The following is a 55,382-nucleotide window of genomic DNA, read 5'->3' on the forward strand; positions in this document are numbered from 1 at the left end:
CATCAACAAGCTCGGCCGCATCCAGCGCGAACTCCTCCAGGACCTGGGCCGCGAGCCCACCCCCGAAGAGCTCGCCAAGGAAATGGACATCACGCCCGAAAAGGTCCTCGAGATCCAGCAGTACGCGCGTGAGCCCATCTCCCTGGACCAGACCATCGGTGACGAGGGCGACTCCCAACTCGGCGACTTCATCGAAGACTCCGAAGCCGTTGTCGCAGTAGACGCAGTCTCCTTCACCCTGCTGCAGGACCAACTCCAGTCGGTCCTCGAAACATTGTCCGAACGCGAAGCCGGCGTAGTCCGCCTCCGCTTCGGCCTCACCGACGGCCAACCCCGAACCCTGGACGAAATCGGCCAGGTCTACGGCGTAACCCGAGAACGAATCCGCCAAATCGAATCCAAGACCATGAGCAAGCTCCGCCACCCGAGCCGCTCCCAGGTCTTGCGCGACTACCTCGACTAGAGGATTGCCAAGGATTGGGCCGTTGAGCTGTAGCTCAGCGGCCCAATTCTTGTTTCTGGCGGCGGATGGCGGGGCTGGGTCAGAGGCCGCAGGGGGTGCCGAAGGCGTCCATGGCAGCGGTGAATGCGGGATCGTGCACGATTCTGTCGAAGTCGTCGCGGGTTGTTGCGGATTGGAGGCGGTTCAGTTGTGCGGCAGCGGTATTGAGTGCGTCCTTCAGTGACCCCTGGTCCGCGGCGGCTGCGGCGGCGGAGAGTTTCTCGGCGGTGTCGACATAGATTTGCCGTAGGTTGGTGATCGAGTTCTTGTCGTCGAGCGCTTCGAGGCGGCTGCGCAGTTCGTCCCATGCGGTGTTGACGGACGCGCACGTTGCCTTGTCATCGACGGCACCCGCCGTACCGGTAATCGCGGTGATCCCGCCGGTGATCGCCACCAGCGCCGCGGCGACAAGAACTGTTCTCCGCATTGGCGTTTCCCTTCTCCGTGTTCAGAACGACGAGCCTATGCCGCCGAAGGGCCACGGCGGAATTGGCGCGTTGTCGACCACGACGTTGTCGTATCGAATACCGAGGATCGGATTGTCCTCGTCGCACCAGCGCTCGCGGTCGGTCGAACAGCGCTCGCGATGACTACCGCAATCACCACCCACGACCGATGTCCGGCGCGCCGGAAGGTAGGCGCGAGTTACGTGCTGGCCTTCTCTGCCGCAGTCGAAAATCACGTCCACGCGATAGGTGTCGTCGGTTTCGTTGCGGCACCCAATTCCAGTCGAGCGGTGACCCAGCTTTGGGTGTGCGGCCCATTCTGGTATTCGGAACGGCTGAGATTGGTTTCTAGGCTGGGGTTTTGGGCTCGGATCCGGTTGCCGACGGGGGCTCGTTGGCGAGGTCGTTGATGAGGTCCAGGGCCGGGTAGAGGACGGGGCGTAGGGGGCGGAGTCTCGAGAGGGACACGATTCGTTCTACGAGGGGGGCTACTCGGCGGATCAGGAAGCGGGTGCGTTCTTGGTTGGGGCTGCGGTCGTGGACCCAGAACAGGACTATGCCCATGTGGGCCAGCCACAGGAGGTTTGGGAGTTCGGCCAGGAGGCGCTTGTCGCCTTTGATGTCGTTGCCGATTACCAGGTCGCGCATGATGGCGATGGATGATTCTCGGGCGGGGCGGCTTTCGGCGCTGAAGGGGTTGAGGGGGCTGGTGGGTTCGGCGGCGCTGGCGAAGAATTTGCCGCCGAATTCGTGGTAGGGGGCGGCTATGTCGACGAAGGCGAGTTCCATTGTCTGCCAGCGGGCGGCGAGGGAATCGCCGCGGGTGGTCTGGCGGAGCCGCTGTTCGTGCAGGGTTTGGATCTGTTGGTAGAAGCCCTGGACCAGCTGTTCCTTGGAAGTGAAGTAGTAGTAGGCGTTTCCGACGCTGACGCCGGCTTCGCCCGCGATCGCGCGCATGGTGGTCTTCGTGTAGCCGTTCTGCTCGAACAGACGGAGGGCGGCGTCGATGATCTGCTGGCGAGTTTCCTCGCCGCGCGCGGTCGCGGGCTCGGGGCGGGTCATGCGGATCAGGCTAGTGCGGCCGCGGCGGGCGGAACGGGAGGGACGGCGGCCTGCTTCTCCTGATGCCTGCTGCGTCGGATCTTGTTCAGGGCGATCAGGTTCGCGAAGTGCATAACGCCGAGCACCAGCAAGACCATGCCGAGTTTCGAAGCCAGCTCCTCGATCGCGACCCGCACATCCGCGACCGGGCCGCTGATGCGCAAGGCCAATGCCACGAAGCCCGCATTGACAAGCCAGAACCCGATGACCAGCAGATGATTCACCACCTCGGCCAGATCGGTGTCCCCATTCATGACATCCACCAGAAACCGCGCACCGGTGCGGTGCAGGGTGCGGGCCACCCAGAACGTCAGCACCAAGCTGACAATCGCGTAGGTCACGTACGTGACGACGACGAGGTCCATTACCCCAGCTCCTTACATATTTGAACGTGTTCAACTAGGAGGCTAGACGGTAAGTTGAACGCGTTCAAGTGTGAGCGCCGCGACAGTGCAGATCAGGATTAGGCTCGGAATAGGTCGGCCAGTGCCATCAACAACCTGCGGCCCGAATCCCATTGACCACATGGAGGTGCGTGATGATCGATCAGGAACTGCTCGTCGATGAGATCAAGACATTGCACGACGATCTGGCTCTCTGGCTGGGCACCTCGGATGCGCACGATGCTCTGGAGCGGTTCGGGGCGCAGTTGAGTCCCGCGTTCTCGATGGTCGTCATGCAGGGGGCCGTGGTTGCGCGTGCGCAACTACTGACGGGATTGAAGGGTGCGGGCTATTCGATGCCCGGCCTCACGATCGACATTGTCGATATCGAGGTGCTGCATCGGGCGAATGATTGCGCGGTGGCGCGGTTTCGGGAGATTCATCACCGGCCGAATGGGCCGGCCGCACGGCTGACCACGGGATTGCTGGTGGTGGACGCTGCGGGCCGCAATGGGCTGCGGTGGCGCTGCGTCCATGAAACCCTTGTGCCGTAAGGGGTTTGACTAGTGGAGTTCTCGGCCGGAGTCGAGGCCGGCGGTTGCGGTGCGGCGGAGGAATTCCGAGATGAGGTGCAGTTCGTCGAGGGTGTAGTCGGCGCAGATCTCGTCCAGGGAGGTGTTCATTCCCGCGAGGAGTCGGTAGAGGTCGCCCAGGCGGTCGGGGAGGGTGCGCACGACTACGGAGCGGCGGTCGCCGGCGGCGCGTTCGCGGATGATCCAGCCGCCGCGTTCGAGGCGGTCGAGAATGCCGGTGAGGGTGGCAGGGTGGAGGCCCGCGGTGCGGGCGAGGGCGGTGGGGCTGATCGGGCCGTGGCTGTTGATCAGGTCGAGGCAGTCCAGGTCGACGTCGCGCAGGTCCAGGCGGAGGCCGACCTGGCGGTTGAGCATCGCGAGGTTGTTGCGCAGTCCGCGCATCGCGGATTTCACCTCGCCGGTGGCGCGGCGGCGTAGCCGGGCGTCCTCGGGTTGCTGCGTCGCGGAGCTCACCGCGCCCTCCCTCAACTTGTACGAGATCCACACTTTACGGCAGTCGTAGCGGTCGGCCGCGGCATCCCACCTGCGGATATACCAACATCCAGGTGACTCAGATCACTACTTAATACGATACTCATATAAGCTAGCCTAGTGATTGTATGTGTTTCATATTATTGATCGGAGTTCATGATGATCGTCATCACCGGGGCGACAGGGTCCGTCGGCCGCGAAACCATCCGCCTCCTACTGGAATCCGGACGGGAGGTGACCGCCGTCAGCCGTGACCCCGCGCAGGCCGGGCTTCCCGCCGAGGCGCGAGTGGTGGCCGGAGATCCGTCCGACCCGCGGTCGCTGCGATCGGTATGGGAGGGGGCCGAAGCCGTGCTGGTGAGTCCGCGGGCAGTCGGGCGTGCGGCCCCGGAGTTGCTGGCGGCCGCAGCCGCGGCGGGTGTGCGTCGTACCGTGGTCATTTCCGCGCTGACGGTGCAGTATCCGGTGGGAGAACCTCGTTTCGCGGAGGAATTCCGCGCGGTGGAGCAGGCCGCGCGGGAGTCCGGCCTGGCGTGGACGGCGTTGCGGTGCACGGATTTCGACGCGAACGCGCTGGCCTGGGCTCCACAGGTACGCGCGACCGGAATGGTCCGGGGCGCCTACCCGAAAGCGGCCACCTCGCCCATCCACCACCGCGATATCGCCGCCGTCGCCGCCTCGGCGCTCACCGACCCCGGGCACGACGGCCGCGCCCACGTGCTCACCGGGCCGGAGTCGCTGACCCAACTCGACAAGGTGCGCATTCTCGGCGAAACCCTCGGTGTCGACCTGTCTTTCGACGAAGTCGCGCCCGAACAGGTACGCGCCGCGCTCCTGGCGCAGGGCCTGCCCGAGGAAATCCCCGCCCGACTGCTCGGCTCGCTCGCCGACTACGCCCACACCCCCGGCCCCACCACCGACACCGTCGCGGAGCTGCTGGGCCGACCGGCACTGACCTTCGCGCAATGGGCCGCCGAAAACGCCGCCGCGTTCCAGAACTGAAGGGACACACCATGTCTGTCGACGCCCCCGGCACCGAGCTCATCGACTTCACCCCCATGTACGCCACCCACAATGCCTTTCGTCGCGATCTGGCGCGCCTGCGCGAGGCCGCCGATACCGGACGGATGGACACTCCCGGCGTACGCGCGGGCTGGGCGAACTTCAAACACCAACTCGACGTTCATCATTCGGTCGAGGACGCCGTACTCTGGCCGCGCCTGCTCGACGCGGTGGCCGACCGCCCCGACGACCTCGCACTCATCGCCGAGATGGAGGCCGAACACGCGCGATTGGACCCGCTGCTGGCGGTCGTGGACGAGGCCCTCGCGCACCGATCTTCGACTCTCGGCGAGCACGTGCGGGAATTGGCCGAGGTCCTCGACGACCACATGCACCACGAGGAAGACACCGCACTGCCGTTGATCCAGCGGGTACTGAAGCCTTCCGACTGGGCCGCCTTCCGCTCGGCCATGGCCCGCCGCCAAGGCCCCTCCGGCGCGGCCGTCTACATCCCATGGATCCTCGACGACGTCACGCCCGAGGAACGCCAGGCATTCCTGGCCGCCATGCCGCGACCCATCGGCCTCCTCAACCGCATCGTCTTCCAGCCTCGCTACCGCCGCAAACTCCAGTGGCGGTGATCGACACCCGGGCCGCAGAGCAATCACCCTGCGGCCCAAACGAACTCACCGGGGTCGACCTACACGGGTCGCTGGTAGTCGCGGATGTAGGGCGTGTCTACGCCGAGGTGGCCGACGCTGGTGGCGGTGGTCGGGTCGCCGAGAGGGGCGGGGTGGCCGGGGAGGGGGTCGGTGAAGAAGCGGGCGTTCTCCGTGATGAATTGTTGTTGGTCGGAAGGGATGTCGTCTTCGTAGTAGATGGCTTCGACGGGGCAGGCGGGTTCGCAGGCGCCGCAGTCGGTGCATTGGTCGGGGTGGATGTAGGCCATGCGGTTGCCGGTGTAGATGCAGTCCATGGGGCATTCTTCGATGCAGGCCTTGTCCAGCACGTCGACGCAGGCGGCTCCGATTACGTAAGTCATGGGGAGCTCCTCTGAAGGGGTTTTCGGTCCGCTACGTGCGGATGCGTCAATCCTGGTGGGCGGTTCGGTCGGAAGGTAGTGATCGAATGGCGAGCACCTCATAAGGTGGGCTTATGACTTTGCCGCCGGGGACGCCCGATTTGGAGGTGCTCGATCTGCTGGTGTCGGTGGCGGAGCTGGGGAGTCTCGGGGCGGCGGCACGGCGGCACGGGATGAGTCAACCGGCGGCGAGCATGCGGATCAGCGCGTTGGAGCGGCGGGTGAATCTGCGGTTGCTGGATCGAGGGCGGAGCGGGTCGGTGTTGACCGATGCGGGACAGACCGTGGTCGATCTCGGGCGGCGGGTGCTGGCGGCGGCGGTGGAGTTGAACGACGGCATCGCCGAACTGCATCGGGCGACGCGACCGAGGCTGCGCCTCGTGGCCTCGACAACCATTGCCGACCTTCGCATTCCGCACTGGCTCACCGCGCTGCGGAAGACTCACCCGGACCTGGCGGTGGTCTTGGACGTGACGAACTCCCGGCAGGTGGCCGCGGCGGTTCGTGATCGTGAGGCCGAACTCGGCTTCGTCGAAGGACCCCATGCGCCAACGGGATTGGGCAGTCGCGTGCTCGCCGCCGACGAACTCGTGGTGGTGGTCGCGCCCACCCACCCCTGGGCCAGCCGCCGCCCGGTCACCCTGAGCGAGCTCGCCAACACCCCCCTCCTCTGGCGCGAGAAGGGCTCCGGAACCCGCGACACGGTGTGGGAAGCCCTCGCCATACACGGCACCCCGGCCCAGCCCGCGGCCGAACTCGGTTCGGCCGCGGCCATTCTCGCCACCGCCCGCAGCGGCGCCGCCCCGGCCGTGGTCAGCCGCCTGATCGTGGCGCACGAACTGCGTGCCGGTAGCCTCTGCGAGGTGCGCCTGGCGGACTCCATCGTCCTGGCCAGAAATTCCGTGCCATCTGGCATCGGCGAACGCCACCCACCGGCCCCGCCGCGGATCTGGTCGAGCTCGCCGCCCGCATCGAATCGGCCCGCGTGCGCCCGAAATAGGGCCAACCCCAAGAGGACTCGGCCGCAGCCTAGGCCGAATCCGGTTGATTTCGGGTGCGGCGGGTGCGTAGCCAGCGGCGGGCTCGGAAGGCCAGCCACGTCAGGGCGACGAGGAGGACCAGGACCGCCAGGAAAGCCAGGATGGGGAGGGCCAGGGCCAGGACGGTGAGCACCAGCGAGGTTCCGTCCTCGGCGGAGGAGACCACCGGATTACCCACGCCCGCAGTGGTTCCCGTGACGAAGGGGCGGGCTACCGAGCGGCCTACGTGAATGCTGCCCGCGGTGACAGCGCCGAGGACAGCGGTGACGGCGGGCGGGAGGTGGGAGGAGATGCTCGATTCGGCGGTGAAGAGGATCGCTCCGGAGGCGGGGGCGATGAGGGTGCCGATGGCGTGCAGCCCGGAATCCAACGCCGGAATCTTGTCTCCGATCAGGTCGAGCAGGAACACCACCCCGATGACGAGCAGGGCCGGGATCGAGGAGAGCCAGTGGTAGGAGCCGCCGAGGTCGATCCAGCCGATGCGATCGGCGATGCCCACCACCAGCAGCGGCAGCCAGGCATTGAGGCCCGCCGCCCCCGAGAGTCCGAAGGCTCCGAGTACCGCGCCGACGGCCGAGGTGATCTCCATGCCCACCAGTGTGCGGCCGGGGACCGACAGGGAGCGGCATTCGCTCACCGGAGTTGCTAATATAAGTTCACACTTATAGATGGAGGAACGCTATGACGCTCATTTCCGATCCCGCGGAGCTGGCGGGAATGGTGACTCGTGAGGTGCGAACCGGGTCGCGAGGCGGCACGCCGACGCGAATCGCGGTGGCCCGCCGCACCTACCCGACCGATCAGGGCGATCTGTGGGACGCGCTGACCGATGCGGAGCGGATTCCCCGCTGGTTCCTGCCGATCACCGGCGAGCTGGCCGAGGGCGGCCGCTATCAACTCGAAGGCCAGGCGGGCGGGGTGGTCGAGCGCTGCGATGCGCCGAAAGTCTTTGCCATCACCTGGGAATTCGCCGGGCAGGTTTCGTGGGTCAAGGTCAGCCTGAGCCCCGCCGGGGACGAGACCGAGCTGGAGCTCGAACACGAGATGCCCGTCGATCCGCAGTTCTGGGGCCAGTTCGGCCCGGGCGCGGTGGGTGTCGGCTGGGATCTCGCACTCCTGGGCCTGGCCGCGCACATCGCGACCGGCGAGCCGGTGGACCCCGAAGTGGGCCGCACCCTGCACAAGACGCCCGAGGGCAAGGACTTCATCCGCCGCGCCGCCACCTCCTGGGGCGAGGCCGCCATCACCGACGGCGACGACCCGGACGCGGCGCGGGCAGCCGCGGACGCTACCTTCGCCTTCTACACCGTCGAGCCCCAGGACACCCCCGAACCCCGATGAATCCGTCCCCCGCCCGGGATACCCCTCCCCCCGCCCGGGATTCCTCTTCGCCCGGCAGGGATTTCCCTTCCCCCGCCCAGGATTCCTCCGGCCCGGCTGGAGTTTCCCCTTCACCAGCCGGGGTTTTCCCTTCTCCTGCAGGTGTTTTCGAGGCTCTGGGCGATCCGATTCGCCGTCACATTCTCGTGCTGGTGGCCGGTGGGGAGCAGCCCGCGGGCGCGATTGTCGCGGCGATCCGGGCCGAGTACTCGATTTCGCAGCCCGGTGTCTCCCAGCATCTGAAGGTGTTGCGGGAGGCCAGGCTGGTCAGGGTGCGCGCCGAGGGCACCCGGCGGTTCTACGGCCTTGATTCCACGGGTGTCGAGACCGCGGCCTCGTGGCTTGCCGCGCTCGCGGATCCCTTGCGGCACTTCGCGAATCCCCTCGATGCCCTCGGCACCGAGATCGCGCGCGGCAAACGCGCCCGCCGCGCTACCGAGTCGCGGCCGAAATTCGGGACGTGATGAGCGCGGCCAGTTCGGCCGGACGTTCCTCGGGAACCCAGTGGGTGGCGTCGAGCACCTCGTGGGTGAACGGGCCCTCGACATACCGGGCGGCGAGCGTCGCGTTCTTGGCGACCATGAACGGGTCGCGACTGCTGGACACGTGCGTCGTCGGCACGGTCACCTTCCGAAATGCCTGCCGCGGCGTGGTGATCACCATGGCGCGATACCAGTTGATCGAGTACTTCAACGCACCACCGTCGATGATGTCGCGCCGGATGCGGTCGAACTGTTCGCCATCCATGCCCGACATCGCCAACGCCCGCCGACGGCGCGCCGGATCGGTGCCGACGGCCCGAAAAGCGTTGGAAATCACCAACTCCGGCAACCAAGGCACCTGGAACAACACCATGTAGAAGGTCCGGAGGAACTGCGAGCTGGTCAGCATGGCGCGCATGAACGCCATCGGATGCGGCACCGACACCGAGGTGAGCGTGCGCACCAGCTCCGGATGCGCGGCGGCCGTCGACCAAGCGACCGCCGACCCCCAATCATGTCCGACCAGATGCACGGGCGACCCACCGAGCGCCTCGATCAACGCCACGATATCGCCGACCAGAACACTCATCCGATAGGCGTACCGCCCGTGCGGACGCGCACCGGGCGCATACCCACGCTGCGTGGGAGCGATTGTGCGATAACCCTTCTCGTGCAGATACGGCACCAGTCGCGACCATTGGGTCGCGGTCTGCGGCCAGCCGTGCAGCAGCACCACCGGCACCCCGTCGAGCGGCCCCGCATCGATCACGTCGAAGCTCAGACCGTCATTGCCGAAGCTGGTCAGTCTCGTATTCATCTGTCCCCCGGGTTCCCGTCCGCCGATACCAGGCGTTGACGGCAGCCTACTGAACCCAACTCCCCCGCCGATGTCTGTTTTCCGCCACACTCTTTTGTTTCACGCAATCAAGTTTTATAGTTGATTCATGGAAGCAAACAAAGACCAGGTGTCGCGGCTGGCGCGCAGCACCTCACGGTTCGCGGAAGCCATGCGGCAGGGCACTTCTCGCGCCTACGACCCGGTGCGGGTGGGCGTGCTGCAGTGCGCTGTCGAGTCGGGTCCGCTGCGGGCCGGGGAGATCGCCGAATGTCTCGATGCCCTGCCGTCTTCCATTACCCGTCACGTCCAGGCCCTGATCGATTCCGGCCTGGTCAGCACCTCCCCCGATCCGGCGGACCGGCGGGCGGTGCTCGTCTCGGCCACCGAGGAGGGGCGCGCGGAGCTCGCGAAATTCCTCGAGATCGGCGACCAGGTGTTCGGCGCGGTCATTGCCGACTGGTCGGCCGAGGACGTGGAGACGCTGACCCGGCTGCTGGATCGCATGATCGAGGCCTGGGCCACGGCGGGAGCACAGCACCAGCAACGGGCGAATCGCAAGCGCCCGGGCGGGTTCGGCTGGAGCCGGATCTGAGCACGGAGAGGAACCGAATGTCATGGCCACCAACACACCCCTGCACGTGATCGTCGCCGGCGGCGGCATCGGCGGGCTCGCACTCGCCAATGGGCTGCGCCGCGCGGGCGTGAGCGTCAGCGTCCACGAACGCGAGACCCAGCGCACCGACCGCCTGCAGGGCTTCCGCATCCACATCAACCCGCACGGCAGCGCCGCCCTGGCCGAACTGCTGTCGCCGGAACTGTTCTCGACCTTCGTGGCCTGCGCGGGCCACGGCGGCAACGGCTTCGGCTTCGTCACCGAGCAGCTGCGCGAACTGCTGCAGATCGATCCCGACGAGGGCGAGCAGACCAGCAGCGGGCACTACGGCATCAGCCGCATCACCCTGCGCCAGCTGCTGCTGGCCGACCTCGACGGCGTCGTGCGCTACGGCAGCATGTTCGATCGCTATGAACGACTGCCCGACGGCCGCGTGCGCGCCCATTTCGCCGACGGCACTTCCGAAGTCGGCGATGTGCTGGTCGGCGCGGACGGCGGCACCTCCCGGGTGCGCGCGCAGTTGCTGCCGCACGCCGAGCGCGTGGACACCGGAATCGTCACCATCGCCGGGAAATACGGGCTGACCCCGGAATCCCGGGCGCGGCTGGACGCGCGGCTGCTGCGCAATCCGCTCAGCGTCATCCCGCCGTCGGGCTGCGGAATGTTCCTGGCCCCACACGAATTCGAGATTCCGGAGGGCGCGGAGCGGATCGCCGGCAACCAGGCCGGACTGCCCGCGGGCCTGCTGCACGACAACACCCAGCCCTACGTCTTCTGGGCCTTCGCGGCCAAGCGGGAACGCTACGGCACCGACCTCGAATCCCTCTCCCCCGTGGCCCTGCACGACCTGGCCGTGCGCATGACCACGGGCTGGGCCCCTGAACTGCGCACGCTGGTGGTCGATTCCGATCCGGAGACCGCCACCCTGCTGCCGATCAAGACCTCGGTGCCGATCCCGGCGTGGGAGACCAGCACGGTGACCCTGCTCGGCGACGCCATCCACAGCATGACCCCGTTCGCGGGCATCGGCGCGAACACCGCGCTGCGTGACGCGCAGGGCCTGTGTCGGGCCCTGGTCGCCGCCGAACGCCGGGAGCACGGGCTGCTCGAGGGCCTGCGCGCGTACGGGTCCGATATGATCGACTACGGTTTCGCGGCCGTGCGCACGTCGCTGACCGCGGCCAATCAGTCGGTGTCCGACAGCCGGTTCGCGCGCGAGGCGGGCAAACTCGTCTTCCGCACGGCCAATGCCATCCCGGCCATGAAGCGCAAGATGTTCGCCGACCTGGGTGCCGAGTAATAGCCGACACATTCGCGCCGCCCTCGCTCTGAGTCGGCGGCGCGACGTCACGTGACGTCGAAAAGCTCAGGCGCGCAGCGGCTTCCGGTGGCTAGTCGGTCGCTCGACCAGCGGAAAGCTACCAGCCGGTAGCAATTTGTCTGAAACATTCCCTTTCAATTTCCCAATTCGAATCCTGCCCGGTAGTGTGCCCCCGTCGCGTCTGCGATGGCGAAACCCCTGTTCTGGCAATGGAGTTCGAGTGCTGGAAATTCACCACTTCAGCTACGGATGGATCACCCCCGTACTGGCCTACATCATGTCCGTCATCGGATCCCTGCTCGGTTTGCGATGCACGGCGCGGGCCCGGAACGGGGATGGCCGCAGCGGCTGGCTGATCTCGGCGGCCATCGCCATCGGCGGCACGGGGATCTGGGTCATGCACTTCGTGGCCATGCTGGGCTTCAGCATTCACGGGGCGGTGATCCGCTACAACGTGCCGCAAACCCTGCTCAGCGCGCTCATCTCGGTGACCGTGGTGTGGATCGGTCTGTACGTGGTGGCGCGGGAGCCGTTCGGCAAGCTGTCGCTGTTCGCGGGCGGCGCGGTCACCGGCCTGGGCGTCGGGGCCATGCACTACTCGGGCATGTACGCCATGAAGTCCGACGCCTCGATCGGCTACAACCCGACGATCGTGACGCTGTCCATGGTGATCGCGGTGGTCGCGGCCACCGTGGCGCTGTGGTTCACGCTGGTCATCAAGGGGATCTACGCCACCATCGGCGCGGCGCTGATCATGGGTGTGGCGGTGTGCGGCATGCACTACACCGGCATGGCGTCGATGAGCGCGCACCGGGTCGACAATGCCGTGCCCCCGCACGGCGCGGGCGCGATGGAGCTGCTCGCGCCGCTCATGATCACCGTTTCGATGGTGACGCTGGTGCTGCTCATCCACGTCGGTCTGACCGAGGTGGACGAGCGCTCCATGATGCCCGAACCGGTTCGGCCGCAACCGGACTCGCGGGCGGCCTGGTCGCTTCGGGCGGGCGCGATGCCGGTCGAGGCGCAGTACGGCTCCGGGCAGGACGAATTCGCCCCGCAGGACTACCGGACGGCGGGCCTGTACCCACCCGCCGCGGACTACCCGGTACCCGGTCGGCATTCGGCCGCGCCGGACTATCCGCGTCCGGGCCAGTACCAGCCCGCCGGGGTGGGCCCGGTCGGGCGTCGGGAACGGAATTCGGCTCCCCTCCAGCGCAGTCGCCGCTAGTCATAGCCGACCGCGCCCGGGTGTGGCCGGAATCCGAGCCCGATCGGGACAGCTGAGAATTGCCGTCCCGGTTCGCTGAGAATCCGGATCGGGTGTTCGACTTTCGGGCATATCGGCAGCAAACTGACTGCCGTGGAGCACCACCAGCTGGAACTGATCTTCGCGGTCCTGTTCGCGACCATCCTGGCCCAGCCGCTCGGACGGCGGCTGGGCCAGGCCCCGGCCGTGCTCATGACCGCCTTCGGCGTGGTGCTGGCGCTGCTGCCGCAGGTGCCGGAAGTTCACATCGACCCCAAATTGATCCTGCCGCTGGTGCTGCCACCCTTGCTCTACGCGGCCGCGCGACGCACCTCCTGGCGGCAGTTCGCCGAGAACTGGGCGGCGATCACCTTGCGGGCCGTGGTGCTGGTCATCGTCACGACGGCGGCCGTGGCCTGGGTCTTCCACCTCTCGAATCCCACCGTCCCGATCGGCGCGGCCATCGCGCTCGGCGCGCTGGTCGCGCCGCCGGATCCGGTGGCGGTGTCGGCGCTGGCGGGCAAACTGGGCCTGCCCCGGCGATTGGTGGCCGTGCTCGAGGGCGAGGGCCTGTTCAACGACGTGACCGCGATCGTGTTGTACAGCGCGGCGATCCAGGCCGTGGTCACCGGAAAGTTCTCGGCCTGGGGCGCGTTCGTGGCGTTCCTGACCTCGGCGCTGGTCGGCGTGGTGGTGGGGTTGGTGCTGGGTTGGGCCGGAAGCAAACTCATGCGGCGGCTCGGCGAGGCCCCGTGGCAGGTGGCGCTGGGTCTGCTGCTGCCGTTCGCGGCCTACGGGATCTCCGAATCGCGGGGCGGGTCGGCGGTGCTCGCGGTCCTGGTGTGCTCGCTGTATCTCACCGACGCCGCCACCGATTTCGGTGACAGCGACTACCGGCTGGTGGGCGACTCCTTCTGGGAGATCACCGAAATGCTGGTCACCGGTTTCGCTTTCGGCCTGATCGGGCTGGAATTGAGCACGGTGCTGCGCGATGCCGGACCGGACTGGACGCGCTATGTGCGCGGTGCGCTGGTGGTCATCGCGGTGGTGGTGTTGCTGCGGCTGGTCTGGCTGTTGGGCACCACGGCGGTCTTCCAGAACTGGTGGCGCGACCGCGAGAAGGACGAGCCCTACACCTGGCGCGAAACCGTGGTCACCTGGTGGGCCGGGATGCGCGGGGTGGCGACGGTGGCGCTGGCACTGGCCGTCCCGTTCACCACCGATGATGGAAAGCCGTTCCCGGGCCGCACCGAAATCCTGTTCACCGCCTTCGCGGTCGTGCTGTTCACCCTGCTGCTACAGGGTCCGACCCTGCCCGCCGTGGTGCGCGCGACGGGCGTGCACGCCGACACCGGCGTCGAACGCGCCATCGAACGCCAACTCTGGACGCGGGTGCTGCGGGCCGAACTCGCGCGGCTCAAGGAGATCTCGCAGACCGAGGACCTGCCCGACGAGGTCTACGACCGCCTGCGCACCGGCTTCGAACGCCGTCTGGCCCAGGCGGATCCGGAGGCCGCCGACAGCAATGCGCGGATGAACACCGACCGCACGATGGCCCTGACGACGAAGATGCGAGCCATCACCAATGACGTGCTCGAGGCGGGCCGCACCGAAGCCCTGGCGGCACGGCGGGAACCGGGGATCCCGCCGGACGTGGTGGACCGCGTCATGCGCCGCCTGGACCTGCGTGGGACCTGAGCGCTAGGCGACGATCCGGTGCCGCATCACCAGCACGGCGGCGAACTCCCGAAAGAACGACCTGCGAGACAGCAGCCGCGCGGTCCGGGCCCCGGTGACCTGCGCCCGCAACCCCAGCCCGTGCGCCAGCGACTTCGTCCGCAAGACGTGAAAGTCACTGGTCACCACCGTGATTCGCGCCGCCTCCGGGTCGATGCCCCGCCGCCGCAACTCCCGCGCGGTGAACCGCAGATTCTCCTCGGTGTTCCGAGACCGATCCTCCATCACGATGGCGTCGGCCGAAACACCGTGCGCCACCAGATAATCCGCCATCGCCGCCGCCTCGGCCACGGTCTCGCGCCCTGCCTGCCCGCCGGACACCACCACCAGCGGCGCACCCCCGCGCCCCCGCTCCCGCCGCACCACCTCGACCGCCCGATCCAACCGCCGAGCCAACATCGGAGCCACCCGATTCCCCCGCAACCGGCACCCCAACACGACCACCACGTCCGCCCCGACCCGCGGCGCGCTCCGCCCCCGCCGCACGGTGTACCCGGCGAACCCAATCAGCGGCACCATCAGAGCCGCCCCGGCCATCACCCCCACACGCCACGGCCGCATCCCACGCCACCTCCTCGCCTCGCGCTCGAGCGCCGACCGACGCCCCTACACCGCACCGACGGTAGCGGCTCGCGGGAGAAGCCCTGGTCGCGACAGGCCGTGGGCTCAGAAGGCGAAGACGTAGGTGCTGCGGTTCTCGGCCTGGCATTTGTTGGGATAGGTGTGCCGGTAGCTGACCGGGTTGCCGTGCCAGACGCCGTCGGCGGCCACCGTCACCGGGTCGTAGATCATGGTGCAGAACCGCATCGGATGGCCCGAGAGCCTCTCGAAATCACCACCGGCGGTATTCAATTCGTCACAGGCCGCCGCCGTCGCCGGATGCGTGCCCAGCACGCTCGGCGAGCAGATCAGCAGGACGGTCCGCTGGCTCGACGCGGTGTCGAGCGAGTCGCCCTGCGCGAAGGTCAGCGTCAGCACCGACGGCGACAGATCATCGGTGGGGTGCGCGGCGGTGGGCTGCGCCTGCGCCGCGGGCACCGCGACCAGCGCCGCCAGCACACCTGCGCTCGCGCCGAACGCTCGAAGACGGGGGGACGTCATCGGCTACCTCCTCGATTGCCGTTTCTGCCCGATCGATCGTCCCGACCGCACCGAATGTTTCCTGCCCACGCCCCGGCCCACCCGCGCGGCACGACCGAGGTGCCGCCCGAACCCCTTGCGTGGCAACCGGATCAGGCTCGGTCGATGACGTCGAGCGTCAGCGCCGGACGAGCGGTGTGCGCGTCGACCGGGCCGGTCACCGCGTCGAGGAGCAGCGGCTCGCCGCGCGCGGCGGTGAGCGCCGGGTCGGCGGAGGTGTCCTTGAGGTCGACGCCCGAGCGGCCGAGCCGACGCGCACCATCGACGAGGCTGGTGGCGATGCGGGCGGCGCGAGCGTAGTCGAGGCCCTCGGGCGGGTGGATGTTGGAGATGCAGTTGCGTTCGGAGTCCGCGCGACCCGGGCGGGGGTGGTGGGTGAGGTAAATGCCGAGGCTGTCGGCCACCGAGAGTCCGGGGCGTTCGCCGATGAGCACGAGCACGGTGGTGACGCCCAGTGCCGCGCCGATGTGGTCGCCCAGCGCCACTCGCGCCTGGGTGGCGATGACCGGCGGCGCGAGGGTGTAGCGCTCACCGAGCGTCTCGATCAGCGCCGCCAGCATGGGCACGCCGTGGTCGGCCAGCGCACGGGGCGAAAGCCCGTCCGCCAGAACGAAACCGACTTCGGCCCCGACGTTCGGCACCCCGGCCAGAACGTCCGAATCTCCAGCCCCCGCCGCAGTGGTCGGGGTCGGCGGTGTGCCGGACCAAACCGTCCTTCCGGCAATGGAATTCGCGGCCTCGAGGCGGACGGGACCGGCGGCTTCGACGCTGCCCGGGAGGCGGCCGAGGTCGGGGCGGCGCAAATACTCCGAGCGGTCCGCGGCCAGGCTGCGAACGTGCACCGGCTCGCCCAGGCCCAGCGCCGAGACGCCGGTTGCCAGGGCCGCGACGTCGAGAGGGTTGTGGACCGCGTCTCGGGCCGCGGCGTGGGCGGCGCGGAATTCGAGGACCTCGGTGGTGGGCAGGGCGTCGCCGGCGCGGCCGAGGCCGATGCGGGCCTGGGTGGTTCGGCGCAGGCTGTCCCAGAAGGCCTGCGCGGCAGCGTCTTCGGGGCGGCGGAGGGGTCGCGGGGTCGCGGTCACGGGTGGTCCTCCCGGTTCGGCTCGGGGTCGGGGCGGCAGCTGCCGTCGCGGCGGTGCACCTCGCACCAGCTGCGGAGTCGAGTCGCCGGTGTTCGGAACACGCGCAGGTCGGGGCGGCAGGTGGTCACGCGGCCCCCTTCGCGGCCAGGGCGCGCAGCGGCGAGGACAGCGGTTCCACCGGGAGGACGCGACCGTGGGAATCGAGCATGCCGAGGGTGTCGAGCCAGGCGGCGAATTCGGGGGCGGGCCTGAGGTTGAGGACTTTTCGGGCATATAGAGCGTCGTGGTAGGCGAGGGACTGGTAGCCGAGCATGACGTCGTCGGCACCCGGGACGGCGATGACGAAGGGGCAGCCCGCGGTCGCCAGGAGCGTCAGCAGGGTGTCCATATCGTCTTGGTCGGCCTCGGCGTGGTTGGTGTAGCAGACGTCCACGCCCATGGGCAGGCCGAGCAGTTTGCCGCAGAAGTGGTCCTCCAAGCCCGCGCGGATGATCTGCTTACCGTCGTAGAGGTATTCGGGACCGATGAAACCCACCACCGTATTGATGAGCAGCGGGTCCAGGTCGCGCGCGATGGCGTAGGCGCGAGTCTCGAGCGTCTGCTGATCGACGGGCTTGCCGCCGGTCCCCAGGTGCGCGCCCGCGGAAAGCGCTGAGCCCTGCCCGGTTTCGAGGTACATGACATTGTCGCCGACCGTGCCACGCCGCAGCGATCGTCCCGCCGCGTTGGCCTCGCGCAGCAGCGAAATATTCACTCCGAAACCGGAATTCGCGCCCTCGGTCCCGGCAATGGACTGGAACACCAGATCCACCGGCGCACCGGCCTCGATCAGCCCGAGCGTCGTGGTCACATGCGAGAGCACACACGACTGCGTCGGAATGTCGAAGCGTTGGCGCACCTCGTCGAGCAGCTGCAGCAGATCCGCGGTGGCCTGCGGCGAGTCGGTGGCCGGATTGATGCCGATGACCGCGTCCCCGCAACCCAGCAGCAGCCCGTCCAGGACGGCCGCCGCAATACCGCGCGGGTCGTCGGTGGGGTGATTGGGCTGCAATCGCGTGGCCAGTGTGCCCGGCAGCCCGATGCTGGTGCGGAAGCCCGAACGCACCCGCACCGCATGCGCCACCGCGATCAGATCCTGATTCCGCATGAGTTTGCTGACGGCCGCGACCATTTCGGGCGTCAACCCCGGCGCGACCGCGGCCAGGGTGGCGGCGGCCTCCGGCGTGGCCGCCACGGCCAGCAGCCAGTCCCGCAGCCCGCCCACGGTCAGATGCGAAATCGCCTGGAACGCAACGCGATCGTGGCTGTCCATGATCAACCGCGTGACCTCGTCGGTCTCGTACGGCACCACCGCGTCGTTCAGAAACATGGTCAGCGGCACCTCGGCCAGCGCCCATTGCGCGGCGGCGCGCTCGGCGTCGGAATGCGCCGCGCACCCGGCGAGTTCGTCGCCGCTGCGGCGCGGTGTGGCCCTGGCCAACAGCTCGACCAGACCGTCGAAGGTGTAGGTGGTGCCGCCCAGGCGTTGGTGGTAGATCACCCCTCCGATCGTCCGGGCCCATGTTGCTGTGACGTAACCACCGTTTTCCCTGGGCATTAAAGCGCGTTACGCGTGCCGAACCGCCCGGCCGGGTGCGCTTCCCCGAAACGGCCGATGAGCCCGGGCTACCATGGCGAAATGGCATTCGCCACCTACGAACCGCCCTGGCTGCGCACCGTCGATCTGGACGACGAGGTCCGCGCCCTCCGTGTCTGGTGGCAACAGCCGCAGCGGGTGCGGCGGGCCATCCAGGCGTATCGCGATCTGCTGGCCGCCACCCCGGCGTGCATCGCCTACGCGTTCACGCTGTTCATCACCTGGTGGACGCTGCGCGGGGCCAGCGATATCGTCGGGCGGCGGCTGATCTTCTCGGCGTCGACGAATCTGCGCAATATGCAGAAGGATCCGATCCAGGTGCTGGTGGCCTCGGCCTTCTGGACCGACGGCGGCTTCCCGTGGGGCGACATCCTCATTCTGATCACGCTCATGGCCCTGGCCGAGCGCTGGCTGGGCTCGCTGCGCTGGATTCTGGTGGTGGCGACCGGCCACGTGGGCGCCACGCTGATCACGGTGCTGGGCATCGCGCACAAGATCGACCGGCATCTCATCCCCACCCGGTTGGCCTTCGCCTCGGACGTGGGCCCCAGCTACGGGATCTCGGCCATGCTGGCCGCGCTCACCTTCCGGCTGCGCGGTCCGGCGCGCTGGCTGTGGGCGCTGTGCGTGCTGGTCTGGTACGCCTACGGCGTCTGGCACGGGCGCACCTTCACCGACTACGGCCACTTCTTCGCCCTGCTCATCGGATTCACGGTCGGCGCGATCGCGGTGGCGCTGTCGCACCGCCTGGTCGCGGTGCGGGACCGCAAGGCCCGCAGGTCGATCGGCGCGACCGCGACCGCCGTCGAGTCGATTCCCGGCGCGGCCGAGCCGGATTCAGCCGGGAACCGGGTCGGTCCGCCCCCGGTCACGCTGCACGAACCGAACGGCGGGCTCGACGACGCGCGCCGCGATCGGGCCGAGCACGGCCATCATTAGCACGTAGGCCGAGGCCAGCGCGGCCAGTCGACCGTCCACGCCGCCCAGCGAAACCGCCAGTCCGGCAATGACGATGGAGAACTCGCCGCGCGCCACCAGCGCCGCGCCCGCACGCGCCCGACCCATTCGGCGCACCCCCTGCCGGGAGGCCGCCCACCAGCCGGTGGCGATCTTGGTCAGCGCGGTCACGATCGCGAGCAGGACCGCCCAACCCAGGACCGGCGGTATCGCCTTCGGGTCGGTGTTGAGCCCGAAGGCCACGAAGAAGATGGCCGCGAACAGATCTCGCAGGGGTTCGAGCAGTTTCGCCGCCTCGTGCGCGGTCGACCCGGAGATGGCGATGCCCAGCAGGAACGCGCCCACCGCCGCCGAGACATTGAGCGCCGAGGCCGCGCCCGCGACCAGCAGCGCCGCGCCGAGCAGCTTGAGCAGGAACACTTCCCGGTCGTCACTGTCGACGACGGCCGACACATAGCGGCCGTAGCGCAGGGCGACGACGAACACGATGGTGATGGCCGCCAGCGCGATGGCCTCGGACCGCAGCCCGCTCAGGAAGCTCAGCCCGGCCAGCATCATGGTGAGGATCGGCAGGTACACCGCCATGGCCAGATCCTCGAACACCAGGATCGACAGGATGACCGGTGTCTCGCGGTTGCCGAGTCGCCCGAGGTCGTTGAGCACCTTGGCGACGATGCCCGAGGACGAGATGTAGGTGACGCCGCCCATGGTGACCGCGCCGACCGGACCCCAGCCCAGCAGCAGCGCCACGATCACACCGGGGGTGGCGTTGAGGACGATGTCGAGCACACCCGCCAACCAGTCTCGGCGCAGCCCGGTCACCAATTCGGCGGCGGTGTACTCCAATCCGAGCAGCAGGAGCAGCAGCACCACGCCGATCTCACCGGCGAGGTGACCGAATTCGGTGGCCGCCTGCATCCGCACGATGCCGCCGTCACCGAAGGCCAGGCCGCCTAGTAGATAGAGAGGAATCGGCGACATGCCGAAGCGGGCGGCCAGACGCCCCAGCATGCCGAGCGCGAACAAGATCGCGCCGAGTTCGAACAGGGCTAGGCCGGTCGAATCCACGTGCTCAGCCGTCGGCGAGGATGCGAGCGGCCGCGTCCAGCCCGTGCGGTGTGCCGACGACCACGAGGATGTCCCCGGAGTCGAGCACCTGGTCGGGTCCCGGTGAGGGTTGCACCTGACCGGCCCGCATGATCGCCACGATGGACGCCTTGGTTCGGGTGCGCATCCCGGTGTCGCCCAGGCGGCGGCCGCGATACGGCGAACTTCCGCTGATGCTCAGCTGTCTGGTGGTGATCCCGGGTAGGTCGGAGTGTTCTTCCCGCAGCTGCTGCACCAGCTGCGGCGCGCCCAGCAGATTGGCCATGACGGCGGCCTCATCCGGGGTCAGGGGCACCTGCGCCAGGCAGGCGTCCGGGTCGTCCCGCTGCGACACGATGAGATCGATGCCGCCGTCGCGGTGTGCGACCACCCCGATCCGCCGCCCCGATCGGACCTCGAAGTCCTTCCGCACACCGATACCGGGCAGCGCTGTCACATCGACGTTCACGCCGTCCAGATTAGGACAAGCCGCGCGAATCCCGGGGAGCTACGTCCGGGAGGGAGATGATCAGTTCCCTTCGAGCGGGGCGAAGCTGCCGTCCGGTCCCGGGCGGAAATCAGTCACCTCGAGCACGGCGGCGAGCGGTAGCGGGCCGTACAGGTGCGGGAATCGCATCGACTCCGGATCGGTGGGCACTCCCGGCTCCCATTTCACGGGCGCGTCCAGTCGCGCCGGATCCAGGTGGAGCAGCACCAGATCGGTGCGGCCCGCGAAGATCCGGTTCGCGGGCAGGTGCGCCTGATACGGGGCGGACAGATGGATGAAGCCGGTTTCGGGCAGATCGGGTGTGCGGTATTCGCCTGCGGCGCGGGCGGATTCCCATTCGTCCCGGGAGCAGATGTGCAGCAGCGTCGACGGTGTCGTGTCCTGTTCGGTTCCCACCCGACCCACCCTATTCCCTGCCGCGAGCACAAGACCCTGAGAGAAAGTTTCCGAAACTCTCCCCCACGGTATGTGAAACACATATATTTCGCACGCATCGGTGGTGCGCCGATGCGAGCCACATGTGCGAGAGGTATATCAGATGGGCAAGATTCAGCGGGCCGGCTTCGGCGTCGGCGCAATCGGTGCGATGGCGACGGTCGCCGTGCTCGCAGCACCGTCGGCCAGCGCGTTCGTCATCAATGTGCAACTGGCGTCCAACAGCCCGATCGTCGGCTGCGCCGACGTCATCACGGCCAACGTGGACGTGACCGGAGACCTGGTGCCGGTGAACTTCACCGACAACGGGGTCAGCATCGGCTCGGCCGCCCCGTCGGTCGGCGTCAACCAGGCGACGATCAAGTGGTACCCGAAGACCGCGGGAGCGCACACGATCACGGCGAGCCAGCCGCTCAGCAGCAAGTCCATCGATGTCACCGTCTCCCCCGCCAACCCGCTGTCGTCGGGCTCCGGCGGCGCGGGCTGCGCGGCCTCCGGCGGCTCGTTCGGCTAGACCGATCCCTCCGCAGGCGAATACCCCCGGTCCGCGCCGGGGGTATTCGCCTGCGCGCCAACCGTTCCGACGGACCCTGAATCAGAACGGCTGCGGGCGGGCCACGTGCACCGAGATGTCGTTGACGCCCACCGGGACCGGGGCGAAGCGGCCGACGGCGCGAGCCGCGGCGGCGGTGTCGGTGGTCCAGACGCTCACGCACGGTCCGGCCGGGGACCGGCGGGCCAATTCGAACGCCTCCCCCGCGTCGGCCACGCGGACCACGGGCAGGACCGGGCCGAGGGTCTGCTGGGTGAGCACCGTCATGCTCGGATCGACGTCGGCGAGCACGGTCGGCTCGAAGGCGTGGTCGGTGCCGGTGCCGCCGCAGCGCAGGGTCGCGCCCTTGAGCAGTGCGTCGCGCACCTGATCGCGCACCAGCTCGACCTGGGCGGCCGAGGTCATCACCCCGGTGCCGATCTCGTCGCCGAGCATCGGGCCGAAGGCGGCGGCCTCGGCCACCAGTTTGTCGAGAAAGACGTCGTACGCGGTTGTTTCGACATAGATGCGTTCGATGCAGTTGCAGCTTTGCCCATTGTTCGCCAGTCCGCCGAGGGCAATGCTGGCCGCCGCCTTGTCCAGATCGGCATCGGACAAAACGACCGCCGCGGACTTGCCGCCCAGGTCCAGACAACACGGGATGAGACGGGAGGCGGCACGCAAGGCCACCACTTTGCCGGTCTCCACACTCCCGGTGAACCGGACGTAATCCACGGAATCGAGGACAGCCGGTCCGGCATCGCGGCCACTCACCGACTCGAAAACCGCTGGGGCCCCGATACTCCCCCATCCCTCGGCGACGGCGCGCAGGGTGAGCGGGGTCTCCGAGGACGGCTTCACCACCACCGCGGCACCCGCCACCAGCGCGGGCACGGCGTCGAACATGGCCAGGGCCAGCGGATAGGTCCACGGCCCGATCACCCCGACCACCGCGCCCGCCGGATGCGCGACGGCCAGCTGCATGGCCGCCCCCGGGCGCAGGGCGACCTGCGGGTGTCGTCCGCCCAGGAATTCCGCGCCGTGCGCGCGGTAGTGGTCGAGGGCGTCGAGGGCCAGGCCGAACTCGGCATCGGCCTCCGACTCGGGCTTGCCGGTCTCCGCACCCAAGAGCCCCACGAGCGCATCCCGATTGTCCAGCAACCAGTTTCGGAACACCGTCAGCCAATGGATCCGACCGACCACCCCGAGCGAGTGCCAGAGCGTGGCATTCTCGCGCAACCGGGCGACGGTGGCGCGCACCTGCTCGGGTGACTCGGTGACGATGGTGTCGACCACCCGGCCGTCGGCGGGTGCGATCACGGTGAGCATGGGCGGGCGGACCTTTCCGGCATCCGGCACCTGTGGCTGCGATTCGGGCGCGGTCGGTGGAGCGTGCACGGTCTGTGACTGTTGCGCGGTGCGCATGAATCTCACCGTATGGGTGAGGGTTTCGGCCGACCAGCTTCCAATGGGCCAGGAACCGGCGAATATGGGCCGTACCCAGGCAACTTACCGGCCGGTAACGGCCATGCGGAAGCCCAAAGTTTGCGAGACTTCCTGGGTGAGCGAAGAAGTGGTGCCCCTGCGGTCCATCTTCAGCACTGCCCTGGTGGCCGATTTCGCATTGGGCCGCGGCATTCCGCTGGACGTGGTACTGCGTGACACGGGCATCCGCGAGGCCAATCTGCGCGACCCGTCGGCCGAAATCACCATGGCCCAAGAGTTCTGCGTGCTGCGCAATGTCGTCGAGGCCACCGACGACGAACCCGGCATGGGTTTGCTGGCGGGTTTGCTGTGTCATCCGCCATCCATGGGCGTGCTCGGTTTCGCGCTCATGAGCAGCTCGAATCTGCGGCACGCCATGGACATTGCGCTGCGCTACGCCGACCTGTCGTTCAGCGCGGCCCGGCACTACAGCGAGAACCACGGCAACGAGGTATGGGTATTGCGCGACGACAGCGCTCTGCCCGAGGAGATCCGGCGCTTCACCCTCGAACGCGATCTGGCCGCCATCGCCACCATCCAGCAGGACCTGATTCCGACGCGCATTCCCGCGGTGCGGGTCGAGCTCTATGTCGAGGCGCACCCCATCTACGAGATGTTCGGTGCGGTGTTCGGCGTCGAGGACGTGACCTTCTCGGCCCCGCAGTCCCGCATGGCATTTCAGACCAGCACCCTGGAAACCCCGCTACCCCAGGCGAATTTGTCGACCGCCCGGTTCTACGAGCAGCAGTGCGCCGACCTCATGGAATCGCGCCGCAGCCGCTCGGGCCTGTCCGGCCGCGTGCGCCAACTCCTCATCCGCCACGGCGGCTCCGCCGACCAGACCCGCATCGCCGCCGACCTGGACGTCAGCGTCCGCACCCTGCGCCGCCGCCTCGCCGAGGAGGGCACCACCTTCCGCGAACTCAGCCTTGAAACGATAGGCATGCTCGCCGAGGAACTCCTCATCGCGGGCCTCACCGTCGAGCAGGCCGCCGACCGCCTCGGCTACTCCAGCGTCTCCGCCTTCGCCTCGGCCTTCCGCACCTGGAAGGGCCAATCCCCCGGCCACTTCGGCCGCTCCCACCGCGGCCGAGCCCCCGTCCGCACCCGCTGACCGCTCGCCGAGTGGCACACCACGGCGGCGAAATCAGACAAAACCCCTCCACCGTGTGCCGCTCGACGAGGGGGGTCTGGTAGGACGGCAGGTATGAATTCCTCCGTCATCATGTCTGCTCGGGATCTCGAGTTCTTGCTGTACGACTGGCTGGACGTGGAGGGGCTGACGGGGCGGGAGCGGTTCGCCGATCACTCGCGGGAGACCTTCGATCAGGTGTTGCGGCTGTGCCAGGATCTGGCCACGACGTACTTCGCGCCGCACAATCGTGAGAACGATCTGCACGAGCCCACCTTCGACGGGGAGCGGGTGAGCATCATTCCGGCCGTTGGGAAGGCGTTGAAGGCGTTCGCCGATGCCGGGATGATCGGTGCGGCAATGGATTACGAGATCGGCGGGATGCAGCTGCCGCACTCGGTCTACACCGCGTGCATGTCGTGGTTCCACGCCGCGAACGTCGGCACCGCGGCCTATGTGCTGCTCACCACCGGCAATGCGAATCTGCTTGCGGCGCACGGCAGTCCGGAGCAGATCGACGCCTATGTGCGGCCGATGCTGGAGGGGCGCAATTTCGGCACCATGGCGCTGTCGGAGCCGCAGGCGGGATCCAGCCTCGCCGACATCACCACGCGCGCGGTGCCCGCCGCGGACGGTTCCTATCGCCTGTTCGGGCACAAGATGTGGATCTCGGGCGGCGATCACGAGCTCTCGGAGAACATCATCCATCTCGTGCTGGCTCGCATTCCCGGCGCACCCGAGGGGACCCGCGGCATCTCGCTGTTCGTCGTGCCCAAGTTCCTACCCGACGCCGACGGCAATCCGACCGTGCACAACGACGTCGCGCTCTCGGGCATCAATCACAAGATGGGTTGGCGCGGCACGGTGAACACCGCGCCGGTGTTCGGCGACGGCAACTTCACCCCCGGCGGGGAGCCCGGCGCGATCGGGTATCTCGTCGGCGAGCCGAATCACGGTCTGGCGCAGATGTTCACCATGATGAACGAGGCCCGCATCGGTGTCGGATTGGCCTCGACGGCATTGGGGTACACCGGATATCTGAAGTCTCTCGAATACGCCCGCACCCGCCCGCAGGGCCGTCCGGTGACCGCGCGCGGCGGTGCGCAGGTGCCGCTCATCGAGCATCCCGACGTGCGGCGCATGCTGCTGGCCCAGAAGGCCTATGCCGAAGGCGCTTTGGCGCTGCAGCTGTACTGCGGCAAGCTGGTCGACGAACAACGCACCGCGGCAAACGATCCCGACCGGGCCCACGCCGCCACCCTGCTGCGCATTCTCACCCCGATCGCCAAGTCGTGGCCGAGCCAGTGGTGCCTGGCCGCCAACGACCTCGCCATCCAGATCCACGGCGGCGCGGGCTACACCCGCGACTACGACGTCGAACAGCACTACCGCGACAATCGCCTGAATCCGATTCACGAAGGCACCCACGGCATTCAGAGCCTGGACCTGTTGGGCCGCCAGGTCACCCTCGACAATGGCGCGGCCCTGGTCGCCCTGCTCGAGACCATGGCCGCGAGCATCGCCCGGGCCCGTAGCGCCGGGGATGCCGAGCTCGCCGAATTCGCCACCGCCCTGGAGGCCGCCACCGCGCGCCTGACCGCCACCACGGCGGGCCTGTGGCGCGACGGCAATCCCGAGGCAGCCCTGGCCAATTCGGCGGTCTACCTCGAGGCGTTCGGCCATGTCGTGCTGGCCTGGATCTGGCTCGAGCAGGCCACCACCGCGCACACCGCCCCCGCACCGGACGGGCAACACCGCGACCGCGCGGCCTTCCTGCGGGGCAAGCGACTGGCCGCCCGGTACTTCTTCCGCTGGGAACTCCCCCGCACCACACCGCAATTCGACCTGCTCGACTCCGGCGACCGCACCACGCTCGAGCTCGACGAGTCCTGGTTCTGAGGCGCTACGGGCGGGTCCGCTGTTCGCGCTCCGCGAACAACCCGACGCGGCGATACCCCGTACCCGTATCGATACCGGCACGTGTCGCGAGGTCACGACGGTCGCGGGACGGTCTCCGATCAACCCGCCTGGATTACGGTTTGCTGGCGTCCCAGCCACGAAGACCAATCGGAGTGTGAGTGTCATAGGCCGGGGGTAGTCTCCCGGTAGACAACTCGATCAGCGTGTTCGAACGGGAGGTGAAGACACCCTCGCGACCGATTCCCAAGACCTGTTCGCTTTCAGCGAAATCCCAGGTCGTGTTACAGAAAACACACGGGAAACTCAACGGGAACAAAGCCCTCTCGCCGAACGTCTGACAGAGTAGTCATCAGCCACTGCTGGGAAGTAGCGGTAGCGAGGTTCGCGGAATGGTCCGCGGACCCCCACACCAGGCGAATGGTGTGATGAGCACCAGGAGCCAGGACGGAGGAGTCATGCCAGGAACCCTGACAAGCACCCCACTGACCGCGGTCGACCGTTGCGACCGCTGCGGTGCAGCTGCGCGCGTGCGCGCAACGCTTCCCGCAGGTGGAGAGTTGCTCTTCTGCCAGCATCACGCCAATGAGCACATGGACCGTCTTCGTGAGCTCGAGGCCGTGATCGACACGGAGTCGGCACCGGCGCTTTAACAGCTCCTCCAACCCGGAGGGACTCGATCGGGAGTCGCAAGCCTTCGGGGAGCCCGCTCGACAATTGAATCTTCCCAACAGAAAACCCGGCAGCGGGCGACCAGCAGGTCGCCCGCTGCTGCTGTGTAGCGAGGGCATTGCCCATGCTCAGCCGCTATCAATTGTGGTCTGCGCCACGATATGACCGAAGACACGTCGCTCCAGCCGGGCGCAACGCGAGAAACGTCATGTACACGACGCATGATCGCCCCGGTACAACGGATGGGTGCCGCTGACCTCGCAAGCCACTTACCTGCAGGATCGACATATGGTCGCGCTCTGGACGTGGGACGGCCACGCCCCGCGACGCGCACCGAAGCACCTCGGCGAGGTGGAGACCCTCGCCCTCGCCGTCCCGAATCGGGACGGAATCGGCGTCACGGACGTGGAATGCGCTCTCGTGGAACCGGAACGGTTATGCACCCTGGCTATCGAAAATCCGGGGGAATCGATACACCTGCTACGACAGGCGCTCGAGACCGACGTCGAGGCGCGGCGGCTGCCCACGGCCGCGCACGCCGTCCCGAACGCCACCGGGACCGCCATCGTGTCGGCGGGACGCGCGTTGCGGGCGCTGCGGTCGACCGTCACGCTCGATGCCGAGCTGCGGTCCGGGCTGAAGGCCGAGCTGCGGCCGTATCAGGCGCGCGGCATCACCTGGCTGCGGGAGACCACCGCGGCGCACGGCGGTGCGGTGCTGGCCGACGAGATGGGTCTGGGCAAGACCGTGCAGGCCATCGGGTATCTGCTCGGGAAGTCCGGGGACGGACCGCAACTCGTGGTCTGCCCGACCTCGCTGGTGGGCAACTGGACCCACGAGATCGAACGGTTCGCGCCCGGGCTGCGGGCGGTGGCCTGGCGGGGCGGGGACGCTCCGGCGGCCGACACCGGGACCGTCGTGGTGACCGGATATCCGACACTGCGCGGGCACGGGCAGGCGCTGGCCGGGCAGCACTGGGCCAGTGTGGTTTTCGACGAGGCGCAGATGTTGAAGAATCCCCGCACCCAGGTGGCGAGGGCGGCGCGCACGCTCTCGGCCGACGCGCGGGTGGCGCTGACCGGCACACCGGTGGAGAACCATCTCGATGAGCTGTGGGCGCTGCTGAATCTGGTGGTGCCGCAGGAGTTCACGCACAAGGCGCAGTTCCGGCGGCGGTTCGGGCGGCCGATCAGCGAGGGGTCGGCGCACGCGGTGCTGCGGCTGCGCGACGCGCTCGAGCCGATTGTGCTGGGCCGCCGCAAATCCCAGGTGGCCGCGTCACTGCCGCCCAAGATCCACACCGACCTGGTGTGCGACCTCAGCGCCGAGCAGGAGGCGCTCTACGACCGGCTGCTCGACGCGGCCGAGGCGGCGGGCTTCGGCACCGGCGCGCAGCGGCACACCCGGGTGCTGTCGGTGCTGACCGAGCTCAAGCAGGTGTGCAATCATCCCGGGCTGATCACCGGTGAGCTGGACGAATTGCTGGGCCGCTCCGGCAAATTCGACGTGTGCTCCGATATTCTCGCCAACAATCTCGAGGTGAACGCGCCGACGCTGGTGTTCACCCAGTACCGCCGGACCGGTGAGCTGCTGGTCCGCCACTGCGCCGAGGAATTCGGGGTGCGGGCGCCGTTCTTCCACGGCGGCCTCGACCACGAGGAGCGCGGGCGGATCGTCGCCGAGTTCCAATCACCCGACGGCCCACCGATATTGATCCTGAGCCTGCGCGCGGCCGGGACCGGCCTGACCCTCACCCGCGCCGCCGACGTCGTGCACTACGACCGCTGGTGGAATCCCGCCGTCGAGGCCCAGGCCTCCGATCGCGCCCACCGCATCGGCCAGACCCGCACGGTCACCGTCACCACGTTGACCTCGGGCACCACCATCGAGGAACACATCGCGGGCATGCACGACCGCAAATCCGCCCTCACCGATCTCACCGACGCCGCCGGTGTCGCCGAACTGGCGCGCCTCGACGACGAACGACTCCTGGAACTGCTACGCCGGAAGCGGGGCAACTGATATGGCGGACAACGAATTCGGCTACACCGCATGGGGCAAGGACTGGCTCCGCCTCGCCGAACCCCTCACCCTCACCAAACCCGAACCCCTCCTCCCCCGCGCCCGCAGCATCGCCCGCAACAATGGCGTCCGCGTCGAAATCGAAGGCACGGTGGTCCGTTCCCACATCCACCGCGGCTCGGAAGCCTCGGTCACCCACCTCGAACTCACCCCCTTCCCCCGCGCCACCATCGACGCCATCGCCGCGGTGATCCCCTCGGACACGTTGACGCTCAGCGACGACCAGCACGCGGCGGTCCTCGCCGCGGGCATCACGGTCACCCCGATCCTCGCCGCCACCGACTGCTCCTGCCGTGCCCGCAATGCCCGCTGCCTGCACATGCTCGCCACCTGCTACGCGGTCGTCCGCCTCATCGACGAAACCCCCTGGCTCGCCTTGGATCTCCAGGGCTACCGCCTCAACCCACCCGAAGCCGACGAGGACGTCCCCACGTCGATCCCGCACTGGACACCCCTCGACGCCCTCGACCCCGCCGTCTATTTCGCCTGACCACGGACGTGTCGGACCCCGCGGATACCGTCATCGCATGGCAGCGTCGACCTACTCCTTCACCGCCGAGCTCTGGGAATGGGAAGCTCAGGCGGCGTGGCACTTCGTGAGTTTGCCGGAGGGGGTGGCGGACGAGATCGAGGAGCGGTACGGCCATAGCGCGGCGGGGTTCGGGTCGATCAAGGTGAAGGTCAGCGTCGGCACCAGCCATTGGTCCACCTCGATCTTTCCCGACGGCAAGCGAGGCACCTATGTGCTGCCGATGAAGAAGGCCGTCCGGGTCGCCGAGGGCTTGACCGTCGGCGACCCGGTCGAGATCGAGCTACGGGTGATCTGAGCCGCCCTCGCGGTCAGAGGCGGCGCAGCGCGGCGATGCGTTCGGTGAGTTGGTCGGCCGTCGCGAGAGCGGTTGGGGGGCCGCCGCATTCGCGGCGTAGGTCGCCATGGATGACACCGTGGGGTTTGCCGGTGCGGTGGTGGTGCATGGCCACCAGGGAGTTGAGTTCGCGGCGGAGTTCGGAGAGGCGGTCGGAGGTGGCGGCGCGTTCGGCGGCGGCCTCGACGGCGGGTCCGGCGGGGGCCGCCGCGGCGGCGCTGCGTTCCTTCAGCTGGCGCGACTGACGTTCGCGCAGCAGGGCGCGCATCTGGTCGGCGTCGAGCAGGCCGGGAATGCCGAGGTAGTCGGCCTCCTCGTCACTGCCGGAGAAGGTGGCGGTGCCGAAGGAGTCGCCGTCGTAGATGACCTGGTCGAGTTCGGCGTCGGCGGCCAGGGCGATGAATTTCTTCTCCTCCTCGCCGGGCTCGTCCTTCTGCTTGTTGGCGTCGATGAGCAGCTCGTCCTCGAGCGCGTTGGCCTCGCGGTGCGGCTTGCCGATGACGTGGTCGCGCTGCAGCTCCAGCTGGGCGGCCAGGTCGAGCAGCACCGGCACCGAGGGCAGGAAGACGCTCGCGGTCTCACCGGGCTTGCGGGCACGCACGAATCGTCCGATGGCCTGCGCGAAGTACAGCGGGGTGGACGCGGAAGTGGCGTACACGCCGACGGCCAGGCGCGGCACGTCGACGCCCTCGGACACCATGCGCACCGCGACCATCCACGGGTCGGTGTTCTCGCTGAACTGGCCGATGCGGTCGGAGGAGTCCGGGTCGTCGGAGAGCACGATGGTCGGCTTGGTGCCCGAAATGTGTTCCAGCAGTTCGGCGTAGTCGCGCGCCTTGTCCTGGTCGGTGGCGATGACCAGGCCGCCCGCGTCGGGCATGCCGGTGGCCCGCAGCTGCCGCAGGCGAGTGTCGGCCGCCTGCAGCACCTTCGACATCCAGTCACCGGCCGGATCCAGCGCGGTCCGCCAGGCCCGGGCGGTCTGCTCCGCGTTGAGGGGTTCGCCGAGGCGGGCCGAGTACTCCTCGCCCGCGCTGTCGCGCCAGTGCGCCTCGCCGGAGTAGGCGAGGAACACCACCGGTCTGACCACGCCGTCGGCGAGCGCCTCGGAGTAGCCGTAGGTGTGGTCGGCACGCGACTTCTCGAAGCCGGACTCGTCGACCTCGTAGGTGATGAACGGGATCTTCGAGTCGTCGCTGCGGAACGGGGTTCCGGTCAGGTGCAGGCGGCGGGTGGCGTCGCTGAACGCCTCCTCGACGGCCTCGCCCCAGCTCTTGGCGTCACCGGCGTGATGGATCTCGTCCATGATCACCAGCGTCTTGCGGTTCTCGGTGCGCACCCGGTGCTTGAACGGGTGCGAGGCGATCTGCGCGTAGGTCACCACCACGCCGTGGTAGTCCGAGGAGGTGGAGCCGGTCGAGTTGGAGAAGTTCGAATCCAGCTGAATTCCGTTGCGCGCGGCCGAGGCCGCCCACTGGTGCTTGAGGTGCTCGGTGGGCGCGACGACCGTCACCTGATCGACGGTGCGGTCGTTGAGCAGTTCGGCGGCCACCCGCAGCGCGAACGTGGTCTTACCGGCGCCGGGCGTGGCGACCGCCAGGAAGTCGCGTGGCTTGGTCGTCAGATACTTCGTGAGAGCCCTGCGCTGCCATGCACGTAACGAACCGCCACCACCCGAAGTCACTCGGAAGAGATTAGCTTTCGGGACCGACTGCTTTCCAATCCGACACAGCACTCTCGAGTGCCGCACGACACATTGCGCGTCCGACCCCATTCGAACCGCTGGTAGGCGATGCTTAGGCCACGATGAACGCGCACGACGAATCTCCGCAACACGCCGACGCGCCCGCCCCGGGATCGTCCGTCGTGCTCGCCGCCACTCGCTGGGGCCGCATCCGACAGCTCGTCGTGCACGTCGCGGTGAAGGCCTGGAACGATTCGATCTTCAACAAGTCGGCCTCGGCCGCGTTCTGGCAGACGCTGTCGCTGGCTCCGCTGCTGCTGGGACTGCTGGGCAGCCTCGGCTATGTGGGCCACTGGTTCGGGCCCAACACGGTGAGCGTGGTGCAGGCGAAGATTCTGAGCTTCGCGCGGAAGGCGTTCAGCCCCAATGTGGTCGATACGCTGGTCCAGCCGACCGTCAACGACGTGCTGCAGCGCGGGCACGGCGGTGTGGTCTCGGTGGGTTTCGTGCTGTCGCTGTGGGCCGGTTCGTCGGCCATGGCGACCTTCGTGGACGCGATCACCGCCGCCCACGGTCAGGCCACCGCCCGCCACCCGGTCTGGCAGCGCATCTTCGCGCTGCTGCTGTATGTGGCGTTCCTGATCATCGCGGTCCTGGTGCTGCCCCTGATCGCCCTGGGCCCCACCCTCATCGGCCGCGTCCTGCCGCACGCCTGGCGCGAACCCGGCCTGCGCCTTATCGACGCCTTCTACTACCCCGGCACGGGCCTGCTGTTGATCGTCGGCCTGACCTTCCTCTACAAGACGGCCCTGCACCGCACTCTGCCCTGGCACCGTCTCTTCGGCGGCGCGCTCGTGGCGGGCGTCTTCTTCATGGCCGCCAGCGAGGGCCTGCGCCGCTACCTGGCCTGGGTCACCAAGACCGGCATCTCCTACGGCGCACTGGCGACGCCCATCGCCTTCCTGCTGTTCACCTTCTTCCTCGGCTTCGCCATCATCCTCGGCGCGGAATTCAATGCCAGCGTTCAGGAGTTCTGGCCCGCCCGAGCCACCCGTCTTTCCCAGCTGCGCAATTGGTGGCGTGCTCGCGGACACCGCCCGGCGGCCGCGCCCACCCCGGATCCGGTGGAGCCGCCCGCGCCGCCCCCACCGACTCCGATCACCAGCCGTCCGCAGTCCACGTGACGGTCAGGAGTTGCGGACCGCGGTGACCGCCTTGCGGGCGGCGACCTGGACCGGATCCCAGACCGGGGAGAACGGCGGGGCGTAACCGAGGTCGAGGGCCACGATCTGGTCGACGGTCAGGCGGGCGGTGAGGGCCACGGCGGCGATGTCGATGCGCTTGCCCGCGCCCTCGCGGCCGACGATCTGGACGCCGAGCAGGCGGCCGGTGCGGCGTTCGGCGAGCATTTTCACCGTCATGGGCGCGGTGCCGGGGAAATAGCCGGAGCGGCTGGTGGATTCGATGGTGACGGTGACGAACTGCAGACCGACCGACCGCGCGTCGCGTTCGCGCAGGCCGGTGCGGGCGACCTCGAGATCGCACACCTTGCTGACCGCGGTGCCCACCACGCCGGGGAAGGTGGCGTAGTCGCCGCCGACGCCGGAACCGATGATCTGGCCGTGCTTGTTGGCGTGCGTGCCCAGCGGAATGTGGCGTTCGGACCCGGAGACCAGGTCCAGCACCTCCACGCAATCGCCTCCGGCCCAGATGTTCTCGTGCCCGCGCACCCGCATGGCCAGATCGGTGAGCAAGCCCCCGGACTCGCCCAGCGGCAGTCCGGCCGCGCGCGCCAGGTCGGTGGCGGGGCGCACGCCGATGCCGAGAATCACTACGTCGGCGGGGTATTCGGCCTCGGCGGTGGCGACGGCGACGACCCGGCCGTGCTCGTCGGTGCGCACCGCCGTCAGCTCGGCATTGCCGATGACCTGAATTCCCATGCCCTGCATGGCCTTGCGGATCAGCACGCCCATATCCGGGTCGAGGGTGGACATGGGCTCGGCCGCGCGGTTGATCATGGTGACCTGGAATCCGCGCTGGATCAACGCCTCCGCCATCTCCACGCCGATATATCCCGCGCCCACGACCACCGCGCGCCGTCCCGGGCTCGCCGCGAGGGTGTCGATGAGGGCCTGGCCGTCGTCGAGGGTCTGCACCCCGTGCACGCCCGCGGCGTCGATGCCGGGCAGGGCGGGCCGGATCGGTGTCGCGCCGGTGGCGATCACGAGTTTGTCGTAACCGGTCCAGGTTTCGCGCCCGGTGTCGAGTTCGCGGGTGCGCACCCGCTGCCCGTCGAGGTCGATCTCCACGACCTCGTTGCGCAGGCGCAGATCGATGTCCCGCGCGCGGTGTTCGGCGGGCGTGCGCGCGATGAGGGCCTCGGGTCCCTCGACCGCGCCGCCCACCCAGTACGGAATGCCGCACGCCGAGTACGAGGTGAAGTGGCCCCGTTCGAACACCACGAGCTCGAGTTCCGCCGCGCTCTTCAACCTGCGCGCCTGCGACGCCGCCGCCATCCCCGCCGCGTCTCCGCCGATGATCACCGCGCGTTCACCCATGTCTCAAAGGTAGTCGGCGACCGGGATGTAACCCCCTCCCCTATCCAGAAATGTCCCGCCGCGTTCTTTCGAGGACGTCACGGGGGCCATCCGGGGGTGGCGGGACCCGATCGGAAAGGAATCCCGCATGTCACCACCGAACAGCCGCCGCACGGCCGCGATCGCACGACTCGCCGGAATCGCCGCCACCATGGCCGCGGCACCGGCGATCGCCGCCTCGCTGGCCGGATCGGCCGACGCGGCAGTGGTCGCTCCCGAGCAGACCACCGTGGTCGGGGCCGCGGCCCAGGCTCATCTGGAGAACCTGTTCGCCCCGACAGCCACGACGGAGCTCGCCTCCGCCCATGGCGTGCAAAAGGATACGCGCGTACCGAACCCCTTCCACCAGTTCTCCCAGTTCCATGAGGGACCGTTCCGGCAGGGGCAACCGTTCGGCCAGGACGTGCCGTTCCATCAGGCTCCGACCGGCTTCGTCCAGCTGGTGGATCCGTAGATTCTCACTGAAGAGAGTGTGACCCAGGTGAATTCGACCGTCCGCAGCATGCAGATCGTGGTGAAGGTGTCCAAGTTCTGCAATCTGCGATGCCAGTACTGCTACGAGTATCCGGAGCTGGGAAACCGTGCGGCCATGTCCCGTTCGCAGCTCGCCACCATGTATCGCGCGCTGCGCGAACACGTGCTGGCGGTCGAGGAACGCGACGGAAGCGGCACCCGGCTCGAATTCATCTGGCACGGTGGCGAACCGCTCATGCAGCCGGCGCGGTTCTACCGGCAGACGCTGGCCGACCAGCGGGAGATCTTCGGCGAGCGGATCGCGACCACCAACAGCATCCAGACGAACCTGACGATGCTCGACCCGGAGCGCCGCGAATTGCTCACCGACAGTTTCGATTCCGTCGGCGTCTCCATCGACGTGGTCGGCGGCCTGCGGGTGAACGCGGCCGGGCGCGACTCGCAGCCGCGCGTGCTGGCCAACCTCGACGAGCTGGTGGCCGCGGGTGTGCCGGTGGGCTGCATCTCGGTGCTCACCGCGCGGAACATTCACGCCGTGGATCGAATATTCCGGTTCTTCGAGAAACGCCGACTCAATTTCCGGGTCCTGCCGCTGTTCGACACCGGCGAACCCGGGCAGACGGCCGCGTTCGAAGTGCCGGTGGCGCAGGAACTTTCGGCCTTGGCGCGGCTGATCGATCTCTGGCTGGCGGGAGACGTGCTCGAACACCCGCCCGCACCGCTGGACCACTATGTCCAGATCGCGGCCCACTATCTCGCCGACGCCCCCGGCCCGGACTACCGGGACCGGCGCGAGTGGCTGCCTCTGATTTTGGTCAACACCGACGGCTCCTGCTTCACCTACGGCGAACCCTACGGCGACCCCGCGTGGTCGATCGGCAATATCTTCACCGACCGGATCGCCGACATGCTGGCCGGTCCCGTCTTCGAGCGGTGCGCCGTCGCAGCCGAACGCCGCGTGGCGCGAAACTGCCTGTCCTGCCCGTTCTTCGACGCCTGCGGCGGATCCCTAATGGCCGAGACCGAGGCCCGCGAGCGCGATGAGGACGGCCACGGCACCCTGCTGTGCACCGGGCGGCCGGTGATCGCCTATATCGCCGAGCAGCTGCGCGGCCGCGTGCCCGACACCGTAGCGCAATGGCGATACCTGCACTCCCCCGCCTGATCCCGAGGAATCACCATGCCCGCCGCACCCCTCGACCATGCCGGACTCCGCAGCGGCATGACACTGTCGTTCCCCGCCGACTCGCGCTCGGGTACGCGCGTCCGGCTCAGTTCCGGCACGGAGCCCGCCGCCGCGACCCCGCACGCGGCCACCTACGCCGACGGCGCGGTCGTACCACGGGGGCCGTGGCGTCCACCCAGCTGTCACGAGCACGGAATCCTTTACGGGACACCGAAACCCGGGGTTCTATCGGGTGACTGGATCGCCATTGTCGCGGTGCCGGATTCGGTGCTGGACGGGTTCGCTCCACTGCGAGCCGACGCCGCGGCGGGCAATGAGCGGGCCCTCGACGCCTCGATCAACGGCCCGGCCGGTCGCCTGGCGTTCGTCGAGGCGATCCGCTGGGCGACCACCCGCACCGATCCGACGCGACCCGGCGTCGAATCACCCATGGTCTACGGCATCCTTCCCACCGGTGCCGCCACCATGACCACCGGCAGCCACGGCCGCCGCGTCGGACTCCACGTCGACAGCTGGTACAACGCCCCGCTGAAAGACCGTGCGGCAGCCCCCAATCGCCTGTCGATCAACCTCGGCGACCACGACCGCTACCTGCTCTGCGTCAATACCCCGCTGCCCGTCATGGCCGAGGCGCTGCGCGAGCACGGCATCACCGCGGGCGCGACCCACCCGAGCTACGGCCTCGGCATGCGCTTCCTGGCCGAGTTCCCCCACTACCCGGTCACCCGAATCACCGTTCACCCCGGCGAGGCCTACCTGGCCCCGACCGAGAACATGCTCCACGACGGCTACGCCGAACCCCACGGCCAGATCGACCTGCAATTCAGCTGCCGGGGGCGGTTCCCGCCGCCTGGAAACGCCGGGCCGACCTCGGGTCGAGAAGGGAACGACGGGTTTGTCCCGCTACGGGATTAGATTCGCCCTTGACCGGATTCCGTCCGTGCTGCCGGGAGGAGTGCTGCGTGGTTCCGCGTGTGCTTCGGTCGGGCGTGGCACTCGCCATGGTCGCCGGGTGCGCCTGGTTGATCGCGCCGAGCCCGCACGCGCAGGCGACGCCGTTCACCGAGGGCGGATTCTTCCTCGCCCGCGGTATCGAAAACGCCGGCGCCATCATCGCTTTGAGCGCCGGGCACTTCATCGAGGACGAAACCTCACGCATGATCGGGGTGGTGGACGCGACCGGTAGCGCCCTCGAGTGGCTGCCGGACACCCTGCTCGTCGACGGCACGGTGCGACACCTCCGTTTCACCCTCGAATCCGGTGGCCGCAGCCTGTCCCTCTGGGTCGAAGGCGGCCTGCGACAGGGCGCGCAAGTGCTGGCGGACAACAGCCGACTCGGCGGCGTCCTGGCCGACGCGTGCGTGGCGAAGGGCCTGCCCGCAGCCGTCATGCCCGGCCTGGTCGGCGCCTTGACCGGTGCCCTCACCGGCGTCCTCGGCGGCCCGGCGGGCATCGTCACCGGAGCCGCGACAGGCGCCCTGTCCGGTGCGTGGTCCGGCTTCGTCAAGGGCTGCACCACCGGCGTCCAAGAGGTCCTCACCCCACCCACCCAAATCACCGCCGCCACCCCAACCCAGACGAATCACCGCCTGCGCCAGGTGAACCCGACCTGATCCACTCGACCGACCGCGGTCAGGCTGCGCGGGCCGGGTGGGCGTCGGCGACGCACCCGGCGGGTAGTTCAGCAGGAGAACGTGGAGTGGAACAGCCAGTCGACGACGCGATCGTCACTGCCCCAACTGCTTTGGTCACCGACGAAGACCGACTGCATATCCGAGGACGGGACGAGCCAGCCACCCCATATGTCCGAAGTATGGAGTGAGGTGAGCGCTCTGAGTGTGCAGCCGTCCTCACCCTGCTGCTCCGGATAGCCGATGAGCCAGATTTGAGTGGCATCGGTGTAGCCCGCCGGGGTATTGGTGCACGGTTCGGCAACCACGCCGCCATTCGAATTGTGCTGCAGGCACCTGCCATTCCCGCTCTGAATCCAGTTGACGGCGTCGTAGCCGTCCAGATGATGCATGGTCCACTGCTGACTCGCCGCATTCGGGGCACACACACTGAGAGTGACTGCGCCAGGCCCGATGTCGGTGACGCAGCGGTCATAGTCGATGTTGTACAGGTACGGGCCGGTCTGCGGCGGGTCGGCCCAGGCAACCGCTCCCCCGGTGACCGCAACCTGGATGCCGAACATCGGCACAACCACCGCGCGCAGGCTTGCTTTCCACATGCCCCTACGGTCGGAGATCGGCCTTACCGTCGGATTACACCGACGGTCGGTCGAGCGCCTCGCGCCGGCCGAGCCCTCCCTCGTCACGATGTCCGCGCCCCGCGACCGGGACGAGGCTCTTGACTTAATGACCGGCCAGTCATTAGCGTAGATGGCGTGGTAGACGAGGCAGTGAAATCGTCAATTCATTTGAGGCGCATCGGTATTCTGTTGCGGATCTATCTCGTGGTGGCCGTCGCCACGCTGGGCGTCCTCACCGCGCTCTCGGCGTTCGCGCCGCAGCAGGCGCCGCGCGACGCGTGGGTGCACGCGGTGATCGTCGCCGGGTTCGCGATCGTATTGCCGCTGCGACTGCGTTCGGCTCGCCGTGGCAGCATCCGGGGATTGCGTGCCGTCGGGCTGATCGCGGCGGTACTGATCATCGTCAATGTCGTCGAAGCCATGCTTCCGGATTTCGTGCCGGTGTGGATGCGGGTGGAGATGATCGGTATCGCGGTGCTGATGGCCGCGGTCGTCGGGCTCGTGGTGCGGGAGCGGCTGTGACCGGCGCACCGCGGATTCGTCAGCGGCTCAGCGCCGAGACTCGGCGGGAACAGCTGGAAGTCGCCGCCGTCACGATCGTCGGACGTGACGGGCTCGCGGCGGCCACCGCCGAGGCCGTCGCCCGGGCCGCGGACGTCTCGAAGGGCCTGCTGTGGCGGTACTACACCGATCTCGACGACCTGATCCTGCACGCGGGGCGTCGGGCATTGACCACGCTGGAAGCGGCCGTGGCATCCGATGTCGATCTCGACACGCACACCGCCGACCTCTTGCGGGCGGCCATTCGCCGGGCCGCGGTGCTGCCATCGACGCACGGCGATGAATTACGAGCCGCGCGTCGGATCGCACGCCGATGGCAGGCCCTCGGAGCCGAAAACGGCTTGGCCGCCTACGAATACAAGCAGTTGCACACGCGGCAGGCCGCACTCATCCAGCACGGTCAACAGCGCGGCCAGATCCGCGCCGATCTCGACCCGCACCTACTCGCGGTCACCTACCAGGGAATGGTCGACACCATGCTCGAGCACCTCGACGCCAACCCGGACATCGACCCGCTCGCATACGCCGATCACGTCGCCGACGTGCTGCTGGGCGGTATCGCCACCACCTCACCGCAGCCATCCGCCTGAAAACCGCAGCGCGAAAGGAACATTCGTGAAACAGCACGAAATCGACGCCGAGCTGGCCCTCCCCGGCGCCCGCGCCCTGTCCGTCCGCGGACGGGCATCCATCACCATCGTCGACGGCGTGGTCGACGAATACCTCGCCGCAGCCCGCAAATCCATGGCGCCCGAGGCCGCGGCCGAATTCGAACAGGCCTGCCGAAAAATGTACGACCGCATGGCCCGCATCGCGATCATCCCCACCTGGGCCCGCTTCTACGACTACAGCACCGGCCGCATGCCCCACTTCCTCACCGAACTCGCCGCGAAGAACCTCACCTGACCAGCGCCTCGCGCAGGGCGCGGAATTCCGAGGCGAGAGAGTCGGGTGTGTAGTGGGCGTTGAGGCCGCTCGGGTTGGGGAGGACCCAGACTTCGGTGTCGCCGATCGAGTCGGGCTGGGGGCCGATCGTGGTGCGTGGGCGGCCGAAAGCCGTGCGGTAGGCACCGATTCCGAGGACCGCCAGGACTCGCGGGCGGTATCGCTCGACCCGTTCGATCAGGGCGCGGCCACCGGCACGCAGTTCCTCGGGGGTCAGTTCGTCGGCCTTGGCGGTCGTGCGGGCGGCGACGTTCGTGATCCCCAACCCCAGCCCCAGCAACTCCCGCTGTTCATCGGGCAGCAGTTGGCGCGGTGTGAAGCCGGATCGGTGCAGTGCGGGCCAGAACCGATTCCCGGGGCGAGCGAAGTGATATCCGGTCGCCCCCGACCACAGACCCGGATTGATCCCGCAGAACAGCACCCGCAATCCAGGCCCGATCAAATCGGGAATCGTCTTGTCCCGCGCCGCGGCCAAATCCGCGGCCGACGGCCGAATCAACGAACCAGAACCCATTCCCACAGTCTGCCGGTTTGCCGCGATCCCGCGCCGACGCCCCCACCGGCGCGCTGTAACCGGGCTGTAAGCGCCCCTCCATAGCCTCGGACAATGATCAGGACGACAAGCCGGATCGGCGCGGTCCTCGCCGCCGTGGCCTGCGGCGCGCTCGGCGTGCCGACGCACGCCAGCGCGGACGACATACTCTGGTTCGAGACCCGGGACCAGGGCGTCGAATGCGTCATCACGGCCGCCGGTGACGAGGTCGAGTGTCTGGCCCACTATCCCGCGTTCACGGTCCCCGGTCGAGTTCCCGTCTGCGACAGCAGAAGCGGGTTCATCCCCGTCGTATCCGTCACCCTCTTCGCGGGCCAGGCCCCCACCGCCGCGAACGAATGCTTCGCCGCGGACCACCTCGGCGAGGACGTCCCTATCGCCCCGGGTCAGTTCGTCAACAGAAACCTGTTCATCTGCTACGGCACGGATACCGGTGACGTGCTGCTCGGCGTCCAATGCTCGTACGCGGGCAATCCGAGCTACGCCTTCGTGCTCGATCGCTATTCCTACTCCACGTCGTGAGCATCCGCTGGACAGTGGTCGGAGGTGGCCGTCAGGCGATCACCACGTCGATCTCGAACTGTTCCAACTCGTTTCGCAGTGGTGCGGGGAGCTCGGCGTCGGTGACCAGCACGTCGATATCGTCGAGGGTGGCGAAGCGGGCGAAGTCCTCACGGCCGAGTTTGCTGGAGTCGGTGACCACCACCACGCGGTGCGCGGTGGCGATCATGGCGTGTTTCACCGCGCCCTCGTCGGTGTCGGGCGTGGACAGCCCGTGGCCGGCGGTCAGGGCGTTGGTGCCGATGAAGGCGACATCCACTCGCAGCTCACCGAGTGCGTGCAGCGTCTGCGGCCCGACGGCCGCCTGCGTCAATCCGCGCACCCGCCCGCCGAGCAGATGCACCTGCACCCCGGGGTGCCCGGACAGCCGGGTCGCGATGGGCAGCGAGTTGGTGACCGTGACCAGCTCCCGGTCGGCGGGCAGCAGTGCCGCCACCCGCCCGGTGGTGGTGCCCGCGTCGAACAGCACGCTGCCGCCCGACGGGGGCAGGAACTCCAAGGCCGCCTTGGCGATTCGATCCTTTTCCGGGGAGCGGCTGTGCTCGCGTTCGGTGGTGCCCAGTTCCAGGGCGGTGAGGGCGGCGGCGGGCATCGCGCCGCCGTGCACCCGGCGCACCAGGCCCATGCGATCGAGCGCCGCCAGGTCGCGGCGCACGGTCTCGGCGGTGACGTCGTAGCGCTCGGCCAGCTCGGCGACCGACACCCGGCCGAGCCGCCCGACCAGCGTGGCAATGGCCTGCTGCCGCTCCTCGGCGTACATACCGTTCCTCCAAACCGATGGTCGCTCACGTTGTCTCGGGACTGAACATATTTCTTCCCGATCAGGCGCGGGCGTCCAGCACCTGCTTGATCTCGGCTCGCGTGCGCGCCGCCTGCAGGCGCCGCACCTGCTCCTGGTCGATGAACACCTGCGCGATCCGACCGAGCAGCGCGCGGTGCTCATCCCCCGCCCCGGCGATGCCGATGACGAATTCCACGGGCTTGCCGTTCCAGTCGATGGGCTCGGCATAGCGCACCAGCGACAGCCCGGCCCGGCGGATGCTGGACTTGGCCTCGTTGGTGCCGTGCGGGATCGCGAGCCCATTGCCCATATAGGTGGTGGTCAGGCGTTCCCGCTCGTGCATGGCCGGAATGTAGGACCGGTCCACCGCGCCCGCGGCGAGCAGCAGTTCACCCGCCTCGGTGATGGCGTCGGCGCTGGTGTCCGCCGCGCCCGCCAGCACGATCGAATCCAGCGGGAGCACGTCGATGCTCGGTTCCGGTTCCGCCACAGTGGATTCCGGGTCCGGGCCGGCGGCGTCGGCACGGGTCAACAACGCCACGATCTCGGCGTATTGCGGGCTGTTCATGAAGTCGTCGACCGAGATGTGCAGTGCCGACGGGGTTTTCGCGCGCGCCCGGTCGGTCAGATCGCGGTGGGTGACCACCAGGTCGTAGGTGTCGGTGAGATTCGAGATGGCCTTGTTGACCACGCTGACCTCGCCGAATCCGGCATCGCGAATCTTCTTGCGCAGCACCGACGCCCCCATGGCCGAGGAGCCCATACCCGCATCGCAGGCGAAGACGATGGTGGAGATGGACGGAACGGCCCCGGAGCCGTCGGATGCGCCGAGCAGGGCCGCGGCGGCGACCGACCGCTTGCCCTTCATGGCCTCCATGGTGGCGGTGGCCTGCGCCAAATCCAGTTCGCCGGAGGACCTGTCGGACTTCAACAGCACGGCGGCGACCAGGAACGACACCCCCGCGGCACCCAGCACCGACAGCGTGACCCCGATGTAGCTGCCGCTGGCCGTCTGCGCGTAGACCGAGATGATCGACCCGGGCGCGGCGGGCGCGCGCAGGCCGGATCCGAACACCACATTGACGAAGACGCCGACCATGCCGCCCGCGATGGTGGCCAGGATCAGCTTCGGCTTCATCAGCACGAACGGGAAGTAGACCTCGTGGATGCCGCCGATGAAGTGGATGATGGCCGCGCCGGGCGCCGAGCTCTTGGCCATGCCCTTGCCGAACATCCAGAACGCGATCAGCAGACCCAGACCCGGACCCGGATTGGCTTCCAGCAGAAACAGAATCGACTTGCCGTTCTGGGCGGCCTGGGTGGTGCCCAGCGGGGTGAGCACGCCGTGGTTGACCGCGTTGTTGAGGAACAGCACCTTGGCGGGCTCGATGAAGATCGAGGTGAGCGGCAGCAGCCCGTGGTCGACGAGGAAGTTCACCACATGGCTGGCCGCCCGGCTGAACGCCGAAACCACCGGTCCCACACCGAAGAAGCCGCCGGTGGCGAGGATCGCGCCCGCGATGCCCGCCGAGAAGTTGTCGACCAGCATCTCGAAGCCGGGACGAATCCTGCCCTCCCACAAGCCATCCAGCCGTTTGATCACCCAGCCGCCGAGCGGGCCCATGATCATCGCGCCCAGAAACATCGGCACATCGGCCCCGGCGATGACGCCCATGGTGGCGATCGCGCCGACCACCGCGCCGCGGGTGTCGTAAACGATTCTGCCGCCGGTGTATCCGATCAGGATGGGCAGCAGGTAGGTGATGGTCGGGCCGACGATGCCGCCGTGCGCGTAGTCGCCCCAGCCGCCGATGTGCGCGACCCAGCTGTGCTTGCCGAACATATCGCCGGTGAGGGAGGTGACCCAGCCCTTCTCGACGAACAGTGCCGTGAGCAGGCCCCAGGCGATGAACGCGCCGATGTTCGGCATGACCATGTTCGACAGGAATGAACCGGCCCGCTGCACGTGCACCCGTGTGCCGAGGCGAGGCTCCGGTGGAGAGATAGACATCGTGACGTACTTCCTCTGAGCAAGATCGAGAATATGTGACTCAGGCCACATCTCATGAAGTAGTAGACCGCAGAATCGGGCACGTTCGCAAGCAATCGGGCATAAATGGGCGCGAAAACGTGTGGCTTTGCGCCCGATTGGCGCTACCGTGAGGCGGAGGGCACGGGCCCGGCCAGCACGGGCACGGCCCCGGCCAGACATGTGGGAGGAAGACCATGAAGGCGTTGCGCTACTACGCACCCGAGGACGTCCGGCTCGAGGAGATCGCCGAACCCGACTGCGCCCCAGACGAGATCAAACTGCGGGTGCGCAACTGTTCGACCTGCGGCACCGACGTCAAGATCCGCCACAACGGGCATCAGAACCTCACCCCGCCGCGCACCCTCGGGCACGAGATCGCCGGGGAGATCGTGGAAGTCGGCGCGGCGGTGCGCGAACGCTTCGGCGGCGACTGGCGCGTCGGCGACCGCGCGCAGGTGATCGCCGCGGTGCCGTGCGGGGAATGCCACGAGTGCGGCAAGGGCTGGATGGCGGTGTGCCGCAATCAGACCTCGGTCGGCTACCAGTACGACGGCGGCTTCGCCGAATACATGATCGTGCCCGCCCAGGTGCTGAAGGTCAACGGCCTCAACCGGATTCCCGACACGGTCGGCTACGACGAGGCCTCGGCCGCCGAACCGTTCGCCTGCGCGATCAATGCCCAGGAATTGCTGGGGATCGAGCCGGGCGACACCGTGGTGATCTTCGGCGCGGGCCCGATCGGCTGCATGCACACCCGCATCGCGCGCGGCGTGCACGCCTGCGGCCCGGTCTATCTCATCGACGTCAATGCCGACCGGCTGAAGCTGTCGGCGCATGCCGTCCAGCCCGACGAGGTGATCAATGCCGCCGAAGTCGATGCCGTGCAACGAGTCCTGGAGCTGACCGGCGGCCGCGGCGCCGACGTCATCATCACCGCCACCGCCGCCAACATCACCCAGGAGCAGGCCATCGCCATGGCCGCCCGCAACGGCCGCATCTCCTTCTTCGGCGGCCTGCCCAAAACCGACCCCACCATCACCTGCGACTCCAACGTGGTGCACTACCGCCAACTGCACATCCACGGGGCCAACGGCTCAGCGCCCGAACACAATCGGCGCGCCCTCGACTACATCGCCACCGGACGGGTGCCGGTCCGCGACCTCATCACCCACCGCCTGCCCCTCGCGCAGGCGCTGGACGCCTTCGACATCGTGGAGCGCGGCGAGGCCATCAAGGTCACCATCGAACCCTGATAGTTCGGCGCCAGAGTGGGCAGTCTATCGACGGAAGACACGGAGGCGGGCGGTCATCGAAAGGAGAAGACGATATGAACCAACGGCTTTCGACGGTCGATCCCCAGTGGTCGGACTGGATGAGGGAAAAGGACAGCCTGTGGAAGTGCCCGACCGACCGGGTACTCGTGGGCCGCGAACATCGAGGCGACGAGAACGGAAAGACCAGATACCGGTACGCCCGGCTGGTGCTGGGCGAGGGCAAGGACGCGGTCACCGCCAAAGTCACCCAGGGCGAATGGAGCAGCCCGATCCGTGAGTCCGGAGGCAGATTCGTCGCCGAAGACGACCGCGTGCTGATCGGCCGCGAGCACCAGGGCGACGAATCCGGTGTCACCCGATACCTCGTCGGCACCGTCACCATCAACGACCAAACGGTGTCATTCACCGACACCGGCTGGTCGGAATCGATGCCCGAGTCGGAAAGCCAACTCGTGGCCCGCGACGGCGAGGTCATGATCGGCCGCGCCCACTCCGGCGACGAAAACGGTGCCACACAACACCAGAACGCCGCACCCCACCTCCCGGACTGACCTCGACCGCGGAACAGTCCGCCCCGATACGGACCTGGCAGAGACCATATGGCGTAGGGTCGAATCAACGAAGTCGTCGAGGCTTCCAAACAAAGGACCAACCAGTTGTCCGATAAATCTCCGCGTAGCAAGATGTCCAAGGCTCAGGGCAAGTCCCTGAAGGAGAAACGAGCGGAGCGGAAAGCCAAACCAGCCAACCCGCATACCGGGACCGAAGGCTTCGATAACAAGAGCAAGAAGCATCGCTGACCCGACAGACCGCCGAGGACGGGCCAGCGCAGGAGCAGGGCCGGAAGGGCCCCAAGCCGCGCTATCTGATTCCGCGCGAAGAGTTTTCGTGAAGAGCTTCGCACCGAGGCCGGTGCGAAGCTCTTTCGCATGACGCGGGTCGAATGCCAACCCAGGCACGACCATCCGAACACACCAACGACATCCGCCAATAGACTCGGAGCACATCCATGAGCCACCCACACACCGCTGAGCCTCGGCTATTCAGTCACGAGGAATCCGCCATCATCAGCGCACCCACCACTACCTCCACCGCCCCCCGACCGACATTTCTCGCTGCGCCCGCCCCGAAAGACACCAAAAACGGCTCGCGATCACGCCCGTAATCGCCTGGCGCATCGCTGACCGTCCCACTCACGGTGGCCGAGACCGCGTGGTGCCTCCTCGCCTCCACACTCGGGGCTGAGTTCAGCAGTTCACAAACCGCCGACCTGCGGGAACGGCTAACCCTTTTCATCATGTCGTAGAACCCCCAAGATCATGCGCTGACCTAGCGGTCTTGAGGGTTCTCCTATCCTGACTTGCGATTTCACGATCCCGACGCTGCCCATCACGTCCGGCCGAGACCCTTCGTTTCCCACCATTCGGGCCGCAAAATGGCACTGGAATTCCCACTGCATCCCACCGGTTCCGCCCTGCCGACTATCCGCCGATATACCCGGGACTCCGTCCGACCGCCGCGGCGGCACGCGACCTGCGACCTCTTCGTTGCCGGTGGTAGATCTCGGTCGCGGCGACCACGACGAGCCCGAGGGGCAACAGTGCTGTTCACATGGGGCGTTGCGCTCTACATCCGACATTGACGTACCTCTACTGTGGCAAGTGTCATTGATGATGGCTTCGCCATAAGCCTTGACCGACTGCATCTTCATGATTGACGATATCGTCAATCAATCGGCTGGTGTCGAACCCGCGATCGATCAGGTCGCCGGCGGCTCGAACGCACAAGATCAGGAGGAGACATGGGCGAATCCGTGGCGAACCCGCCGGTCGGCACCGACCCGACGGCGGTGGGGAATCGAGCCGGGCGGGCCGGAACCGGAGGCATTCTGACGGCGATGTGCACCTGCCTGGTGCTCGTGGTCGCCTCGGTGTCGGCGATCAACCTGGCCATGCCCGACCTGGCCGTCGACTTGTCGGCCTCGACCACGTCGCTGACGTGGATCGCGGACGCCTACACCGTCGCGCTGGCCGCGTTCGTGCTGCCGATCGGTGCGCTCGGCGACCGGTTCGGGCGCCGTGATGTCTTGATCGGCGGCACCGCGGTCTTCGCGATCGGTTCGGCCGCCGCCGCGTTCGCCGACTCGACCCACACACTGATCGCCTGGCGGGTGGTCATGGGCGTCGGCGCGGCGATGATCATGCCGGGCACATTGTCAACCATCACCGCGGTGTTCCCGGCCGAGCGGCGCGACCGCGGGGTCGCGATCTGGTCCGGATTCGCCGCCGCGGGGGCGATCCTCGGCATGCTCGCGGCCGGGTTGCTGCTGGAGGTTTGGAGTTGGCGTTCGATCTTCGTGGCCAGCGCGGTCGTGGCGGTGATCGGCGGGCTGCTGGCGCTGCTCCTGGTGCCCAACACCCGTGACGAGGAGGGGCACCCCCTCGACCACCTCGGCGCGTACACGAGCGCGGTCGCGATCGGCGCGCTCGTCTACGGCATCATCGAGGGCAGCGATGCCGGGTGGACCAGCCATCGAGTGATGGGCAGCTTCGCTGTTTCCGTTGCGGCGCTGGCGCTTTACGCGGCGCTCGGGTTCCGCAACAAGCACGCGCTGCTCGATCCGCGACTGTTCGGCATTCCCGGTTTCCGGGCCGGGGCGGCCACCGTTCTCGTTCAGTTCTTGGCCGTATTCGGCTTCTTCTTCGTCGGTCTGCAGTATCTGCAGCTGATCCTCGGTTACAGCGCGTTGAAGAGCGCTGTCGCGCTGGTCCCGATCGCGTTGGTGGTCATGCCGGTCAGCGTGCTGACTCCCCGGCTGATCGATCGGGCAGGGATCAAAGCGGTCATGAGTGTGGGTCTGCTGCTACTCGGTGGCGGCATATACGCGCTGTCCTTCCTGCATGTGGACTCCGGCTACGTGCCCTTCCTCGGCGGGCTCGTGCTCGCCGGGCTCGGCGTGGGCATGACCAGTGCGGTGGGCACGTCGGTCATCGTCGGATCATTGCGCGCCGAACAGCAGGGCGTCGCGTCGGCCATGAACGACGCCACCCGTGAGGTCGGCTCGGCGATCGGCATCGCCCTGATGGGTTCGGTGTTCTCGAGCCACTACAAGTCGTCGCTCCCTTCGTTGGATCAGCTGCCGCCCGCGGCCGCGCACGCGGTCGAATCCTCCGCCGCCGCAGGGTTGCAGGCCGCCTCGCTGCTCGGTCCGAAAGGCGAGCCATTGACCGCGGCCGTTCGCTCGGCCTTCATCGACGGCCTGTCGGCCTCGTTGGTCGTCGTGGCGATCATCGTTGGGGTCGCCGCCCTGGGCGCGCTGCTCGACGCACCTCGAACCCAAGCTCCCCCGCGGTAACCACCGAGCATTCGGTCGAAAGAGTTCCCGTGCACACCAACGCTTTTCAGGGGATGGCTCGTGCTCGGCATCGAATCCGCGCACGCGTTGCGGATGTTTGAGGATGAATTGGGCCGCGCGCGAGCGCCGGTGACGCGCCGTACCCAGGGCGGTCCACCGCCAGCACATCAAAGCCCGCACCTGCGGCTCGGTCCACCAGGTCGGCTCCGCAGACCTGGAAGTACTCGCGCGTGTAGCCGCCTCCATGCAGAAGGACGAGGAGCGGACGTGGCTCCTGTCGCTCGTCAGCCCGCGCGGACATGTAGGTAGCGGCGCATGCGGACTGCAGGGCAGGTCGGATCCCCATTATCGATTTTCCTCATCCCTGGGGCATTTGGGCCTATCCGCTGGAACCTCCGAACGAGTTGCCTCGGCGGTATTCACGATGCGGTTTCCGGTGCGGCTGCGTGCGGGGATCACAACCGGGGGAACAGCTCTAAAGCGTTGTCGCGGAGCATGAGTCGGTGTTCGGCGGGATTCAATACCGTGGTCGCGGCGAGTGCCTGGGCGAGGCCCTGCACCGCCCAGTCCGGGGTGAAGGGGAAGTCGCTGCCGTAGAGCAGGCGGTCGGGGCCGACGAGTTGCAGCAGGGCGGGCAAGGCGCGCGGTAGCGCGAATCCGGCTACGTCGTAATGCATTCGGCCCAGTGCGGCGAGGACGTCCACGGGTGAGCCGGGCGAGTCGAGCATGGCGAAGCCGGCGATGCGGTCGGCCAGTACCGGCAGTGCGGCGCCGGTGTGCGGCACGATGAATCGAATATTCGGGTAGCGCTCGGTGACGCGGTCGAGGATGAGTTGGGCGACGGTTCGGGTGGTGTCGAAGAGGAACTCGATCATGGGCCGGGGGCGGCCCAGGCTGGTGTGCTGCCAGCAGGCCGGTGAGGTGGGGTGCAGGTGGACGACGGCGTGACGGCGATCCAGTTCCGCCAGTAGCGGTGCGAAGGCCGGATCTCCGAGATACGTTCCGCCGTAGTTGGTTTCGAGGGCGACACCGTCGGCGGCCAGTTCGTCGAAGGCGTGGGCGACCTCGGCGATCGCCGCGTCGACGTCGGGCAGGGGGACGGAGGCCAGTAGTCCGAAGCGGGTCGGGTGGTCGCGAACCAGTTGTGCGCCTTCCTCGTTCACCGATCGCGCGAGCTCGCGGGTTGCGCGCGGATCCTCGAGCAATACGCCCGGCGAGGACACCGACAGCAGCGCGACCGCAACGCCGGTGCGATCCATCAGTTCCAGCGCTGCGGTAGCGCTCCATTCGGGCAGGGCCGGCATGCCGTCGGGTTGGCCGTGCCCGGCGGCCACGAGCGCCTGCCGCAGCCGGGGCGTGAGGAAGTGCGCGTGCACATCGATGGCGCCGGGCAGCGGTAGGGCCGAGTCTGACATGACGGTTTCCGGCACGCGGATGTCTCCTCTGCGGCAGTGGAGTATTCGGAGGCGAAACCCCTTGTCTGACGATATCGTCATCCAAGAGGATTGCGTCAGTCAAGAGGCGGCCCACAAACCCGAGCAGGAGATCAGATGATCGGTCGTAGAACGCTGCTGGCCGCGGCCGGCCTGGTGCCGACTGTCGCGTTGACAGGGACCAATGTCGAGGCCAAGGCGGAGGAACAGGCTCCCGCAGCAGGCGGGTTGATCGACCTGCATTCTCACTTCCTGCCCGACTTTTATGTCGATGAGGCTCGCCGGGCCGGTATCGCCTTCCCCGATGGCATGCCGTTCTGGCCGTCATGGTCCGTCGAATCACACCTGGCGATGATGGACGCCACCGGTATCGATCGAGCTGTCCTGTCGATCTCGTCTCCCGGGGTGCATTTCGGCGACGCGGCCGCAGCGGCAGCGCTGGCTCGACGAGTCAACGACTTCGCCGCTCACGTAGCGGCCGAGCACCCGGGCCGATTCGGAAATTTTGCCGCATTGCCACTTCCGGATATCGCGGCATCGGTCGCCGAGGCGGTCCGAGCGCTGGATGAACTCCACGCCGACGGGGTGACTCTGCTCTCCAACGCCGCGGGTACATACCTCGGCAACCTCACCCTCGCCCCTCTGCTCACGGTCCTGAATGACAGATCGGCGCGGGTCTTCGTTCATCCAACCTCGCCGCCGAACGCGAACGTGGTGAACCTCGGCCGGCCCGCACCACTGGTCGAGTTCCTGTTCGACAGCGCCAGAACCGCAGTGGATCTCGTGGCGACGGGACAGTTGCAGCGGTTTCCGCGTATTCGATGGATATTCAGCCACGGCGGGGGTGTGATGCCTCTCGTCGCCGACCGCGTCGACTACTTCCGTAACCAAGCCGGTCTCGACAAGGTCAGCGAAGGCGCAGTGAGTTCCTTTCAGAAATTCTGGTACGACACGGCCGGTACCCCACTCCCGCGTCAGCTCCCCGCCTTGACAAGCCTGGTCGGAACCGAGCAAGTCGTGTACGGCAGCGACTACTGCTTCACCTCCCCCGCAGCCGCAGGGGAACAAGCAAACTCCCTCCGCAATGCCGGTGAAGCCAGCGATTGGGCAACGCTGACTACCGCCAATGCCACGCGCCTGTTGACCTCATAGCGGCCGTGCTCAGGACCATTCGCCGAGAGCGTCGCGCATGACCTCGACCGCAGTGGTCACCTCGAGGGTGGGATCGAGCTTCGCGGCGGCGTGGATAGCGGCCAGGGTCAGTTCGAGGACGCAGTCGACCATCGATTCCACCTCGAACGGCTCGCCGTTGCGCAGCCAGTAGACGGTGGCCTGGTCGAGCGCGCCGATGCTGGACCGCAGCATCATCCGCACGGCGGCGTTGCCCGGATCGAGTCCGACCGCTGGAGCCCATTGCTCGATCACCCGCCAGCGCCCCACTTCGAATGCGTCCCAGGTCTCCTGGTCGGACCCCTGTCCGCCCAGCACCAAACGCAGCGCGAACCCGCGGTGCGCGGCGAGATAGCGCAGGTGAGCAGCCAATCCGGCGCGGATTCGGCGCGGGAGGGGAAGGGCGGAATCCGCGGTTGGCACACCGACGAGGATGTTGGACGCCTCGCGCATGGCTTCCAGATAGATGCCGCGCTTGTTGCCGAAGTGATGGAAGACCAGCCCGTGGGCGACCCCGGCCGCCTTGGCGATATCGGCGACGGCGACATCCTCGTAGCTCTGCTCGGAGAACAGCTCGACCGCGGCATCGATGAGACGTCGACGGGTCTCGGCTGCCCGCTCCGCGCGAGTCGCACCTCCCCGCGCTGCCGCTGCGGCCACCGGAACCCCTTCCTTCGACGGTCCACCTACTCCGATACTGCTGCCCAGCCAGGGCGAACCACAAATTGATTATGAGTCATTGACTCAAAGTCAGCTACAGCGCTAGCCTCGGAGTCATCGCTCAGGCGATTCACCTCCACCACCACTCAGGCCGCCCGCGCTCGTCGGGCGAAGCCGTACCTGCCACGCCGGACGAGAGTCTCCGGCGTCCGAGGAGTTTCGATGCGTCACCGCGTTGCCACCCCCACCTATCAGCCCGACCTGTATTCGCGGGCGGCCATCCTCGACCCGTACCCGCACTACACGCGATTGAGAGAGCTGGGTCCGGTGGTGTGGCTGGCCAAGCAGCGCGCCTACGCGTTGCCTCGATATGCCGAATGCAAAGCCGCGCTGCGCGATGACGACACCTTCATCTCGGGCGCGGGTGTCGCACTCAACCCGGTGGCAAACCGTCTCTCGCGCGGGACCACGCTCAACAGCGATGGCGAAGACCACCGCCGTCGCCGGAAACTGCTGGCGCAGCACATGACTCCCAAGTCGCTGCGCACGATGCGCGACGCCGTCGACCAGCAGGCGGTCGCCGCGGTCGAAACGGCGATGGCGAGCGGCTTGGTCGACGGCGTCGAACTGGCCACCGCCTTGCCGATGTCGGTCGTCCCGGATCTGATCGGATGGCCGGCCGACGGCCGCGAACATCTGCTGCGTTGGGCCGCAGCGACATTCGACGCGCTGGGTCCCCTCAACGGCCGGACGCTGCGCACCTCCCCCGCGAGCATCGAGATGATGCGCTACACCCGCCGACTCGCCCGTGACGCGGACTTGCGGCCCGAGAGCCTGGGAGCGGAGGTGCTGCAGGCGACCGAAGAGGGCACGTTGTCCAAGGCGGAGTGCCCGGCCCTGCTGATCGATTACCTCGCACCCTCACTGGACACCACGATCAGTGCGATCTCGAGTGCCCTACATCTGTTCGCGACCCACCCCGAGCAGTGGCAGCTGCTGCGCTCGGATCCGGGTCTGATCCCCAACGCGGTGAACGAGGTGGTTCGCCACCAGTCTCCGCTCCGTGCGTTCTCCCGCAAGGCCATTCGCCAGACAGAGCTGGGGGGCACCACGATCCCGGCCGACGCCAGGGTGGTGGTGATCTACTCCTCCGCCAACCGCGACCCACGCGAGTGGGAGGACCCCGACACCTTCGACATCCGCCGCGACGCCTCCCGCCAGATCGGATTCGGGCACGGCACCCACGGCTGCGCCGGGCAGGGCCTGGCCCGCCTGGAAACCCAGGCCATGCTCCAGGCACTGACCGACCGCGTCGCCCGCATCGAAGTCGCCGGAGCCCCCGAACGGGCAGTGAACAACATCATCCACCGCTTCGAACGCCTTCCCCTGCACCTGATCCCGGCCTGAAGGACACCGCGATGAGAATCTCCGTCGACCGTTCCCGATGCGAAGGCCACGGCCTGTGCACACAGCAGGCGCCCGCCGTATTCAGCCTCGACGACAACGCGGAACTGAATCACCGATTCGAAGACACCGACATCCCCGCCGAACACCTCCCCGCAGCCCAGGCCGGCATCGGTTCATGCCCGGTGGCAGCCCTGCGAACATCCTTCGAGCCGTATCGCTGATACACCACCGGGCGCGACACCGCGGCGGCGCGCGCGATGTCCTCGATGGTGACGCCGTCGAAGCCACGCTCGGTGAACAACTTCTCGGCGATATCGAGCAGCTGTGCCTTCCGTTGGGATGCCGAAAGCCTGACGCGCTTGGAGCATTCGGCATGCGCGGACGGGGCGGACCCGGTTGCGGGAGGTGATGTCACAGGGTGTCGCGGACCTTCTGCACCGCTTGGCCGAACAGATTCTCGAACGTCGACTCGTCGACCTGCTGGCCCGTCAGATTCTGCGAATGCAGTGCGACGGTGAGTCCGTCGATGACCGCGTAAGCGGTGTAGGAGCTGGTCGGCATCGACTGGTCACCGACCTGGGATTGTGAGGTCGTGCGGTAGGCCAGCGCACCGGTTCCGTTCACGCCGTCGGGCAGCGGCAGCGTTTCGATGGTCACCGTGGTGTTGGTGAGCTGCTTGCCCAGAACCGCGGTGGTGAGCGTCATCTGACCGCAGCGGGTGATGACGTCGGAGATCTTGCCGAGGTCGGCGGCGGTCTTGGAGATCACCTCGGTGAACACCGTGCCGTCGGCCTGCTGCGCGCCGGTGAAGGACGCGTTCTGCATCAGCTGTTGCAATTGGTTGGCCAGATCCTGTTGCGCGCCTACGCATTCGGCGGGTGTTACGGTGACCGGTCCCGGGGTGTTCTTGTTGTCGGGCGCGCCGGTGGAATTGCCGAAGCCCGCCACCACCGACTCCTTGGGTAGCTCGATCTTCAGTGCCCCGGTGGGGAATTCGTTCGAGCTGAGCAGCAGGTGATCGCTGGAGGTGCGCGCGGAGGAGGCAGTGGCGGTCGAGGTTCCGGCGGCTTGTTTGTCGTTTCCACCGTCGTTTCCACCGCATCCGGTGGCGAGCAGGGTCAGGGTCGCGAGAGCGGCTGTCGCGCGAACTGTTGTCCACGTGGTCATGTTCGTCGATCCCTTCCGTCAGCGGTTGGCGTCGAACTTCTCGGTTCCCAGCACCAGGCGAAGCCCTGCGATGCCGGAATGTGCTCGGGCGTAAGCGAGTTCACGGGAGATGTCGCCGACGTTGTTGACGATCGGCAGCGCGACGCCCAGGGTCGAGAGGGTGCCGAGAGCGCGGCCGTCGTGGTCGAGAAGCGCGCTGCCGCTGTCGCCGGGGATGCCCGGGGTGGGCGAGTGGTACTCGTGTGTCCAGCCAGCGGTCGCGGGATCGTCGGCCAGGCTTTCACCGGTCTGCGGTGACAGGCCCGCGATGCCGCCGCGCAGGCTGGAGTTGCCGTAGCTGTAGACGCGATCGCCGTTACCGGTTCCGCCGGTGTTGATGCCGACCGGACCACCCCAGTACGGCAGGCTCGGATTCACCTTGGCGAGGTCGGAATCGGCGATCTTGATGAGCGCGAAATCGTTGTAGGCGCAGACGTTTTGGTCTTTCTCGCCGTCCTGCTGCATGGCCAGCCAGCTGCTGTAGACGAGTTGTCCGCTTCCGATGGTGGCACCATGGTCCATCGGCGAGCCCTGACGGTTGAAGGTGACGGCGGTACCGACCGGGAGGCTCCCGGCGCTGCACCCGTTGGTCTGGTCGGACTTCCCGGTGGTCGCGCAGTGCGCGGCCTGCCCGAGGTAGACGTTTCCGGCGTCATCGGTGAACACGTAGTTGGAGGTGCACTGACCAGCGCCCTCGGTATAGGTCTGCGTTCCCGGCGTGATGGTCGCCGCGGCGGCCGCCGCCCACGATCGACCGGCCTTGTCCGCGGCCACCGTCGCCTGATCGGCATCGCCGTCGGCGTGCTTCGCGGTGGTGGAGGACAAGGCCCCGGAACTGGACACCGAGCTCGACGGAGCCGAGCTGTCATCACTGGATCCACTACATCCGGCGACCAGAGAACCCGTCGCGGCAACGAGCGCGAGGGTCGCGGGTATCAGGATCACGCGACGCAGGGCTTGCATGGGGAGTCCTTTCGACGTGGCTCAATCCATATTGACGATATCGTCAGTTACGTCGATATACTCAGTCAAGAGTCATGACGAAAACGTCATAACAAGTCGACATCACAGAAGGGCCTGCCCATGAGCGATATCCAGCCCGAGCCCGCGCAGACCACCACCCTTGGCCCCGACCGCCGAAAACGCCGCCTGCCCACGGCAGTCGCGATCCTCGGAGTGGTGGTTGTGGTGGCCGTGGCCGGCACGGCCGCCGCCGAGATCTATTACCGGCACCGGGTCGAAGGCTGCGTCGCCGCGCAGACCGAACAGCAACTGGGCGACGATGTCTCGGTCGGTTTCGGGCTGCGCCCGCTGCTGCTCACGCGACTCGACAACCGCATCCCCACCCTCACCGTCGACACCGACAACGCGCATTTCGGCCCGGCCATCAATATGACCGTGCACGCCCGCCTGAACGACATCCACTTGCAGGACAGCGGCCGAACCGCCAACATCGGCAGCACGAGCGCCGAGGCCATCTGGAGCG

Annotated in this window: 60 protein-coding genes and 3 pseudogenes (2 of these 63 running past the window's edge); 35 read left to right on the forward strand and 28 right to left on the reverse strand. The window is 67.8% G+C overall.

All coding sequences use genetic code 11. The features are described 5' to 3' along the window. Positions 1-463 carry the 3' portion of an RNA polymerase sigma factor gene (locus tag VMT65_RS12695; RefSeq protein ID WP_442790217.1) on the forward strand. The gene continues 980 nt to the left of window position 1, outside the view, so 463 of the gene's 1,443 nt are visible here — the last part of the coding sequence; its start codon lies off the left edge, out of view; it ends in the stop codon at positions 461-463. Between the two features lie 79 nt (positions 464-542). Here VMT65_RS12695 and VMT65_RS12700 read toward each other — a convergent pair whose 3' ends face one another. The 4 genes from VMT65_RS12700 to VMT65_RS12715 all read right to left on the reverse strand — a co-directional run bounded on the left by VMT65_RS12700 (position 543) and on the right by VMT65_RS12715 (position 2,414). Then, complete coding sequence (locus tag VMT65_RS12700; RefSeq protein ID WP_326308332.1) at positions 543-896, reverse strand: hypothetical protein; 354 nt, start codon at positions 894-896, stop codon at positions 543-545. A 54-nt stretch (positions 897-950) separates the two neighbouring features. Continuing rightward, positions 951-1,190, reverse strand: coding sequence for a hypothetical protein (locus VMT65_RS12705; RefSeq protein WP_326308333.1), 240 nt, complete (start codon positions 1,188-1,190; stop codon positions 951-953). Between the two features lie 106 nt (positions 1,191-1,296). Beyond that, positions 1,297-2,010 carry a TetR/AcrR family transcriptional regulator gene (locus tag VMT65_RS12710; RefSeq protein ID WP_326308334.1) on the reverse strand — a complete coding sequence of 238 codons (714 nt, stop codon included), beginning with the start codon at positions 2,008-2,010 and terminating at the stop codon, positions 1,297-1,299. A gap of 5 nt (positions 2,011-2,015) precedes the next feature. Beyond that, a complete protein-coding gene (locus tag VMT65_RS12715; RefSeq protein ID WP_326308335.1) occupies positions 2,016-2,414 on the reverse strand; it encodes a hypothetical protein in 399 nt (132 codons plus the stop codon). A 173-nt stretch (positions 2,415-2,587) separates the two neighbouring features. On the opposite strand from VMT65_RS12715, the gene VMT65_RS12720 reads away from it, so the two are divergent. Further along, positions 2,588-2,986 carry a DUF4440 domain-containing protein gene (locus VMT65_RS12720; protein WP_326308336.1) on the forward strand — a complete coding sequence of 133 codons (399 nt, stop codon included), beginning with the start codon at positions 2,588-2,590 and terminating at the stop codon, positions 2,984-2,986. A 9-nt stretch (positions 2,987-2,995) separates the two neighbouring features. Here the strand turns inward: VMT65_RS12720 and VMT65_RS12725 are convergent, their stop codons facing one another. After that, positions 2,996-3,478, reverse strand: coding sequence for a MarR family transcriptional regulator (locus tag VMT65_RS12725; RefSeq protein WP_326308337.1), 483 nt, complete (start codon positions 3,476-3,478; stop codon positions 2,996-2,998). Between the two features lie 177 nt (positions 3,479-3,655). Here VMT65_RS12725 and VMT65_RS12730 point away from each other — a divergent pair, with 177 nt between their 5' ends. After that, positions 3,656-4,498, forward strand: coding sequence for an NAD(P)H-binding protein (locus VMT65_RS12730; RefSeq protein WP_326308338.1), 843 nt, complete (start codon positions 3,656-3,658; stop codon positions 4,496-4,498). An 11-nt stretch (positions 4,499-4,509) separates the two neighbouring features. Then, positions 4,510-5,139: a hemerythrin domain-containing protein gene (locus VMT65_RS12735; RefSeq protein WP_326308339.1), complete on the forward strand. Its 630-nt coding sequence runs from the start codon at positions 4,510-4,512 to the stop codon at positions 5,137-5,139. Between the two features lie 59 nt (positions 5,140-5,198). On the opposite strand, the gene fdxA is transcribed toward VMT65_RS12735, so the two are convergent. Then, the gene (gene fdxA, locus VMT65_RS12740) at positions 5,199-5,540 is read right to left on the reverse strand and encodes a ferredoxin (protein ID WP_326308340.1); all 342 of its coding nucleotides are present in this window, start codon (positions 5,538-5,540) and stop codon (positions 5,199-5,201) included. A gap of 113 nt (positions 5,541-5,653) precedes the next feature. On the opposite strand from fdxA, the pseudogene VMT65_RS12745 reads away from it, so the two are divergent. Further along, positions 5,654-6,579, forward strand: a pseudogene (locus tag VMT65_RS12745) (LysR family transcriptional regulator). A 29-nt stretch (positions 6,580-6,608) separates the two neighbouring features. On the opposite strand, the gene VMT65_RS12750 reads toward VMT65_RS12745, so the two are convergent. After that, positions 6,609-7,208: a DUF4126 domain-containing protein gene (locus tag VMT65_RS12750; protein WP_326309160.1), complete on the reverse strand. Its 600-nt coding sequence runs from the start codon at positions 7,206-7,208 to the stop codon at positions 6,609-6,611. A gap of 92 nt (positions 7,209-7,300) precedes the next feature. On the opposite strand from VMT65_RS12750, the gene VMT65_RS12755 reads away from it, so the two are divergent. Then, the gene (locus VMT65_RS12755) at positions 7,301-7,960 is read left to right on the forward strand and encodes an SRPBCC family protein (RefSeq protein ID WP_326308341.1); all 660 of its coding nucleotides are present in this window, start codon (positions 7,301-7,303) and stop codon (positions 7,958-7,960) included. Between the two features lie 146 nt (positions 7,961-8,106). Beyond that, a pseudogene (locus tag VMT65_RS12760) lies at positions 8,107-8,463 on the forward strand (ArsR/SmtB family transcription factor); the annotation flags it as partial. Here VMT65_RS12760 and VMT65_RS12765 read toward each other — a convergent pair. Continuing rightward, positions 8,432-9,298, reverse strand: a complete 867-nt coding sequence (locus VMT65_RS12765) for an alpha/beta fold hydrolase (protein ID WP_326308342.1) — start codon at positions 9,296-9,298, stop codon at positions 8,432-8,434. The pseudogene VMT65_RS12760 and the gene VMT65_RS12765 sit on opposite strands and share 32 nt — an antisense overlap. A 127-nt stretch (positions 9,299-9,425) precedes the next feature. On the opposite strand from VMT65_RS12765, the gene VMT65_RS12770 reads away from it, so the two are divergent. From VMT65_RS12770 to VMT65_RS12785, 4 genes are all read left to right on the forward strand, one after another. After that, the gene (locus VMT65_RS12770) at positions 9,426-9,911 is read left to right on the forward strand and encodes a MarR family winged helix-turn-helix transcriptional regulator (RefSeq protein ID WP_326308343.1); all 486 of its coding nucleotides are present in this window, start codon (positions 9,426-9,428) and stop codon (positions 9,909-9,911) included. Between the two features lie 22 nt (positions 9,912-9,933). Next, entirely contained in the window at positions 9,934-11,232 is a 1,299-nt protein-coding gene (locus tag VMT65_RS12775) for an FAD-dependent oxidoreductase (RefSeq protein WP_326308344.1), read from the forward strand. Positions 11,233-11,473: 241 nt separating this feature from the next. Continuing rightward, a complete protein-coding gene (locus tag VMT65_RS12780; protein WP_326308345.1) occupies positions 11,474-12,481 on the forward strand; it encodes an MHYT domain-containing protein in 1,008 nt (335 codons plus the stop codon). A gap of 132 nt (positions 12,482-12,613) precedes the next feature. Further along, positions 12,614-14,197: a Na+/H+ antiporter gene (locus VMT65_RS12785; protein WP_326308347.1), complete on the forward strand. Its 1,584-nt coding sequence runs from the start codon at positions 12,614-12,616 to the stop codon at positions 14,195-14,197. A 3-nt stretch (positions 14,198-14,200) separates the two neighbouring features. Here VMT65_RS12785 and VMT65_RS12790 read toward each other — a convergent pair whose 3' ends face one another. From VMT65_RS12790 to VMT65_RS12805, 4 genes are all read right to left on the reverse strand, one after another. Continuing rightward, the gene (locus tag VMT65_RS12790; protein ID WP_326308349.1) at positions 14,201-14,797 is read right to left on the reverse strand and encodes a YdcF family protein; all 597 of its coding nucleotides are present in this window, start codon (positions 14,795-14,797) and stop codon (positions 14,201-14,203) included. A gap of 105 nt (positions 14,798-14,902) precedes the next feature. Beyond that, the gene (locus VMT65_RS12795) at positions 14,903-15,337 is read right to left on the reverse strand and encodes a subtilase-type protease inhibitor (RefSeq protein WP_326308350.1); all 435 of its coding nucleotides are present in this window, start codon (positions 15,335-15,337) and stop codon (positions 14,903-14,905) included. A gap of 131 nt (positions 15,338-15,468) precedes the next feature. After that, on the reverse strand, positions 15,469-16,458 hold the full coding sequence (locus tag VMT65_RS12800; RefSeq protein ID WP_326308351.1) for an ethanolamine ammonia-lyase subunit EutC: 990 nt from the start codon (positions 16,456-16,458) through the stop codon (positions 15,469-15,471). A gap of 124 nt (positions 16,459-16,582) precedes the next feature. Next, entirely contained in the window at positions 16,583-17,998 is a 1,416-nt protein-coding gene (locus VMT65_RS12805; RefSeq protein ID WP_326308352.1) for an ethanolamine ammonia-lyase subunit EutB, read from the reverse strand. A gap of 138 nt (positions 17,999-18,136) precedes the next feature. On the opposite strand from VMT65_RS12805, the gene VMT65_RS12810 reads away from it, so the two are divergent. Further along, positions 18,137-19,033 carry a rhomboid-like protein gene (locus tag VMT65_RS12810; protein ID WP_326308354.1) on the forward strand — a complete coding sequence of 299 codons (897 nt, stop codon included), beginning with the start codon at positions 18,137-18,139 and terminating at the stop codon, positions 19,031-19,033. Here VMT65_RS12810 and VMT65_RS12815 read toward each other — a convergent pair. Genes VMT65_RS12815 through VMT65_RS12825 form a run of 3 tightly spaced genes read right to left on the reverse strand, consistent with a single transcriptional unit; the run spans position 18,932 to position 21,050 of the window. Continuing rightward, complete coding sequence (locus tag VMT65_RS12815; RefSeq protein WP_326308355.1) at positions 18,932-20,119, reverse strand: cation:proton antiporter; 1,188 nt, start codon at positions 20,117-20,119, stop codon at positions 18,932-18,934. The two genes, VMT65_RS12810 and VMT65_RS12815, sit on opposite strands and share 102 nt — an antisense overlap. A 4-nt stretch (positions 20,120-20,123) precedes the next feature. Next, positions 20,124-20,606, reverse strand: coding sequence for a cation:proton antiporter regulatory subunit (locus VMT65_RS12820; protein WP_326308356.1), 483 nt, complete (start codon positions 20,604-20,606; stop codon positions 20,124-20,126). Positions 20,607-20,666: 60 nt separating this feature from the next. Continuing rightward, positions 20,667-21,050 carry a DUF952 domain-containing protein gene (locus VMT65_RS12825; RefSeq protein WP_442790218.1) on the reverse strand — a complete coding sequence of 128 codons (384 nt, stop codon included), beginning with the start codon at positions 21,048-21,050 and terminating at the stop codon, positions 20,667-20,669. A 133-nt stretch (positions 21,051-21,183) separates the two neighbouring features. Here VMT65_RS12825 and VMT65_RS12830 point away from each other — a divergent pair, with 133 nt between their 5' ends. Next, the gene (locus tag VMT65_RS12830) at positions 21,184-21,594 is read left to right on the forward strand and encodes an Ig-like domain-containing protein (RefSeq protein ID WP_326308358.1); all 411 of its coding nucleotides are present in this window, start codon (positions 21,184-21,186) and stop codon (positions 21,592-21,594) included. A gap of 81 nt (positions 21,595-21,675) precedes the next feature. Here the strand turns inward: VMT65_RS12830 and VMT65_RS12835 are convergent, their stop codons facing one another. Then, a complete protein-coding gene (locus tag VMT65_RS12835; RefSeq protein ID WP_326308359.1) occupies positions 21,676-23,037 on the reverse strand; it encodes an aldehyde dehydrogenase family protein in 1,362 nt (453 codons plus the stop codon). 136 nt (positions 23,038-23,173) lie between these two features. Here VMT65_RS12835 and VMT65_RS12840 point away from each other — a divergent pair, with 136 nt between their 5' ends. From VMT65_RS12840 to VMT65_RS12865, 6 genes are all read left to right on the forward strand, one after another. Further along, a complete protein-coding gene (locus tag VMT65_RS12840; RefSeq protein WP_326308360.1) occupies positions 23,174-24,211 on the forward strand; it encodes an AraC family transcriptional regulator in 1,038 nt (345 codons plus the stop codon). A gap of 93 nt (positions 24,212-24,304) precedes the next feature. After that, positions 24,305-26,128, forward strand: a complete 1,824-nt coding sequence (locus VMT65_RS12845; protein ID WP_326308361.1) for an acyl-CoA dehydrogenase — start codon at positions 24,305-24,307, stop codon at positions 26,126-26,128. Between the two features lie 476 nt (positions 26,129-26,604). Then, entirely contained in the window at positions 26,605-26,799 is a 195-nt protein-coding gene (locus VMT65_RS12850; RefSeq protein WP_033087939.1) for a DUF7455 domain-containing protein, read from the forward strand. Between the two features lie 307 nt (positions 26,800-27,106). Then, positions 27,107-28,840, forward strand: a complete 1,734-nt coding sequence (locus VMT65_RS12855; protein WP_326308362.1) for a DEAD/DEAH box helicase — start codon at positions 27,107-27,109, stop codon at positions 28,838-28,840. 1 nt (position 28,841) lies between these two features. Beyond that, positions 28,842-29,390 (forward strand): hypothetical protein, encoded by a 549-nt coding sequence (locus VMT65_RS12860; RefSeq protein WP_326308363.1) that lies wholly within the window; start codon positions 28,842-28,844, stop codon positions 29,388-29,390. A 37-nt stretch (positions 29,391-29,427) separates the two neighbouring features. Beyond that, entirely contained in the window at positions 29,428-29,727 is a 300-nt protein-coding gene (locus VMT65_RS12865) for a DUF1905 domain-containing protein (protein ID WP_326308364.1), read from the forward strand. A 13-nt stretch (positions 29,728-29,740) separates the two neighbouring features. Here the strand turns inward: VMT65_RS12865 and VMT65_RS12870 are convergent, their stop codons facing one another. Beyond that, on the reverse strand, positions 29,741-31,450 hold the full coding sequence (locus VMT65_RS12870) for a DEAD/DEAH box helicase (protein WP_326308365.1): 1,710 nt from the start codon (positions 31,448-31,450) through the stop codon (positions 29,741-29,743). Positions 31,451-31,572: 122 nt separating this feature from the next. On the opposite strand from VMT65_RS12870, the gene VMT65_RS12875 reads away from it, so the two are divergent. Then, positions 31,573-32,634, forward strand: coding sequence for a YihY/virulence factor BrkB family protein (locus VMT65_RS12875; protein ID WP_326308366.1), 1,062 nt, complete (start codon positions 31,573-31,575; stop codon positions 32,632-32,634). 3 nt (positions 32,635-32,637) lie between these two features. On the opposite strand, the gene VMT65_RS12880 is transcribed toward VMT65_RS12875, so the two are convergent. Next, positions 32,638-34,008, reverse strand: a complete 1,371-nt coding sequence (locus VMT65_RS12880) for an FAD-dependent oxidoreductase (protein WP_326308367.1) — start codon at positions 34,006-34,008, stop codon at positions 32,638-32,640. Positions 34,009-34,135: 127 nt separating this feature from the next. On the opposite strand from VMT65_RS12880, the gene VMT65_RS12885 reads away from it, so the two are divergent. Genes VMT65_RS12885 through VMT65_RS12900 form a run of 4 tightly spaced genes read left to right on the forward strand, consistent with a single transcriptional unit; the run spans position 34,136 to position 37,320 of the window. After that, the gene (locus VMT65_RS12885; protein WP_326308368.1) at positions 34,136-34,501 is read left to right on the forward strand and encodes a hypothetical protein; all 366 of its coding nucleotides are present in this window, start codon (positions 34,136-34,138) and stop codon (positions 34,499-34,501) included. Between the two features lie 27 nt (positions 34,502-34,528). Further along, positions 34,529-35,686: a radical SAM protein gene (locus VMT65_RS12890; RefSeq protein ID WP_326308369.1), complete on the forward strand. Its 1,158-nt coding sequence runs from the start codon at positions 34,529-34,531 to the stop codon at positions 35,684-35,686. Positions 35,687-35,701: 15 nt separating this feature from the next. Beyond that, positions 35,702-36,622 carry a hypothetical protein gene (locus VMT65_RS12895; RefSeq protein ID WP_326308370.1) on the forward strand — a complete coding sequence of 307 codons (921 nt, stop codon included), beginning with the start codon at positions 35,702-35,704 and terminating at the stop codon, positions 36,620-36,622. Between the two features lie 47 nt (positions 36,623-36,669). Then, entirely contained in the window at positions 36,670-37,320 is a 651-nt protein-coding gene (locus VMT65_RS12900) for a hypothetical protein (protein ID WP_326308371.1), read from the forward strand. 68 nt (positions 37,321-37,388) lie between these two features. Here VMT65_RS12900 and VMT65_RS12905 read toward each other — a convergent pair whose 3' ends face one another. Continuing rightward, a complete protein-coding gene (locus VMT65_RS12905; protein ID WP_326308372.1) occupies positions 37,389-37,937 on the reverse strand; it encodes a hypothetical protein in 549 nt (182 codons plus the stop codon). A 189-nt stretch (positions 37,938-38,126) separates the two neighbouring features. Between VMT65_RS12905 and VMT65_RS12910 the strand changes: the two genes are divergently transcribed. Genes VMT65_RS12910 through VMT65_RS12920 form a run of 3 tightly spaced genes read left to right on the forward strand, consistent with a single transcriptional unit; the run spans position 38,127 to position 39,425 of the window. After that, positions 38,127-38,480 (forward strand): hypothetical protein, encoded by a 354-nt coding sequence (locus VMT65_RS12910; RefSeq protein WP_326308373.1) that lies wholly within the window; start codon positions 38,127-38,129, stop codon positions 38,478-38,480. Continuing rightward, positions 38,477-39,109 (forward strand): TetR/AcrR family transcriptional regulator, encoded by a 633-nt coding sequence (locus VMT65_RS12915; RefSeq protein ID WP_326308374.1) that lies wholly within the window; start codon positions 38,477-38,479, stop codon positions 39,107-39,109. Before VMT65_RS12910 ends, VMT65_RS12915 begins: the two co-directional genes overlap by 4 nt. A 25-nt stretch (positions 39,110-39,134) precedes the next feature. Then, positions 39,135-39,425 carry a hypothetical protein gene (locus VMT65_RS12920; RefSeq protein WP_326308375.1) on the forward strand — a complete coding sequence of 97 codons (291 nt, stop codon included), beginning with the start codon at positions 39,135-39,137 and terminating at the stop codon, positions 39,423-39,425. On the opposite strand, the gene mug is transcribed toward VMT65_RS12920, so the two are convergent. After that, a complete protein-coding gene (mug, locus tag VMT65_RS12925) occupies positions 39,418-39,978 on the reverse strand; it encodes a G/U mismatch-specific DNA glycosylase (protein WP_326308376.1) in 561 nt (186 codons plus the stop codon). The two genes, VMT65_RS12920 and mug, sit on opposite strands and share 8 nt — an antisense overlap. Before the next feature lie 93 nt (positions 39,979-40,071). Here mug and VMT65_RS12930 point away from each other — a divergent pair, with 93 nt between their 5' ends. Beyond that, a complete protein-coding gene (locus VMT65_RS12930) occupies positions 40,072-40,539 on the forward strand; it encodes a hypothetical protein (RefSeq protein ID WP_326308377.1) in 468 nt (155 codons plus the stop codon). A gap of 31 nt (positions 40,540-40,570) precedes the next feature. On the opposite strand, the gene VMT65_RS12935 is transcribed toward VMT65_RS12930, so the two are convergent. Together VMT65_RS12935 and VMT65_RS12940 are read right to left on the reverse strand one after the other, a co-directional pair. Beyond that, complete coding sequence (locus tag VMT65_RS12935; protein ID WP_326308378.1) at positions 40,571-41,338, reverse strand: DeoR/GlpR family DNA-binding transcription regulator; 768 nt, start codon at positions 41,336-41,338, stop codon at positions 40,571-40,573. Between the two features lie 61 nt (positions 41,339-41,399). Continuing rightward, positions 41,400-43,370, reverse strand: coding sequence for a PTS mannitol transporter subunit IICBA (locus VMT65_RS12940; RefSeq protein ID WP_326308380.1), 1,971 nt, complete (start codon positions 43,368-43,370; stop codon positions 41,400-41,402). A gap of 215 nt (positions 43,371-43,585) precedes the next feature. Between VMT65_RS12940 and VMT65_RS12945 the strand changes: the two genes are divergently transcribed. The 3 genes from VMT65_RS12945 to VMT65_RS12955 all read left to right on the forward strand — a co-directional run bounded on the left by VMT65_RS12945 (position 43,586) and on the right by VMT65_RS12955 (position 48,020). After that, positions 43,586-44,644: a zinc-dependent dehydrogenase gene (locus VMT65_RS12945; protein ID WP_326308381.1), complete on the forward strand. Its 1,059-nt coding sequence runs from the start codon at positions 43,586-43,588 to the stop codon at positions 44,642-44,644. Positions 44,645-44,718: 74 nt separating this feature from the next. Next, positions 44,719-45,216, forward strand: coding sequence for a hypothetical protein (locus VMT65_RS12950; protein ID WP_326308382.1), 498 nt, complete (start codon positions 44,719-44,721; stop codon positions 45,214-45,216). A gap of 1,250 nt (positions 45,217-46,466) precedes the next feature. After that, positions 46,467-48,020, forward strand: a complete 1,554-nt coding sequence (locus VMT65_RS12955; protein ID WP_326308383.1) for an MFS transporter — start codon at positions 46,467-46,469, stop codon at positions 48,018-48,020. A gap of 46 nt (positions 48,021-48,066) precedes the next feature. Here VMT65_RS12955 and VMT65_RS38425 read toward each other — a convergent pair whose 3' ends face one another. Further along, entirely contained in the window at positions 48,067-48,366 is a 300-nt protein-coding gene (locus VMT65_RS38425) for an alpha/beta fold hydrolase (RefSeq protein WP_442790219.1), read from the reverse strand. A gap of 109 nt (positions 48,367-48,475) precedes the next feature. Continuing rightward, a complete protein-coding gene (locus VMT65_RS12960; RefSeq protein WP_326308384.1) occupies positions 48,476-49,435 on the reverse strand; it encodes an amidohydrolase family protein in 960 nt (319 codons plus the stop codon). A gap of 135 nt (positions 49,436-49,570) precedes the next feature. Here VMT65_RS12960 and VMT65_RS12965 point away from each other — a divergent pair, with 135 nt between their 5' ends. Then, on the forward strand, positions 49,571-50,605 hold the full coding sequence (locus VMT65_RS12965) for an amidohydrolase family protein (protein ID WP_326308385.1): 1,035 nt from the start codon (positions 49,571-49,573) through the stop codon (positions 50,603-50,605). Between the two features lie 9 nt (positions 50,606-50,614). Here VMT65_RS12965 and VMT65_RS12970 read toward each other — a convergent pair whose 3' ends face one another. Continuing rightward, positions 50,615-51,283, reverse strand: coding sequence for a TetR/AcrR family transcriptional regulator (locus VMT65_RS12970; protein WP_326308386.1), 669 nt, complete (start codon positions 51,281-51,283; stop codon positions 50,615-50,617). A gap of 222 nt (positions 51,284-51,505) precedes the next feature. On the opposite strand from VMT65_RS12970, the gene VMT65_RS12975 reads away from it, so the two are divergent. Continuing rightward, positions 51,506-52,690, forward strand: a complete 1,185-nt coding sequence (locus tag VMT65_RS12975) for a cytochrome P450 (protein ID WP_326308387.1) — start codon at positions 51,506-51,508, stop codon at positions 52,688-52,690. An 11-nt stretch (positions 52,691-52,701) separates the two neighbouring features. Continuing rightward, a complete protein-coding gene (locus VMT65_RS12980) occupies positions 52,702-52,911 on the forward strand; it encodes a ferredoxin (protein ID WP_326308388.1) in 210 nt (69 codons plus the stop codon). 35 nt (positions 52,912-52,946) lie between these two features. Here VMT65_RS12980 and VMT65_RS38430 read toward each other — a convergent pair. The 3 genes and pseudogenes from VMT65_RS38430 to VMT65_RS12990 form a co-directional block, all read right to left on the reverse strand. Further along, positions 52,947-53,105 (reverse strand): annotated as a pseudogene (locus VMT65_RS38430) (hypothetical protein); the annotation flags it as partial. Continuing rightward, positions 53,102-53,857, reverse strand: coding sequence for a hypothetical protein (locus VMT65_RS12985; RefSeq protein ID WP_326308389.1), 756 nt, complete (start codon positions 53,855-53,857; stop codon positions 53,102-53,104). The pseudogene VMT65_RS38430 and the gene VMT65_RS12985, both read right to left, overlap by 4 nt. 18 nt (positions 53,858-53,875) lie before the next feature. After that, complete coding sequence (locus VMT65_RS12990) at positions 53,876-54,859, reverse strand: hypothetical protein (RefSeq protein WP_326308390.1); 984 nt, start codon at positions 54,857-54,859, stop codon at positions 53,876-53,878. 120 nt (positions 54,860-54,979) lie between these two features. Between VMT65_RS12990 and VMT65_RS12995 the strand changes: the two genes are divergently transcribed. Further along, positions 54,980-55,382, forward strand: the 5' portion of a protein-coding gene (locus tag VMT65_RS12995) for an LmeA family phospholipid-binding protein (RefSeq protein WP_326308391.1). 329 nt of this gene lie beyond the right edge of the window; only the first 403 of its 732 coding nucleotides appear in the window; its start codon is at positions 54,980-54,982; its stop codon lies off the right edge, out of view.

Origin of the sequence: Nocardia sp. CDC153 (genome assembly GCF_035818515.1) — a bacterium.
Lineage (GTDB): Bacteria > Actinomycetota > Actinomycetes > Mycobacteriales > Mycobacteriaceae > Nocardia.

Coding starts and splice junctions, on each gene's coding strand:
- VMT65_RS12710 (WP_326308334.1), bottom strand. CDS start 2,010: ATGACCCGCCCCGAGCCCGCGACCGCGCGCGGCGAGGAAACTCGCCAG.
- VMT65_RS12715 (WP_326308335.1), bottom strand. CDS start 2,414: ATGGACCTCGTCGTCGTCACGTACGTGACCTACGCGATTGTCAGCTTG.
- VMT65_RS12720 (WP_326308336.1), top strand. CDS start 2,588: ATGATCGATCAGGAACTGCTCGTCGATGAGATCAAGACATTGCACGAC.
- VMT65_RS12730 (WP_326308338.1), top strand. CDS start 3,656: ATGATCGTCATCACCGGGGCGACAGGGTCCGTCGGCCGCGAAACCATC.
- VMT65_RS12735 (WP_326308339.1), top strand. CDS start 4,510: ATGTCTGTCGACGCCCCCGGCACCGAGCTCATCGACTTCACCCCCATG.
- fdxA (WP_326308340.1), bottom strand. CDS start 5,540: ATGACTTACGTAATCGGAGCCGCCTGCGTCGACGTGCTGGACAAGGCC.
- VMT65_RS12750 (WP_326309160.1), bottom strand. CDS start 7,208: ATGGAGATCACCTCGGCCGTCGGCGCGGTACTCGGAGCCTTCGGACTC.
- VMT65_RS12755 (WP_326308341.1), top strand. CDS start 7,301: ATGACGCTCATTTCCGATCCCGCGGAGCTGGCGGGAATGGTGACTCGT.
- VMT65_RS12765 (WP_326308342.1), bottom strand. CDS start 9,298: ATGAATACGAGACTGACCAGCTTCGGCAATGACGGTCTGAGCTTCGAC.
- VMT65_RS12770 (WP_326308343.1), top strand. CDS start 9,426: ATGGAAGCAAACAAAGACCAGGTGTCGCGGCTGGCGCGCAGCACCTCA.
- VMT65_RS12775 (WP_326308344.1), top strand. CDS start 9,934: ATGGCCACCAACACACCCCTGCACGTGATCGTCGCCGGCGGCGGCATC.
- VMT65_RS12790 (WP_326308349.1), bottom strand. CDS start 14,797: ATGCGGCCGTGGCGTGTGGGGGTGATGGCCGGGGCGGCTCTGATGGTG.
- VMT65_RS12795 (WP_326308350.1), bottom strand. CDS start 15,337: ATGACGTCCCCCCGTCTTCGAGCGTTCGGCGCGAGCGCAGGTGTGCTG.
- VMT65_RS12810 (WP_326308354.1), top strand. CDS start 18,137: ATGGCATTCGCCACCTACGAACCGCCCTGGCTGCGCACCGTCGATCTG.
- VMT65_RS12830 (WP_326308358.1), top strand. CDS start 21,184: ATGGGCAAGATTCAGCGGGCCGGCTTCGGCGTCGGCGCAATCGGTGCG.
- VMT65_RS12835 (WP_326308359.1), bottom strand. CDS start 23,037: ATGCGCACCGCGCAACAGTCACAGACCGTGCACGCTCCACCGACCGCG.
- VMT65_RS12845 (WP_326308361.1), top strand. CDS start 24,305: ATGAATTCCTCCGTCATCATGTCTGCTCGGGATCTCGAGTTCTTGCTG.
- VMT65_RS12850 (WP_033087939.1), top strand. CDS start 26,605: ATGCCAGGAACCCTGACAAGCACCCCACTGACCGCGGTCGACCGTTGC.
- VMT65_RS12855 (WP_326308362.1), top strand. CDS start 27,107: ATGGTCGCGCTCTGGACGTGGGACGGCCACGCCCCGCGACGCGCACCG.
- VMT65_RS12860 (WP_326308363.1), top strand. CDS start 28,842: ATGGCGGACAACGAATTCGGCTACACCGCATGGGGCAAGGACTGGCTC.
- VMT65_RS12865 (WP_326308364.1), top strand. CDS start 29,428: ATGGCAGCGTCGACCTACTCCTTCACCGCCGAGCTCTGGGAATGGGAA.
- VMT65_RS12875 (WP_326308366.1), top strand. CDS start 31,573: ATGAACGCGCACGACGAATCTCCGCAACACGCCGACGCGCCCGCCCCG.
- VMT65_RS12880 (WP_326308367.1), bottom strand. CDS start 34,008: ATGGGTGAACGCGCGGTGATCATCGGCGGAGACGCGGCGGGGATGGCG.
- VMT65_RS12885 (WP_326308368.1), top strand. CDS start 34,136: ATGTCACCACCGAACAGCCGCCGCACGGCCGCGATCGCACGACTCGCC.
- VMT65_RS12895 (WP_326308370.1), top strand. CDS start 35,702: ATGCCCGCCGCACCCCTCGACCATGCCGGACTCCGCAGCGGCATGACA.
- VMT65_RS12905 (WP_326308372.1), bottom strand. CDS start 37,937: ATGTGGAAAGCAAGCCTGCGCGCGGTGGTTGTGCCGATGTTCGGCATC.
- mug (WP_326308376.1), bottom strand. CDS start 39,978: ATGGGTTCTGGTTCGTTGATTCGGCCGTCGGCCGCGGATTTGGCCGCG.
- VMT65_RS12930 (WP_326308377.1), top strand. CDS start 40,072: ATGATCAGGACGACAAGCCGGATCGGCGCGGTCCTCGCCGCCGTGGCC.
- VMT65_RS12935 (WP_326308378.1), bottom strand. CDS start 41,338: ATGTACGCCGAGGAGCGGCAGCAGGCCATTGCCACGCTGGTCGGGCGG.
- VMT65_RS12940 (WP_326308380.1), bottom strand. CDS start 43,370: ATGTCTATCTCTCCACCGGAGCCTCGCCTCGGCACACGGGTGCACGTG.
- VMT65_RS12945 (WP_326308381.1), top strand. CDS start 43,586: ATGAAGGCGTTGCGCTACTACGCACCCGAGGACGTCCGGCTCGAGGAG.
- VMT65_RS12950 (WP_326308382.1), top strand. CDS start 44,719: ATGAACCAACGGCTTTCGACGGTCGATCCCCAGTGGTCGGACTGGATG.
- VMT65_RS12955 (WP_326308383.1), top strand. CDS start 46,467: ATGGGCGAATCCGTGGCGAACCCGCCGGTCGGCACCGACCCGACGGCG.
- VMT65_RS38425 (WP_442790219.1), bottom strand. CDS start 48,366: ATGGGGATCCGACCTGCCCTGCAGTCCGCATGCGCCGCTACCTACATG.
- VMT65_RS12960 (WP_326308384.1), bottom strand. CDS start 49,435: ATGTCAGACTCGGCCCTACCGCTGCCCGGCGCCATCGATGTGCACGCG.
- VMT65_RS12965 (WP_326308385.1), top strand. CDS start 49,571: ATGATCGGTCGTAGAACGCTGCTGGCCGCGGCCGGCCTGGTGCCGACT.
- VMT65_RS12975 (WP_326308387.1), top strand. CDS start 51,506: ATGCGTCACCGCGTTGCCACCCCCACCTATCAGCCCGACCTGTATTCG.
- VMT65_RS12980 (WP_326308388.1), top strand. CDS start 52,702: ATGAGAATCTCCGTCGACCGTTCCCGATGCGAAGGCCACGGCCTGTGC.
- VMT65_RS12985 (WP_326308389.1), bottom strand. CDS start 53,857: ATGACCACGTGGACAACAGTTCGCGCGACAGCCGCTCTCGCGACCCTG.
- VMT65_RS12990 (WP_326308390.1), bottom strand. CDS start 54,859: ATGCAAGCCCTGCGTCGCGTGATCCTGATACCCGCGACCCTCGCGCTC.